Source organism: Prochlorococcus marinus str. MIT 9211, from assembly GCF_000018585.1.
Classification (GTDB): Bacteria; Cyanobacteriota; Cyanobacteriia; order PCC-6307; family Cyanobiaceae; genus Prochlorococcus_D; species Prochlorococcus_D marinus_B.
The window spans coordinates 57,672-115,342 of the sequence record NC_009976.1 but is presented as its reverse complement, the minus strand read 5'-3'; the positions used below and the strand labels follow the sequence as shown (position 1 = coordinate 115,342).

Sequence of the window (57,671 nt, the reverse complement as noted above, 5' to 3'; positions counted from 1 at the left end):
TTGTTATGAAGAACAACCCGTCAACCCAGAGTGTTGTAGTCAAGGCAGCACTTGCCACCAACCAAGTACCTCCTTCCAAAGAACTTGCAAGATTACCTCTTTGCCGCATTTGATCAGATATACAAACTATCAAAAGCGCAGCTATCAATAGCATTGCTAGGGAAATTGGGTTCAAAAGATTTAAAGCTGTTGAATGAAGAGTCTCAGCAGCATTGTCAAAAGAAGAATTAACAACATCAGGCCATTGCTTCATAACCCCTGTCAAAACCATCATTAGATCAGTAAAAGCTGTCCCCAATAAACAAGACAAGTAAAACCCTGCGCCTATTCGCCATCTAGAGGTGATTCCTAAAAAAGCAGCAGGAAGGGCCACAGCTTCGACAGGCAGATGAAGCACTGGATACATTCGCAACCAACCCCAAAACAAGCACCCTCCTAACCAACTTCCACTTACCCCCACTAAAAGAGATCCAATCCGAGACCATTTTGCATTAATTAAATCTTCTAAAAGTATTCCCCCTAGTAACAGGACAAAAGTAAACAACAGCGCTGACAATGGATGAAAATGGACCCAAGGAGCTTGCAAAAAGACAGGAAGAACCACAAGCGTACTAGCCCAAAATTGCAATGTTCTTGGGTTAGACAAATACACCTCTGAGCAATCAGTGGGCTTGTTAGTGGAGAAGAAATTGTTCAGGATGCTTTAAGAACAAATAGAAAAGGGCAGGAAGAGAAGTTTTTCTTATTATTAAATAACTTACTAAATTAAGAAATTCGTGAAAGATAGATTAAGACCTTTCCACATTATAAGAAGCCCCAAAGCTTGTTTGCGAAATTCGAATTAAGCAGACTGCATGACTGTTGCTAATAGAATAACGATGCTTCCCTCTCAAAACATTCAATCCTGTTGACCTGTGTGGAACGAACCCTCTCTGAGCGTTGCAGAAAAAACCCAACAATCAAATGGCATTAAAGATCCTAGACCTGCAGTAGTTGAATCTGTGGAGCCTGGGTCCATTGGAGAAGACCTTGGGTTTGAGCCTGGCGATCAAGTTATCAGTATTAATGGAGTAAAACCTAGAGATCTCATAGATTATCGGTATCTAATAGTTGAAGAAGAGCTCGACCTAGAAGTGATTGATAAAACTGGAAAAGTACATCAGATCAATTTTGAGAAAGATAATGATGAAGGTCTAGGCTTAGCTTTTACGGAAGCCCTATTTGATGGGATTAATCAATGTAATAATCAGTGTCCTTTTTGCTTTATAGATCAACAACCTGAAGGACGGAGAAAAAGTTTGTATATCAAAGATGATGATTTTCGGATGAGCTTCCTATATGGCTCTTATTTAACCTTGACCAATCTAGGGGAAAAGGATTGGGGAAGAATTGAGAAGCAACGTCTATCCCCTCTCTTTGTCTCTGTGCACGCTACAGATCCAAACCTAAGGATCAAGTTATTAAACAACAACCGAGCAGGATTAATAATGAAGCAAATAGAGTGGTTTTCCAAGCGAAATCTACAATTGCATGCTCAAGTTGTTGTTTGTCCTGGTCTTAATGATGGGAAAGCTTTAGAGAACACTTTGAATGATCTCTTTAGATATTCTAAGGGTGAATGGCCTGTAATTCTTTCCACAGCTGTGGTACCAGTGGGTCTGACACGTTTTCGTCCAAAAAATGATTGTCTAAAGCCTGTTGATACAAAATGTGCAAAAACAGTTATTGATCAAGTAGAAAGGCTGCAAGAAAATTACAAATCTTTTATTGGAACTAATTTTGCATGGCTCTCAGACGAATGGTATTTATTAGCAGGGAAAGAATTGCCTAGAAGAGAATCATATGAAGATCTTCCACAAGAAGAGAATGGAGTAGGAAGCATCCGATCGTTTTTAGAAAGCATGGATCAAGCTACCCAACACCTCCCCAAAAAAATAAATACCCCAAGGCAGTGCAGCTGGGTTGTAGGGAAGCTTGTCGAAGATGCGCTCAAACCTGCATGTGCAAGGCTAAACAAAATAGATCTTTTTTCAATAAATCTATTTGGCCTTTCAAGTACATACTGGGGGCAAGACAAAGTAGTTACAGGGCTACTGACTGGTCAAGATCTGATCCAAGGCTTGCAGAATGAAAATCTAGGAGAGAGACTGTTAGTCCCGTCAGTAATGCTGAGGCATGAAATGCCAATTTTTCTAGATGATATGCATATAGATGAAGTGAGCAAAGCGCTAAAAATCCCTATAGATATAGTTTATAGTCCTTCAGACTTCATAAATAAAGCGATAGGAAAAGGGAAGAATGTAACCTAGTATTTTTCCAAAAAGATTTTTGATGCGCAAACCCTCTGCAAAGTTAATCATTACAACAATCCTTCTAAACGCAGGTTTAATCACATGTGCAGGAATACAAAATAAAGTACAAGCATTTACAGACAAACAAAATTGGAAGTTACCAAAAGACTCTCAAGAGGTATTAATCCAAAATGAATTGGAAATAACAAAAGATAATATAAAAAATCTCATTGAACAGAATAATCCAGAAATAGAAATAATGAAAAGCAAGATTAAGCAAGCAAAGTTCGATTTAAGAAGTGAGCTATCAGCTTGGTACCCAAATCTAGACATTTCCGGATCAGGTTTACCTCAATATCTAGCAGGAAGTACAGATAAAAATTCTTCTGCAGATACTTCTAGCAAGCAATGGAAAGCCAACTTGAGTGCGACAGTGAGATGGTATCTAATCAACCCTGCTCGCATTCCTGATATTGAGGCTGCAAAAGATAAATTAGAAAACGCAAAAATTTCATATGAAATCAAACTAAGAGATTTATATCTAGAAGGGCTAAAACAATTCTTCCAGTTACAAAAATCGAATCAAGAGGTTCGTATCGCTAAGGATTCAATCTTAACTTCCGAAACTTCTCTAAAAGAAGCTGAGGTAAGATTAGATGTAGGAATTGGTACAAAATTTGAAGTTTTAGAGGCTCAAACTCAGCTTTCAAAAGATAAGCAACTGCTGTCCAAGAAGTCAGGTGAGCTAAAAATAAATCAAAGAAAGCTAGCCAACATTCTGAACCTAAACTCAACAACCAACCCAATCATCACATCGAAAACAGCAATTATTGGTTTGTGGGATACTTCTCTTGAAGAAAGTATTCTATCAGCATACTCATTTCAAAAAGAAATTGAAAAGTTAATCCTTAAAGTATCTATAAATAATAATCAAGCAAACTCAGCGCTAGCAGCAATTCAACCAAAACTGAGTATCTTTAACACCTATACTACTTCTTTTGCTAAGGGTGAGGTAGCAGTAGCTGATCCAGACACTGGAAATGAAGTATTTAGTGAAAGTAATACTATAGGACTTCAATTTGACTGGAAGGTTTTTGATGGTGGTTATGGTAAGTCAATTTATAAATCTAAAAAAGAAAAAAGCAAAGAACTCGAATTTGATATCGAGTTAAAAAAGAAGCAAATCCGAGAAGAAATAGAAGAGAGTTTTTTTAATCTAGAAATAGCAAAGCAAAATATTTCTAATACTTATAATGAAATTATTTCTGCAAGAGAGTCTCTTCGATTAGCTTTATTACGGTTAAAAGCAGGCATAACAACTCAACGGGAAGTAGTGACTAATCAAAGAGATCTAACACAAGCAGAAGTAAATTATATTATAGCTATCACAGATTATAATTCAAACTTAGTTAATCTTAGAAGAGAGACTGGGATTGAAAGGTTGAAAGGTTGTAACAAAAGAACAGATGCAAACCCAAGACAAGAAAATAACAATGTAGATAAAAGTATAGTTATAAATACTGAGAAGATGGCTTCACCATGTATAGAACTTCTATAATAGAATTATTATGAATCAAGAATCTGCAAATCCACTTGACAATCTACAACTCATTTCAATAAACGAAATGATTGATAGCGTGGCAGGGCGTCAACTCAAAGATTTTGGAAAAGTCAATACTGAAATAAAACCTGACGGGACATTAATCACAAATTGTGATAGATGGAGTGATCAGTTTATTATTAATGGAATTTCAGAGATTACTAATAATCAAGAAGGCATACTAAGTGAAGAGGGATCTAAAATTTTGCCAACTACAAATGCATTTTGGGTAGTCGACCCTTTAGACGGGACAACAAACTTTGCAGCGGGAATTCCTCATTGGGGTATTTCTATTGCACGTTTTCGAGATGGAGAGCCAGAAACAGCTTTTCTAGATATACCTGTTCTCAAAAAAAGAATTCTTGCTATTCGAGGGAAAGGAGTTTGGATTAATGGTCAGTCAATAAAATCAAAAAGAAATTTGCACTCTCAAAGTCAGTGCGTATCTCTTTGTAGTCGCTCAATCAACATTTTGCAAAAAAAACCTCATGAAAGATTTCCTGGAAAAATTCGCTTATTAGGTGTATCCAGTTTAAATATGTCAAGTGTTGCTCTTGGTCAAACTTTTGGAGCTTTAGAAGCTTCTCCTAAGATATGGGATATAGCAGCCGCTTGGCTAATTTTAACTGAGTTAAATTGCATTATAAAATGGTTAGATATTAACCCAAAAAATGTTAAGCCAGGTGAAGACCTTAGCTCTAGAAATTTCCCCTTAGTTACTGCCATTTCCTCAGATCATTTAGAACAGTTAATCCCTTGGAGTAATATACTAATGGAGTATATTTACCCACAAATAAATTTAAATCTATAGCATTCATCAGTTCTGAGTATCAAATAAAACATGGGCTGAGAAATATGCTACTTATTTCCAGGTAAAATTATAAATATCTAGTTTTGGGCAAAGAGTGGTCAATCGCTGGAAAAGCCAATTGCGATGGTTTCTTAGAAGTTTATGGCAAGCATCGCGTAGATGGAATCGCTGTCACTGTGTGGATCTAAGTGCAGCCTTTGCTTATTACACTCTGCAGTCTTTTTTCCCAATCCTATTGATTTCACTTTCCGTAGCGTCTTGGTTTCTTGGAAAGCAACAAGGTCTAGATCAACAAATAATTGGACTAGCAGCTCAGGTGCTACCCCCTTCAGTAGTTGGTTTAGTGGATACAACATTAGTAAAGCTTGTAAATCAAAGATTTGGTGCTGGGATCCTAGGAGCAATGTTTCTGGTTATTACTGCAGGCAACGCATACCTAACTTTGCAAAGAGGTTCAGACAGGCTTTGGGAAGATGCTCTGCCAACAAAACCTGATGAAACACCCTTTCGAATGCAAGCATTTCGCTTTATTAGAAATCGAATAGAAGCTTTCTTAGTCGTACTTCTGGTTGGATTCCTAATGGTTCTTGATGAAATAAGTGCCTATGTGAGACTAATTCCAGGTGCAGTATGGACAGACCTAAAAAATAACAGTCCTGAAATAGCAAATACATTATCCAAAATACCCGTAATCGAAGTTGGTCAAATAATCATTCCATTCATAGGCTTTTCTGTTATGGCATTCTTATTGCAATACTTAGTCCCCCCCAGAAAAGTTCCTATGCGCCCATTAATTCCAGGCTCAATAATGATTGGAGTTCTATTAACAATACTAAACTCTGCTGTAAGTAGAACAATCTTATCTCTTGGATCTCGATTCCAAGCATATGGAATCATTAGTGGTGTATTAGTTCTAACACTGTGGATATGGATAGTCGGCTTAATACTTTATTTTGGACAATGTTGGAGTGTTGTCTTAGCAACAAACCAAATGAACAAGTATAGAAAAGGAAAAATAATGAAAGTTAATAACTAAAATGAATCAATCTAAAGGAATAATATCAATTGCAATTATTTTACTATTTCTTTTACCTACTCCTGCAGGTAAATTTTTAATTAATTTGACTAGTGGTATTATTTTAGCTACTTTATTTATACCAGTAATACTTACAATTTTTGGCTGGTTAGGGTGGAAGATTTTAAGATCACGCATGAATACTTGTAAGGTTTGTGGCACTACATATTCATCTGAATTTATTCAATGTCCTTTATGCGGTTCAACAAAAATTACAGGAGAATCTCTAAATAAACCAAATCAACCCAATATTCCAGCTTCTTCAGCAACTATCGATGTTAGCGCTGAAGAGGCAGATTAGCAAATTCCATGAGTTAACTATGATTATTTAATTCATTAATTTTTTCTTCATTAATTTCAATCACATCTTGTTCAACTTGATCTAATAATTCCTGGCAATGTTCAAGATATATATTCCCCTTAATGTAAGATCTTTGAAGATCTTCTACTTGCAAATCAGACTCTTGCATTGTATCTAACAACATATCTAACTCCCTCAAAGATTCTTCGTAAGATAAATTGCAAATTTTAACATAACATTCTTTCCTAAATTGTTCTAAAGAAGATTTATCATTTGATTGCAATAATTGTTTTTTTGCCTTATTACTAGAATCTAAGTTTTTCATTGCAACTACCTCACACAATGAATATTTTCTACACTTGATTCAATATAGCCATCTATCAATTGGATAGTTAACTTATCTGCAACCTCAACATCATTACAATTTCTAATCGCATTAGAGGACTGATTAGTAACTATGCAAAATCCTCGTTTGAAAAGAGACTCAGGTGATAATGCTAGAAGAAGTCGAGATCTTTTATCTAAGTTTTCTTTAAAGCGATTAATCAAAGTCAAAGGTGAAGAAGCTTTCCATTTAATTAGACGTTCATTAAATAGGTCTTTTTCTTTACGAATAGTCCAAGTGAAATAATCCTTTAGTCGATGTCGCATCTGTAAGCAATGACCTTTTGCGATTTCTCGACTAGGCAATAAATCAACAATAGCCGCGGTTGGTGTCGCAGAGCGATGATCTGCGACAAGGTCAACAACGGTTAAATCATCCTCATGACCAAGACCAGTAATCAAAGGAATAGGTAAAGAAGAAAAGCTTCTGCATAATTCTTCATTATCAAAGACCATTAGATCTTCTCTACTTCCACCTCCTCGAGCCAAAACAATCGCTTCAATTGAAAAATGTCTGTAATGCTTAACTAAATTAGCCAAGACATTTGTAATCTTTGATGCCACATCGCCTTGAACAGGTATAGGGAAAATAAATACTTTCGTCAGTGGCCATCTTTCCTTTGCCGTTCGTAGTATATCTGCCAGTGCAGAACTTGGGACACTGGTAAGAACAGCTATATTTCTTGGATAATTGGGTAAGGGTCTTCTTCTACTTTCATCGATCAAACCCTCTTGAATTAATAATTTTCTAACAACTTCAAATTTCCTTAAAACAGTTGAGATAGATGGTCGCATTTCTATTATTTGTACAACCAAATTCGCTCTGTTTTCCCAGAAATTTAATTTTCCTAAAATCTCAATACCATCTTGATCATTTGGCCTATAGGTAAATTTTTTCAGAGTGGATGCCCATATCACTGCTGAAATACTTGCGTGGCCATCCGTAAGAGTGAGCCATAAGTGACCATTCTTTAATTGGGACTTGGATACTGTTGCATGCAAATAAAACCGCGGAGAAAATCCTCTGGAAAGCAAATGACCTATTGCATGATTTAACTCCTGAACTGAATAGCTGGGGAGCGATGCTGTATCCAAATTAAAAAGAATAAAAAACGGAAAGGTTTGTTAAATAATTAACCAAAGCCAATCTGTCCAAGAATTCCTTGGCCCGTCAATAGTTCAGTACTTAAACCAACCAAAATGCCAATCATTGCAAGGCGCCCATTCCAAATTTCAGCATAATTTACAAATCCATAACGTGGAGGAATATTTTGAGACATAAGAATCTATAAACAACTTTAGTAATTCTATCTAGAAATTAACGAAAAGTAGATCCATCACAACAGAAGTGGAATTGTAATAGGTCTTATCTAACGTGCTTTGCACCATCCACAGGATGATATTCCTCGCCAGTCAACTCTTCATAAAGTATTGCAGGCAAACCAGTTTCAAACATAGTTTGCAAAGCCTCTTTCAGCAAAGGGTTCCAACCACCTGTACTTACTTTTCCATGTCGAACCGTCCAATCCCAAGTTCCTGGAAGATCCCGTGGAATCCGTCCCTCTCGATCACGTCTAGCTACTAAATCAAGAGACTCGACCAATCCAACTTGGACAGGATCTTTCCCATAAGCTGGCGTGAGACTTAATTCAAGACGCACTGGATCCTCTTTTAAAAGTCTTAATCGAAATCTTGGTGGCAATTTCAATGCCTTGAGGACTGCAACCACTATTCGCGTTCTTTGTTCCACAATTAATCTCCCTTGTAGTAATGCATTAAAACAGTCTTAATCTAAGAATCTCACATTTCCTATTCCGTAGATCTATCAGAAGAATTAGGAGGGTCTAGATCTTTTGAAAAGCGAACTGTAAGCAAATCTTCTTTAGTAATACGCCCTTCTTTATTAAGAAGTTCAGGATGGATAGTCAACTTACCAGTCCGATCCTCTGTTGCCTTATCTTGCATACTTGAGAATCCATCAGCAGCTGAAAAACCTTTAAACATCACTCCAAACGCTTTCCATAGCAGAAAGATAACTGCAAGAAGATACAAAGATGAGAAAAAATAACTCTGCATTTATTCACATCTGAAGTTTGATTGGTTTCCTCAACTCATCTTAAAGGGTTAGGTCTAAAGACAAATCAATAGTGAAACCTTCTATAGCAATTTCCTAATAGGTTAGTTTGGTAAACAAAAAAATTTCTTTTTGGTATAGATGAGTCTAAAGAAACTCATTGCTGAATCAGGATTTGGTGTATTACTTGTTGGGGCCTATGTTTTTACTAATGGCACTCAGCAAATTTCAGCTGCAACAAATTTCAAATTAGCTCAATTAACAGTTAGATCTCAAAACTCTTTTGTTACTGAAGCCATCAACGAAAGTGGACCTGCTGTCGTTACTGTGGAGACTCAAAGACAAGTAGTTTCCAGAAATAATCTTTTCCCTCCCAATTTTTTTATAGATCCTTCTTTAGAGAGGTTTTTCAATCAGCCAAAATTAAAAATGCCCAAATCTAGATTGCAGCTAGGTCATGGGAGTGGAGTGATTTTTTCTTCTAAAGGTCTGGTATTAACTAACGCACATGTGATTGAAAATACTGACAAATTAGTTGTTGGCTTGTCAGATGGAAGAAGATTCCCAGCCAGGGTGATCGGTCAAGACGCCCTCACAGATCTAGCCGTGATAGGTATAGAAGGAAAGGGTCCATGGCCAATTGCAAAATTAGGCGATTCCGACAAACTTGTTGTAGGTGAATGGGCTATTGCCGTTGGAAGTCCTTTTGGTCTAGAAAAAACAGTGACACTAGGGATTATTAGTAACCTTAATAGAAATGTTTCTCAGCTAGGTATTGCAGACAAAAGGTTAAAGCTTATACAAACTGATGCAGCAATCAATCCAGGCAATTCTGGTGGTCCATTACTAAACTCTAATGGAGAAGTAATAGGAATTAATACATTAGTCAGATCTGGCCCAGGGGCAGGCCTAGGTTTTGCAATACCTATCAATCAAGCAATTCAGATTGCAAGTCAATTAGTAGCAAGAGGCAAAGCCATCCATCCAATGATTGGAGTAAACCTTACTTATTTAATAAATCAACCTGAAGACAACTATATCTCTACAAAAGGGGCACAAATTATAAATATTCTTCCTGGAAGTCCAGCTGAGAAAGAAGGTCTAAAGGTTAATGATATTATTCTTGCAATTAATGGTATAAAAGTTGATGGTCCTCAAGATGTAGTTGACAAAATTAATAAAAATGGATTGAGTAAGAGGCTAAGATTGACGCTTGTCAGAAACAAAAGGAGGATAACTGTCTCTATACTCCCAGTAGATATAAGCAATTTCAAAAAAGATTAATTGGATCAATTTCTGGTTTGCTTCCTTAATAATTTCTTTTTTCTTTGATTTGCACGATTAGCAATCCTCTTGGCTTCTTTCTCTGCTAATGCCAACTCTTCTTGCTTAAGCTTTACCTCCTCCTTTTTTTTATCCAAGAAATAATTATAATTGCCTCTATAAAGAAACATTTGGCCATCTCTAATTTCAACAATTCGATTGGCAACTTTTGAGATAAAATATCGATCATGTGACACAATAACTACTGAGCCCGAAAAATCTCTAATCGCATTTTCCAACATTTCCTTTGCAGGAATATCTAAGTGATTTGTAGGTTCATCAAGTAAAAGTAAATTACATGGTCTAACAATTATTAAAGCCAAAGCCAAGCGTGCTTTCTCTCCTCCACTTAAATTTCCAACATGCTTAAAAACCTCATCTTTTGTAAAGCCAAAATTTCCAAGTAAAGAACGAACTTGCGTTTGAGTCCAATCAGGAACTGCAGAAAATAAAGTTTCAATTACTGTATTTGAAAGATCAAGCGCTTCTGACTGATTTTGTTCAAAATAATTTGGAATAATATTATGAGGACCTAATGATATTAATCCGTCTTCAGGCTTCTCTAATCCCATCAGCAAACGAAGAAGAGTTGATTTCCCTGATCCATTTGGACCCACAAGTGCTATATGGTCTCCAGGCTCAATCTGAAGATTGGCTCCAAGAAAAATAATCTTTTCACCATAAGTAAGCGATAAATCTTCTATACTTGCAACCTTTCTTCCTGGTCTGGGTGCTTTTGGAAAAGAAAATATAGGCTTACTTAAACTATGTAATGGTGCTTCTATTCTATCAATTTTACTAATCATCTTCTCACGACTTTTAGCTTGCGTGCTTCTGGTTGCACTCGCCCTAAATCTATCAATATAAGCTTGTTGAGTATTCAAATCTTTTTGTTGGCGTTCAAAAGCTGCTTGCATAGATTCTTCTTCTAATATTTTTTGCTCTATATAAGAAGTGTAGTTACCTAAATAGGTTCTGGATTTGCCTCTTTCAGTATTAACAATATGTGTACAAATTTTATCTAAGAATTTCCTATCGTGACTAATGATAACCATTGCTGCATTTTGTTCTATCAAATAACTTTCCAGCCATTCAATTGTTTCTATATCTAAATGATTAGTAGGCTCATCCAGCAACAATAAGTCAGGATCTTGGAGCAGAATCTTCCCTAATGCTATTCGCATCTGCCAACCACCAGAGTAATCACCAACTAACTGCTCAGCTTCTTTAGAGTTAAAACCAATCTTTGGTAATAATTTTTCTATTTTTGCCTCCAATTGATAACCATTCAATGCTTCAAATTTTGCTTGAAGAATTCCTAACTCTTTGACTAAACCATCTAAATACTCTCCATCTTTTAATGCTGCTTGAGTCTCCATTGCGGATTCAACTACAAGTTTTTGATTTAAAATTAATGCTGCATCAGCAAATGCCTGAAACAATTCCTCTCTAACTGTTCTAGAAGTATCAACATCAAATTCTTGCTTTAAATAAGCAATACATGGTTCTCCCTGACGAACAACTTCCCCGCTCGTGGGCTGTTCTAAACCAAAGATAATTTTAAGTTGTGTAGATTTACCTGCACCATTAACGCCTACTAGACCAACTCTTTGGCCAGCCTTGATTTCCCAAGTAATATCTTTAAGGACTTCACCTGTCGGATAAATTTTAGTAACTCGTTCAAGTCTTATCACTAATAGCAACCCTCAAATGTATGTAAGTTTTAGAATTACCAAGAAGCCCCGACTTTAAATATTAATCATTCCGGGTCTACAGAAATGGTAAGACTGGAACAAATTACAGGGATCATCTTAGCCGCAGCGTTGGCTATTCCTAGCTACTGGTTTTTTTGGACTTTGGCAGGGGGAGGGGGCTATGACAAACGAGAAGCACCTAAGGCACCTCTAGTAAAAGAAAAATCCTCTACAAAAAATTCTCATTGAATTTATAAACCTCCTCTAGCTTTAATCAGCCATTGTTTCGTTTCAAAATCATCCAGAGTCGAAATATAGGTTTTAACTTCTTCCTCAGTAACAGGCAAACCAAGATGTTCGCCTATTTCACAAATTGCTTTAACAGCACCTTGAGGGTCTTGAAGAGCTTGACGAAAAAGCATCTTTGTATATGAAGGATCTGCTTCTATCTTTTGATAGAGCTTAGCGGCATTGCTGCCCATAAGATTTGATGTATCTAATTAACCCTATTCAATTAAGCAACTTTTGACCCGAAATTGGAATCAGAAAACTTTTTACAATCACCATCTACAAAACCCAAAGCGGAGGCATCCTGCATACTCCTAGCATCCATACAAAGTACTTTCCTCAATTGAGCAAAATTAGCTGCTTGAGCACCTCTGCCTTCTTGCATCGCTCCATATTCCGCTTTTTGTAAAACATGGTGCAAATGAGTCAAAAGATATGAACTAATTACAGCAGAGACTAGGACATCACTATTGTCAGAGGTCCTGCGACGCTTACGACTAGCTCTAACCTTAGAAGCAACCTTATTCTCAATAGATTGTGATGAATGCGATCTAGATCTACTACTAGGTGACTTTGGGAGCATTGGTTTAGCCATTAAAAAATCCTTTTACTAACTTGATAAAAATCAATCGGATATTCGAGGATGTCTCCTCTTGCCATCAAAAGATGACTCGAAACAGCCTTATTAAGTTGGAGTGAGGAAGGCCATGCGAACTTAAGGAAATCATACTCGTGGATACTATCCTTGCATATCAGTGTACACTATTTATTACCCGTTACTGATAGTGGGTCATGGCTACCCGTCAAAATTCATCAAGTGGTAAGCCAAAGTCGCCACGCATACAAGTCGTACTACCAGAAAACTTATGTGATGAGTTGAGTTGTTTAGCAGAAAAAGAATCTAGAACAGTCAGCAATATGGCTAAAGTTCTTATTCAAGAAGGATTACAACGTTTTAAAGCAACTGAAAGTTTTTCTAATGCCAAGCATTTATCTGAAGAGAGTACTGAACAGTTTATTTCTTCATTAGAAGCTCAGCAAATCAGGCGATTAAGAGGTGCACCAAGAAGATTCAAGCTATACAAACCCTAAAAATTTAATTTGGGTGAACTTGCACACCTAAAACAGCTCCTTTTGATACTCCAGTAATAGCTGTTGAAGAGCCTGGTTTATTTAAAAGGTGCCACCATGCCAGCAATGCAAATGTTAAAGGTTCTCTAGACTTAACTGGAATACCTATTTCACCAATACTTCTTACTCTCATACCTCTACATCTAAGTTGAATTTCTCTAAACAAGACTGGATTTTCAGATCCTCCTCCTGCGATAAATAGTTCGATAGGTTTGATCATTTTAGATTTATATAAATTGTGCAAATCCTGAGCAATGACACACGCAGAAAAGATGGTCAAAGTTGAAACTAAATCTTTTGTAGAAGAGCGATTTATCTGAGTCATCCGCCTTTCTAAATCCTTTAAACCAAATTGCTCTCTGCCAGTTGATTTAGGAGGGGGTTTTTTGAAAAAGGGTTCATTTAACCACTGTTCGATTGCATCAAAATCAGGAGATCCATTTAGCGCAATCAATCCATCATGGTCAAAATAGAGTTCATGATTAGTTCTCTGCTGCACTGCAAGATCAATTAAAGTATTTGCAGGTCCACAATCCCAGCCCAATACTGGAGAAGTCTTGTCAGGGCCAGACCTTGGTGGAATAAGAGAAATATTTGCGATGCCTCCTAAATTGAGCACTGCTCTCCAGCCTGTGCATGCTCCTATTAAGGCTGCATCAAGTAATGGAACCAAAGGTGCACCTTGCCCGCCTAAAGCTAAGTCTTTAGATCTGAAGTCGTAAATAACAGTTTTATCAATAAGAATTGCCAATAAAGGGGCTTGAAGTATTTGCAGACTGGAGCCACGCTTTGCACCAGATGGAGGCCTATGAAAAACGGTCTGGCCATGACATCCCGCAATTAAAGCAATGCCTTTGGGGTCACAACTCTTTGCGGCCATTGCATAAAACTCGGTAATCGCTTCTGATAGCTCGATGAACTGTTGACTACTAAAACTGCATCCTTGGCCAAAATCAATAATCGCCTGCTTTAAATTATTGGGATATTCATGTGAAGTTGAATTGATAATCCTCCACTGCGGTTGATCTGGATTACCCGTAAATTCAGCTAAAACAGTATCTACACCATCAGCACTGGTGCCACTCATCATCCCCAAAACATACATGCCTAGTTCTTCAAACTTGGGGTAGTTTTTGCAAATCTTCCATTAAACCCATAACCACTAAAACATGGTCTTCCTCCAAAATATATTTAGCAGGAGGATTCACTGTTAAACGCTCTGCTGGTCCTGCTGCTAAAACATTCACAAGATAATTCTTACGAAGATTAAGATCCCGAAGAGAGCGTCCTATAAAAATTGCAGGAACCTTTATTTCATCAATTCCTGTTTGATCATCTAATTCCAATCGCTCTATCAAATTTGGTCTAACCAATTCGAGGCCGAGGCGTTCGCCTTGCATTCTTGAAGGGAAAACAACCCTATCTGCACCTACTCGTTTCAACATTCTTTCGTGTAAATCACTAGTGGCTCTAGCAATTACCTGTTGAACACGACTTCCGTCTGTATCTTTTGCAATCAATGTAGTTGTAATACTCGCCTCGATTGGCTCACTAATACCAACGACTACTGTCCCCATTTCAAGCACACCTGCTTCTCTCATCGATTCTTCATCAGTAGAATCGACAACTCTAGCCTCTATAGAAGGTTCAAGTTGCCTTAACTCATCAATAGCTTTCTCAGAAAGATCGACTGCGAGAACATCAGCTCCATTACGAAGTAGTTCCCGGCAAACGGCACTACCAAAACGACCAATGCCTACTACGGCGAACCCAAGTGAATCGCCTTCTTTTTTAGGCAACCATTGCCACCATTCACTCATAATTCTGCCTCAATCAAGAAAAATTCAAACATAAAGATCCTCTCTTGGATAGCCAACACGGTTATGAATATGCATACTTCCTGTATTAAGCATTTGCCAAATAGCACTTAACAATAAAAGAATGCCAAGTCTTCCTACAAACATTCCTACCACAAGTACAAATTGACCAAAGTGACTTAATTGTTCTGTTACACCAAGATCAAAACCTACAGTTGCAAATGCAGAGATACAAGTAAACAGTATTTCCAAAAATGAAAAAAGCTCTTTACCCTCAAAACTATTATTCATTGTTATTAACAAAGCCATCACTAAAACAAAAACAAGAGATCCAACCGTAATACCGACTGCCTTTAAAACAATTTTATCTGAAATTTGTCGATTACGGATAATTACATCATCCTGGCCTCTCAAAGTTGATCTAGTTGCAGCCATCAAAGCCGCAATAGTAGTAGTCTTAATACCCCCCCCTGTTCCGCCTGGACTAGCTCCTATAAACATTAAAGTCATTAAAAGTAAAAGTCCTGAGTCAGTAATACTTTGAACTGAAATAGGCATATTAGTAAACCCAGCAGTTCTCGCACTCACAGATTCAAACAAAGAAGTAACTAATCTTTCTAGCAAGCTTATCTCAGAAAAGAAATAGCCTTGGCCAATCGACTCAGTTACTAATAATCCAACTGTTCCTAAAGTAATTAAAAGTGCCGATGTCCTTATTACTAAGCGAGTATGAAGACTTAATTTGCGGAAAGAAAAATTTTTACGATTCATCCATAAATCGCTTGTAACTCGCCAACCTAGTCCACCTAAAATTATTAACAAAATAACTACAACATTGACTACCCAATTATTTCTATATGACTGCATGCTGTCTGCCCATAATCCAAAGCCAGCATTGTTATAAGCAGAGATGCTATGGAAAAGTGCTGCCCAAAACCTTTCTCTTAAATTAGAAATATTGTTAAAGCCAAAGTAAAAAAGAAAAAATGCACCAATACAAATCAACACAGTAGCAGTTAACACAATGCCTCTGAAAGTTTTACCAACACCACCTACACCAAACTCATCCAATGTTTTACCTTTATCTAGACGAGTTCTCAATTCTGTTCCACTAATAACAAAGCCTTGTAAAAAAGTCGTTATCGCCATTAGGCCTAAGCCACCAATTAAAAGCAGTAACGCCAAAATCATTTGACCAAATATCGTTAAATCATTACCTATATCGATGATTGTTAAGCCTGTCACAGTTATGGCTGAAGTAGCCGTAAAAAAAGATTCCCAAAGTCCAACATCTTCTTTAGAACAAAGAGGAGTAGCCAAAATGAAAGTACCAACCACAACAATCAAAAAGCCAGTAGCAATAGTGAACTGAGGAACACTTAAGCGTCTATACCAAGCTTGTTTTAAATTAATTGTTTTAGAGAAGCGCACTGTTTAATAACTAAAGAAAAAAAGACTTTCCATAACCAGTATTTACCTAAAAGTTCCTCCGTATTGCCAAATAATTAATAAAGGAACAATGAGAGTCATTAATGCAGTCAATCCAGCTCCATATCTAGTCACATCAAGGAAACGATACCTACCAGGGCCAAAAACCATTAAATTTGTTTGGTACCCCATAGGTGTCAGAAAAGATTGACTCGCGCCAAATAAAACTGTCATCAAAAGAGCCATGGGAGGTAAGTTCATTCCCGAAGCAAGCTGAACTGCAACTGGTGCCAGTAAAGCTACTGAAGCAGCATTACTAATAAACTGAGTAACTATAGTCGTAGCAAAGAAAACAACTAGTAAAGAAAAATATGTAGGTAATCCCTTTAACCAATACTCAAGAGTTGCAGCAAAAGCATCAGCTAACCCTGTCGCCTGCATCGCAACACTAAAACTAGATAGAGACCCCAGCAAGAGAATTACATCTAGACGTATAGAACTCTGCACCTCTGCAGGGCGCAAACAACCACTAACAACCATTAGAATCATTGCTATCAAAACGGATGCAACTAATGGCAGGGAAGTAAGGGCAGGTAAGAGAACCATCGCAATAGCAATGCCAATGGTAATTGGCTTGCGTCTGATAGTAGGCAAGTCATTTTCAAATTGATCTAAGACAAGCAAATCATTACTAGCCTGCAGTCCACGAATTGAATCTATCGGAGCTTGTAAAAGCAATACATCTCCTTCTCGCAAAATTGCTTGACCTAAACGTTCTTGGACAGTCTGCTGTCCTCGCCTAAGAGCTAAGACAGTTGCATTATGGCGTTGTCGAAATCTTAATTCTCTCAAACTCGCACCAGCCAAGGTTGATCCTGCTGGAAGAAGAACCTCAACTGTTTTTTGACCTTCTCGTAAAAACGGCTCCACTTGCTCCTCTGAAGCATTGACAAAATTCTGTTTAGCCAACTGAACAGTATGTTCTTGCTGAAGACGCAATAAATCTGCACGAGTCACACGAAGCAATAATCTATCTCCAGGCTCAATAGTTCTATCTGCGAGCGGGGGAAGCAATCTTTCCTTTCCCCTTTGAAGCTCCAAAACATCAACATCAAATCGACGTTGCAATCTACTGTTATGCAGAGACTGTCCAACTAAATCTGAATCTATGGGAATAGTCACTTCAGTGAAGTATCCCGTCTGGTCTGCACTACCTCCAAATTCCCCATTATCTCTTCCTCGGTCAGGCAACAGTCTTTGAGGCGCTAACAATAAATAAGCTGTCCCCACCAGCCAAATTGGAACACCTATCGCAGTGAAACTAAATAATTCTAAAGACCCATACCCAAGTTGCTGACTTATATCACTAACCAATAGATTCACCGAGCTACCTAATAAAGTAAGAGTGCCTCCTAAAACTGTTGCAAAGGAAAGAGGTAGTAATACCCTGGAAGGGGAAAGTTTGCGTTTAAAACACCAAGCTTCTATCACAGGTAAAAGTGATGCAACTACAGGTGTATTAGGAACTATCCCTGATATGGGAGCTACAATAAAGCCTAAAAATGCAATTAAACGACGAGGAGTTCTAATACTTTCTGAAGCTATAAATTCTCGCAATCTATCTAACGCACCACTTTTAAATAGTGCTGCAGATACAGCGAACAATCCCATTAAAGTTATCAAGGCTGGACTACCAAAACCAGATAAAGCCTTGTGAGGTGACAGGACTCCTGTAGCCATTAACAACGCCACACTTAAAAGACCGGTTAATTCAGGTGCAAGCAAACCACTAATAAATAGCACTACTGCTAATACCAAAACTCCCAAAGTTATTAGCGCCTGAGGGTTTTCTAAAACCACTATTAACTCATCCATATTTGTTCAGTTCTATTACCTTCATCCAAAAGTCTTGGTACAAATGAAGCTAATGAAAAAGAGCTTGATATAACCTTACTCAATTTCCTCCAATTAAAAAGATTTCTTGTCATCAGGTATCAGCCAGGCACTAGCAGAACGAATCCCTAAAGAAAGTCTAGGCAACTTAGACAAATAAGCCATGCGCCTTAATTGAAAAGCAAGAGGACCAGACATTGTCATCCCCAATCCTGTAATAGTTGCATCTCCAATCCCCAAACTGAGCATTTCTCCTAAATCTCTAAACAGAAAAGGTTCTAGAGGTCTTCTTTCACGAATCGCAACTATGTTCTTAGCAGCAGTCTCTCCTTGTTGAATTGCAACTTGCGCAGTTGGTTTCCAAGGGTTATCTGCGTTAAAAGCAATATCACCAATAGCAAAAATATCTTGTGATCCATTAACTCTTAAAGAAGAGTCAATAGAAATTCGCCCTAGCAGCAAGTTTTCGGGAGGCATCCCCAATGGGAGTACTGGCTTCACACCAGCAGTCCAAACCAAACCTGAATGAGTAATACTCGATAAAGCATGTTCATTCATAGTTTTTAAGTGAATGCTATCTGCCGTAACTGCTGTGACACTTGTTTGCAAATGAATTTCTACTCTCCTTTTTTTTAAGGCAAGTTCAACTTGTTCCTGATTAAAAGATTGTCCCTTGGGTAATACTCTTTCTGCAGATTCAATCAAGTGAATCTTTACTTGATTCTCCACAAGATCTGCAACTTTACAAGCAAGTTCCACTCCGGCAGAACCTGCACCAACAATCACTAATGATTTTTTCTCTGAAGAACAGTTTTTTAGTCTAGAAATTAAATCTTTCAATATTTGCACATCTTCTATTTGATTAAACATCAAAGCGTGATCAGAAGCCCCAGGAATGCCCAAAAAATCTGGTTTTGATCCAGTTGCAATGACAAGTTGTGAATAGTCAATTGCTTTGCCAGAAGAAGTAATAACTAGCTTTCTATCAATATCCATTTTCTTGACATATTCTTGAATAACAATTATTCCCTTGCCTGCAATCAGATTCCTTAAAGAAGGCGCAATCTCCCACAATCTAACTTCACCACTTAAAAGTTCATAAAGAAGTGGTATAAAAACAAATCTCGGTCGTGGTTCAACCAGGATAATTGGACATCTTGGTCTATCCCTACTTAAAGCCAATGCCGTGGTTAATCCAGCAAATCCGCCTCCTATTAATACAACAGGTTCAGAATTAGAAAAATTGACAGCCATGAGAATCAGGCCTGAGACTATTAAAAGAAACTAAGTGAACCTCTAATCAAAAGCGACAATGGAGAGTAAAAACATCCCTAATAAAAACATGAAAAGCAATTCCCTTTTGAAAATTCCGATTGAAGAAGCTCGGCAACATCTTAAAAAGATGTCTCCCGAACAACGAATGGAATGGGGCTATGAACAATTTGGTGAAAATTTCACCCTCACGACAAGTTTTGGTATTCAATCATGCGTCTTATTAAACATGCTTTCACAAATTAAGGCTGCAAAAAAAATTAAAGTTATTTGGGTTGATACTGGTTACCTGCCTACAGAAACTTATCAATATGCTGAACTACTCACTGAAAAACTTCATCTCAATCTAAAAATTGTCCAAAGTGAAATGTCACCAGCAAGGATGGAGGCTTTAGAAGGGCAGCTATGGAAAAATAATTCAGTGAAAGATATTGAGAAATATCACCTGATTCGTAAAGTAACGCCGTTGGAAAAAGCCTTAGAAGACTTAAGAGTTAAATGTTGGGCGAGTGGTGTTCGAGGTGGGCAAACCAAGCATAGAGGGACAATGACATTATTAGATCACATCCGAAATCGTCTTTCACTCAGACCAATTCTCGAGTGGAGTCCAAAAGATATTTTTTATTATATGGAAAAAAATAATCTTCCCCATCATCCACTTTTTGATCAAGGTTATTCAACAGTTGGAGATTGGCATTCAAGCGCTCCAGATGGTCCTCAGAGTATGGGAAGAGATACGAGGTTCGGAGGATTAAAACAAGAATGTGGAATTCACATTTCAAATGAAACTGAGGGCATTCCAAATTGAAAGAGAAAAAATGTTGTTTATTAATTGGTAATACTCGCTGGCATTGGGCGTTAGAGAATAACAACAGCTGGAGTTTTACTCATACCCAACCAAGTTTAAGCAACCTGAAATCAGATTTATTTTCTATATGCAAATGGGCCGCAGTTGGTCCAGTACCAAAGAATCATTTCCTCACTTCTTCCACTCAGCTCAAAATAACCGAGGTGCCTCTTTTAAAGCTACCTTTATGGCTAGGGATTGATAGAGCCTTAGCAGGATGGCAAGCATTTCAAAAAGCCAAGGCTAAAAATATGCATAGCAATGGTCTTTTAATTGCCGATGCAGGAACGATTCTTAGTCTTACTAAAATCACATCTACTGGAGAATTTGATGGAGGACAACTTATACCTGGCTTAAGGCTCCAACAATCAGCAATGGCTAATGGCACAGAAAATCTCAACCAAATCACTCAAACCAATATTCCACCTGAAGAATTTCCAATGGGAACTGAAGAAGCAATGATAAAAGGTAGCTTGAATTCATTATTAGGCACCTTATTAATAACTCAACGAGAAGAAAAAATACCAATTTGGCTCTGCGGAGGAGACTCAGAATTACTTTTGGAACATCTACAAGCTCTTGAGATTGATGTTAATCATTGCCCTAATCTTGTTTTAGAAGGAATGATAAATCTAATTAATTAGAATTACGTAAGGGAAAGATCATCAAGAATTTGTTTAGCCATAATCTCAGCTTTAACCTTATGATAAATCAATTCAATCTTTCCCTCAGAGTCAATTACAAAAGTCTTTCTCATCATTCCTAAATATTCTTTACCCATAAACTTCTTCAAACCATAACTTTCATAAGAAGATGCAACTGGACAAGGTTCGCTATCAGAGAGCAAAGTGAAAGGTAATTGGTATTTACTAATAAATTTCAAATGAGAAGTTCCTGAGTCCTTACTAATACCTATTACTTTTATGTTATTAGATTTAAAATCTTTCCACAAATCACGGAAATTGCATGCTTCTTTTGTACAGCCAGGGGTATTGTCTTTTGGATAGAAATAAATTACAACCCTTTGTCCCCTAAACGAAGATAAAGAAACTAAAGTGCCATTTGGATCAGGCAAAGTAAATTCTGGGGCTGTATCACCAACTTGAAGAGGCATTGCAATCATCTAAAGTTCTAAATTCAAGCGTACTTCGTCTTTGAGTCATTGACCTAAAATTGCTGAATTAAAATTTTGGTGATTGGTTTTCGGTAGAATCAAGCCCTGATGAAATTTGCCTTTTCTTTCTTTCAGCAAATAATTTTCTTCTCTTACCTTCCCAACCATTTATCGTTGGTTCCCAAAATACTTCTCTCTGCAGATCTCTTGGTAAATATTGTTGAGATACCCAATTTCCTTGGTAATTATGTGGATAAAGGTAATCAGATCGAGCTTTCGATTTTTCAGAGTCCCTATGAGAATCTTGAAGATGATTAGGAACATCTTGCTTTTGAGAGTTCTTAACAGAGTGTATTGCTGAGTTAATGCCCAAAACGCTATTACTTTTTTCAGTACATGCTAGATAAAGAGCAGCCTCTGAAAGTAAATAATTACCTTCTGGTAAACCAACTCTGTCAAAAGCTGAAGCACAAGACTCAATAACAACAATTGCGTTAGGATCTGCTAAACCAATGTCTTCCGCTGCTGCTATAAGCATTCTGCGAAAAATATATCTTGGACTTTCTCCTGCTTCAAGCATTTGAGCCAACCAAAACAATGCTGCATCAGGGTCTGAGCCTCTTAATGATTTAATAAAGGCACTGATTGTGTCAAAGTGTGCATCTCCATTCTTGTTATAAAGAACAGCACGTTCCTGAATAGATTCTTCTGCTATAGAAATATCAATGTTGATACAACCTTTGTCATCAGCCTGTGTAGTTTCTACCGCTAGTTCTAGAGCATTCAAGAGGCTACGAGCATCACCATTGGCAACATCAATTAAATGATTTTTTGCTTGAATAGTTAATTTAATTTCTTTAGCTCCATACCCTTTCTCTATATCTTTTAATGCTCTATCTAAAATCTGATACATGTCTTTTTCCTGAAGCGGACGTAAACGAAAAACTCTAGATCTACTTACCAAAGCTTGATTTACTTCAAAATATGGATTTTCTGTTGTTGCTCCTATAAAAATAAAAGTTCCATTTTCAACCCATGGCAATAGAGCATCTTGTTGAGAAGTAGTGAATCTATGCACCTCATCAATAAAAAGTATTGTTCTAAGTCCATGCTGGCCTAACCTATTTTTTGCCGCATCAATTTCCTGACGCAATTCTTTAATACCTGACAAAACCGCATTAAGCTCACTGAAGTGAGCCCTAGTATTAGAGGCAATAATTTTAGACAAAGTTGTTTTTCCAATACCAGGGGGGCCTTGAAACAAAATATTCCCAACCCGATCACATTCAATAGCTCTTCTTAAGAGCCTTCCTGGTCCAAGAATCGCTTGTTGCCCAACAAAATCATCAAGCGTTGTAGGGCGCAGTCTTTCTGCAAGAGGTGCTTGCCTCTTGAGTTCTTGATCATTCTGAAAAGTAAAAAGATCTTGAACCAAGTTAAATTACAGTTCAATATAATTATTACTTAAAATATGATGATCTGCTAAATCCTTCGTCAACTAAAATAATTAAAATAAATAAGAACAATTTCAAAAAGTTTAGGTTATAACCGTGGGAGATGTCATCCCTGTTCTTTTAGTGATTTCAGCAAGATAGTCAATATCTCTAATTAATTCACAAAGAGCACTTTGAGGATCTTGGTTTAGATTACCGTCAGATGCTACATAACTTTCTAAATATACTCTAAGAGTTGCTCCTCTAGTACCTGTTCCAGATAGACGCAAAATCACACGACTTCCATCATCTAATAAAATTCTTAAGCCCTGATTTGTTGTTATAGAACTGTCAATAGGATCTTTATAACTAAAATTATCGGCAAGTTTAACTACTCTTCTACCAAACTGTTTTCCAGATAGAGAAGGGAGCATTAACTCAACTCTTTGATATAAATCTTTCGCTATTTCCGAAGAGATTTCTTCATAATCATGACGAGAGTAATAATGGCGTCCATATTTACTCCAATGGCGATGCATTAATTCATGAACAGAACATTTTTTATCTGCCAATATTTGTAGCCAAAATAAAACGGCCCATAATCCATCCTTTTCTCGAACATGATTACTACCAGTTCCAAAACTTTCTTCACCGCAAAGGGTAATTTGACCAGAGTCCAAAAGATTCCCAAAAAATTTCCACCCTGTAGGTGTCTCATAACATTTCACACCCAAATCTTTGGCAACAATGTCCACTGCTGAACTAGTTGGCATTGATCTTGCAATACCTAAAAGCCCACTTGAATAAGCTGGTACACAATCTGCATTAGCAGCTAAAACCGCAAGACTATCACTTGGATTTACAAAGCATCCCTTGCCTAAAATCATATTCCTATCACCATCACCATCACAAGCAGCTCCAAAGAAATATTTATTGCCTAAAAGTAATGCGTCAGCCAGTTCCTTTGCGTATGTAAGATTTGGGTCAGGATGACAGCCTCCAAAATCCTCCAAAGGAACTCCATTCTTAACGGTGCCTTTACATGCTCCTAAAATATCTTCTAAAATTTTTTTAGCATAAGGTCCAGTGACTGCATTTAGTGCATCAAATGCAATAGGAAAGTCTTTAGTTAAAAAAGCACCAATTCGATCAAAGTCAAAAATAGTTTGCATGAGATCTATATAATCTTTTAATCCATCAATAACTTCCACTTTCATAGAAAAGATCTCATATTCACCAGGAACACTTAAAGAAATTTCTTGATTTTGAATAATCTGATATTCTTTCAAATTCTGTGAGCAAGCATAAATAGAATTAGTCAAAGATTCAGATGCAGGTCCACCATTAGATCCATTAATCTTTACTCCAAAATCTCCATCTTTTCCACCTGAATTATGACTAGCAGAAAGGATAATTCCTCCAATTGAATTATTAATTCTAATCAGGTGAGAGGCTGCTGGGGTTGAGAGAATGCCATCAACAGTTGTTATTACTTTACGAACACCATGAGCGGCTGCCATTCGAATTATTACATCAATTGCTTTTCTATTACCAAAGCGACCATCACCACCAAGAATTAAAATTCCTCCTTTTACTCCTGGAAGAGTGCGAAAGATTGATTCAATAAAACTCTCTAAATAATGATTCTCTTGAAATTGCTTTGTGCTTTTTCTTAAACCAGAAGTTCCTGGCTTTTGATCAGTAAAAGAATGCCCTAGCTTTACTCTTAAAGGGATTACTTCATTTAAATTAGACTGAGAAGACATTAGTTAAGATGCATTTGATAAATAGATTGTGCCCAATTTTAATTTTTAATGAGGCATCTCTGAGGTTCTAAGCATTGCAACAAACCACAACGAACTTAAAAGCAAGGTTGAAAATACTCCTAGTCCAATGCCAAAACGATCAACAATAAATGGCACTACCAGAGGAAGAATAATTGCTCCTCCAATAGGAGTGAATGCGACAAACCAACGCAACATTATTTAAGAAGTTAGAACCATTCGGACTTGGCTTGATCAATTGGATTTGTATTATCTTCAGGAGTAATGCGTTCAAATTTCATTTCAACATTTCGTTTTTGAGTTCTAGTTGAATCCTCAGCTTGTATCAAATAATTCTGAGATCCATCCCTAAAAGGTACTTGTAAACGAAATGTTCCATCAGCAGCCAATGGCACCTCTTCGCCGCCAATAGTAAGTTTTGCAGAAGGATCTGTGGATCCATAAACAATCAATTCTGCATCGGCCACTAACCAAAAAGATCTTTCTCTAGGTTGCAATCCTCCAATCCCTGATTGATTCAAACCACTCGCCCAAAGACCTGAACCAGAATCATTAAGTTCTTCTTGACTAGATCTATTACCTTGCTGGAATTCTTCAGAACCAACTCTGGTTTTCTCGAAATGAGTTGTGGCTGTTTGATATAAGCGCTCATGTAAACCACTATCTTGTTTCTCGATTGCTTCAGAAGTGTTTTCTATCAAATCACTACTAGTAGTAGCTTCTAAACTAAAAGGGACAAACTGATCCAATATCTGCTCGCTTGGATGTAATGAAGGGACACGAGCAATAGAAGAAAATGCCAACGAAATCCATTCTGCACCAAAACGATAGCCAAGCTCTACTCGATAATCTCTGTCCCCAATAGGTATAGGCAAATACCATTCTGTACTATGACTATCCACTATTACCTCTCTCAGTGTCCCTGGATTAACAGCTCCTTTTTTAACTGTTGTCACATCAGCCAATCGCAAACATAATCTGCTTGCACCTTTTTCCTGGGCACTTTTTCGATCAGTTTCAGAAATCTCCCAAAAAACATAAGCCCATTCAGGATCTCTAGGAAGAAAAACAACCCTAGTTGAAGTTTTGGAAGCGAAAAAAGAGTTATTAATTAAGCCTCTTGGACCTTTAACTGCATTAGAAGCAACTAAATGATTTTCCGACTCCTTTCTTTCCTGATACAAAAGGATTTCATTCGCAAGAACTGATTTGGTCTTGCGACTATATAAAGGTATGCCTAAATCACTTGCTTTCAGTCTTAATTGACGAAGGGTTAGACGTGACAGTGATTCTCTATCTTGGGCCACGTCTCGAAAACCTCCGTTTTTGTTCGGGATCAGTATCCTCTGATTTTCGTCAGATTGGGCGTCCTTCATGACTGTGGTCAGGATCTACTGACTACAAATGCCAATTCCCAAAAATAAACCAATGCCAAGATATAAGTCCAGGAAAGGGTTTTGCAGCAATGTGGTAAAAATTTGGTTCAAAACAATTGTTAAACATTTTTAGCTGGTCATGGTCGAGAGTCTTGCCAAACAATTGTGCTGAACTCACTTTTTCTTTCAAAATACCTAAAAATCATGAAGTGCTTTTTCACTTGCAGTTGCAAAGTCATAGCAAGTGATTAATGGTTGCTTTCTGAAATGGTAAAAGCGATCAATTGATCTAAGGTGATTTCCAAGGGTTGAATTTCATATAGCTTCGCTAGCTTGTCCAAATACTTTTCAGCGACTATAAATTGCTGCAAGAGGAGAGTTATAAAAGCTTCTTGCCCTTCAAGACTTGCTTGGTCAGTACACCATGCAAGGCGACTTTCTGCAGATGGAAAGTTTTTCATGGAAGAGGACTTGGACATTGACTTAAAAGATGCAAGGCAATGAGCAATTAAACGTAGGTGATGTTTTTCTATAGTAGAAAGGTCTAATGCATCGATTCTCTTTATTTCCTCTAGGCTCAGAAGGTCTTCTCTCTCTGACATCTGACTACTCATTCAAAAATGTTTCCTGAGGATGTAACCTAGAGTACAAGGAGTGGAAATGAATCAATTGCAGGTCTTCGCAATTGAAAGAAAGTAATTAATGCTAACCCCATGAGTAATACCAATTCCATTGCAGAGGTCATCGCTACATCAAATTCATATAAGTACGGTTTCCTAACAAATATAGAAACTGAAAAAATCGCGAAGGGTCTAAATGAAGATGTAATTAGATTAATATCAATGAAAAAGAATGAGCCGGATTTTCTTCTGAAGTTTCGTCTAGATGCATATAGGAAATGGCTTACGATGAAGGAGCCAGAATGGGCAAACCTAGGATATCCAAAAATAGATTACCAAAATATTAGATATTACGCAGCTCCTAAAGATATAGAGAAAAAGAAAAGTTTAGATGAAGTGGACCCAGAAATATTAGAAACTTTCGAAAAGTTAGGAATTCCATTAAGTGAACAAAAAAGATTATCTAATGTTGCTGTAGATGCAGTTTTCGACAGTGTTTCAATTGCAACTACATTTAAAGAAAAACTGGCAGAAGATGGTGTAATTTTTTGCTCAATCAGTGAAGCTGTTCAAGAGTACCCAGAATTAATTGAACGATACCTAGGAACAGTTGTGCCTAAAAATGATAATTTCTTTGCTGCTTTAAATTCGGCAGTTTTTAGTGATGGTTCCTTTGTATTTATCCCTAAAGGAATTACATGCCCTATGGAATTGTCTTCTTATTTTAGAATCAATTCAGGTGATTCTGGTCAATTTGAAAGAACATTAATTGTAGCTGAGTCTGGTTCTTCTGTGAGTTACCTGGAGGGTTGTACGGCTCCTATGTTCGATACAAACACGCTTCATGCTGCTGTAGTGGAACTTATAGCCCTGGATGATGCATCTATTAAATATTCAACAGTTCAGAACTGGTATTCAGGAGATAAAAATGGCGTTGGAGGTATTTATAATTTTGTAACCAAAAGAGGTCAATGTCGAGGTAAAAATAGCAAAATTAGTTGGTCTCAAGTCGAGACTGGATCTGCCATCACATGGAAATATCCTAGCTGTGTGTTGCTAGGAGCAAATTCGACAGGAGAATTCTATTCCGTTGCCTTAACTAATAACAAGCAAATAGCTGATACTGGAACAAAAATGATTCATATTGGACCTAAAACACGTTCTAAAATTATTAGTAAAGGTATAAGTGTAGGTAAATCAAAAAATAGTTATAGAGGCTTAGTCGAAATAGGTACTAGAGCAGCAGGAGCAAAAAATTTTAGTCAATGTGACTCATTATTAATTGGTGATGAAGCAGAAGCTAATACATATCCATATATACAATCTAAGCAATCAAAATCAAATATTGAACATGAAGCAAGTACATCAAAAATATCCGAAGACCAATTATTTTACCTTCAAAGTCGCGGAATTAGTAATGAAGAAGCAGTATCGATGATGGTAAATGGATTTTGTCGTGACGTGTTTAATAAATTACCAATGGAATTTGCTTCAGAAGCCAACAATCTTCTTGCATTAAAACTAGAAGGGTCTGTAGGCTAAAACTAGTAGCTTCAGCAAACTAACAAGCCAACTAAGGCACTACAAAATACTAGCCTCTCATTCATTACCAAGTGATCACCCAAACGACAGAAGTTCTACTAGAAATCAATGACCTGCATGCTGGTATCGAAGGTCAAAAGATATTGAATGGAGTAAATCTTAAAGTTAATGCCGGTGAAATCCATGCAATAATGGGGCGTAATGGTAGCGGGAAAAGCACACTTTCAAAAGTAATTGCTGGGCACCCTCTTTATTCAATTACTTCAGGAGAAATAATTTTCAAAGGTCAGAGCCTAGAGAAATTAGACCCTGAGGAAATTGCTTCGATGGGTATATTCCTAGGCTTCCAATATCCAGTCGAGATTCCTGGAGTGAGTAATAGCGAATTCCTCAGAGCTGCAACCAACTCAAGAAGAAAATATCTTGGTAAAGAAGAACTAGATTCTTTTGATTTTGACGAGATTGTTAAAGAAAGTATAAATCTTATACAAATGAAGGACAGTTTTTTGGAGCGTAATGTGAATGAAGGTTTTTCAGGAGGAGAGAAAAAGAGAAATGAAATATTGCAAATGTCTCTACTAGAACCATTAATTTCTATCTTAGATGAAACGGATTCAGGATTAGATATAGATTCACTTAGAATAGTTTCTCAAGCAATTAATGCTCTTTCAAAAAAAGATACCGCTACAATCTTGATCACTCATTATCAAAGGCTATTAAATGAGATAGAACCAACTTTTGTTCACATAATGGATGCAGGTAAGATTGTAAAGACAGGCAATAAGAATCTTGCTATTGAATTAGAAAAGGGTGGATATGATCTACTAAAAAAGAAAGACATTTGAACTAAATAATGAGTGAACTTTTAAAAAATTGGATACAATCTCTTCCTGCAGCCTCTGGAGACTTAAGAAGAATTCAAGAAAGTGGCCGTAAGTACTTAGGGGAAATAGGAATCCCAAATAATAAATTAGAAGAATGGAAGTTAATAGATACAAAAAAAATAAATAATATACTTTCTCTACCAATGTCAAAGAGAATAGAACCCAAAGATATAGATCAAACAATCCCTCAATTAGCCAAGAATTCTTTTAGAATTATTATAAATTCAAATATAAGTAAACTTGATGAAGCATCTTTACCAAAGGGGATGTCGCTAATGATGGGAGATGAATTGCAAAGGTATTTGAAAAAAGCAGATGAACATATTGACCCTAGTCATGATTGGATATTATCACTAAATCATTCATCTAATAATCAATTAATAGCTTTAAGAATATCAGAATCAAATTCTACTGGACTAGAGTTAGTCATACCTAAAAATATAAACCAATTAAGCTTTAGTAGAGTACTAATAATAGTAGAAAAAGGTGCTAATTTGAATCTATTAGAAATCATCTTAGGTGCAAATAAATCAGCGCATAGTCATGTATGTGAAATACATCTAGATAATAATTCAAAAGTGCATCATGGTTTGATAGCAATGGGTAGAGAAGATTCTAGTTTATTTGCAGGAATATCTATTTTCCAGAAATCAGATAGCAATTATTTTTTTAATAGTTTTCAAGAAGGCTGGGATTTAAGCCATTTAAAGCCAACCATAATTCAACTTGAAGGTAGTGCATTAACTGATCTTCAAGGCCTTCAGGTGGCGAAAGATAGTCAGCAATTATCTACACATTCTGCAGTCAAGTTTGATGGTCCAGGAGGAACTCTAAGGCAATTACAAAAAGCAATTGCCTTAGATAAATCACATTCAATCTTCAATGGATTAATAGAAGTTCCAAAACTTGCGCAAAAGACTAATGCTTCACAACTAAGCAAAAATCTTCTTCTTTCAAACAGAGCCCAAATAGATACAAAACCTGAATTGAAAATTATTGCAGACGATGTTTCTTGCACACATGGTGCAACCATTAGTAACCTTCAAGAAGATGAGCTTTTCTATTTACAAAGTCGTGGTTTATCAGCAGAAAATGCAGCAGCATTAATAGTCAATGGATATGCGAAAGAAATTATTAGAAATATTCCCTTAGAAGTTATGAGATGGTCTTTTCTTAATGAATTCCTAAGCGAGTAATATGATGACTATTAATGAAAAAAATCTAGCTAAATTAACAAGAAAGGACTTTCCTCTTTTCTCTAGTGAAGATCTCAAAAATAACCCTTTGGTTTATTTAGACCATGCCGCTACAAGTCAAAAGCCAAAGAAAGTTATTGAAGCTATCAGCCATTATTATAAATATGAAAATGCAAATGTTCACCGGGGTGCCCATCAATTAAGTGCAAAAGCAACAGAGGCTTTTGAAAAAGCACGTACAATAACATCCAAATTTATTAATGCATCTTCTGAAAGAGAAATTGTTTTTACAAGAAATGCCACTGAAGCTATAAACTTAGTCGCTCATTCCTGGGGTGATTCAGAGCTAAAAGAGGGCGATGAAATCTTAATTAGCTTAATGGAGCATCATAGTAATATCGTACCTTGGCAATTACTAGCTGAAAGAAAAAAATGCAATTTAAGATATATAGGAATCACTTCAAGTGGACAATTAGATCTTGAAGATGCCTATAGTAAATTAAATGAAAAAACAAGGATATTGAGTTTACAACATATTAGTAATACATTGGGATGTTGTAATCCTATTGCTGAAATTACTCAGAAGGCACATAGTGCTGATGCTTTAATTCTTGTCGATGCTTGTCAAAGTCTTGCTCATCAACCTATCGATGTTAAAAAATTAAATATTGATTTTCTAGCAGGCTCTTCTCATAAATTATGTGGACCAACAGGATGTGGTTTTTTATGGGCAAAAGAAAATCTATTGGAAAAAATGCCTCCTTTTTTAGGAGGAGGGGAAATGATACAAGAAGTGTCTTTAAATAAAAGTAGCTGGGCAGATTTGCCTCACAAATTTGAAGCAGGTACTCCAGCTATAGGAGAGGCAATTGGAATGGGAGCCGCCTTAACTTATCTCGAGTCCATAGGCCTAAATAATATACATGCTTATGAAAAAAAACTTACTAAATATCTTTTCCAGCAATTAGAAACTATTGAAGGTATTAATATTATTGGTCCAAATCCAAAAATACAAAGTAATCGAGCTCCCCTCGCAACCTTTACAATAAATAAATTGCATTCAAATGATATTGCATCCCTTCTAGATACAAGCAATATATGCATTCGAAGTGGACATCATTGTTGCCAACCACTGCACAAACACTATGGAATTAGTTCATCAGCTAGAGCAAGTCTTAGTTTTACATCAACAATAGATGAAATAGATACTTTTGTTTCTCAACTAATATCCAGCATAAATTTCCTACAAGAAAATTCTTAGATACCTAAATGCTCTCTAAAAAATGATTCTGTTTCTCGCAAAACTTTAATTTTTGTAGACCGATGATTAAAGCCATGACCTTCATTATCAAAAACATGTAATTCAGTAGGTATTTTCTTATTTTTCAAAGCTGTAAACAAATCTTTAGTTTTCTCAGGAGAAACAACCTTATCTTTTAATCCTTGAAATAAGATTACAGGGCAAGTAATCTTATCTAAATTATTGATAGGAGATCTGCTCATATACAAATGCTTGTTATTGTTAAATTTACCTATCAGGAAATCTAAGTAATACTCTTCAAAGCGATGGGTTGAGTTTGCCATATCAAGAAGATCAATTACTGGGTATTTACAAGAAGCGACCCTAAAAATATTTCTAAAGCATAGGCAACATAAACTCGTGAAACCTCCTGCGCTAGATCCTTCAATAGCAACTAAATTTTTATCGGCTTTCCCATTATTAATTAATTCCATGGCAGCTTGAGAGCAATCAAAAACATCTGCCTCTCCCCAAGAATGTTTTAAGCGATCTCTATAAGCTCGACCAAAGCCTGTTGATCCTGCGTAATTAACATCTAAAACACCCCATCCTCGAGAAGTCCAGAACTGAATTTCTAAATTCAAACCTCTTTTTGCCATAGAAGTAGGACCACTATGAGCTTTCACTAAAAGAGGTGAATAGTTCAATCGACCCTGAATCGGGGGGTAATACCAAGCATGACTCATCTCACCTCCAAAACCCTTAAACCAAAATGATTCAGCAATACTGATTTCTTGTGGTTTAACTATTGACTCTCTAAAGGAATTATGAATCCAACTACCATTTTTTAAATTCACTTCAAGCAGACCAGAATCTAGGAAAGAATTAGCTGCTATTGCAACTGCCTTTCCTTCCTCAGAAGATACATCTTCAAAATGTTCAAAAGGTAGTTGCAACTTTGTGACTGAACCACTCTTGTTTACAACACTCATGGACCAACTACCTTCTTGACAACTAAGAGCAACAATTTCTTTTTTCCCAGAAGAAGCAATGGTAGACATCCCATGAATCCACTGGGGACAGGCAGCTTCAGCTTTTATATGCCAAAGATTACTAAATTGATTAGTTAAATTAGAAGAAAAATCTGGCCCTGCAATCTTAAGATTCCACCATCCACTACTATCTTCAGCTACAATTAATTGACCATTAGGCAACCATTGAGGCTGAAAAGCAGAACTTTTTTGGGAAGATTTATCTGATCCAGACAACATCGAAACTGAGCTAAGTTTACCTATGTCATTAATAAAAGAGTGAAAGATTTGGCTTTGATCCCATGGCATGTATGGCTTTTGCCACTCAACCCATGCCAATTGATCAGACTTTATACTTAATGTTGGATACCCAAGAAAATCAATTGCTTGATGAAGAATCATTGGTGCTTTTAATTCTTTATCGAGCGCAAATGAAACCAAATAATCTTTATTATCTTCCTCCATCACACCAATCCATCTATTAAATTGTAAGTCAATCAAACCATCAGCAAGACAATACTTGTCCTTCAAAGATAAACAAATTGGGCTAGACAGAGATTTTAAAATTGTTGGTTTTGTTTGATCAGCAATAATCCATTTTTGATGCCATAAACCCCCTTGCTGGTCATCAATCCATGTCATTACAAAGCAATCAGCTTGCTTAACCAAGGCAAGTGGCGAACCTCCATAACCATGCAAACGAGTTCTAAGATTTACTGGAAAAGGTGTTAACTCTTGTGGAAGGCAATCAAACCTCCCCCAAGGACGAGTGAGGAGTGTGGTTCTCCCATTCTCATAAGGACGCTGTTCTAGCCAGAAGACCCAATCACCAAGAATTCTAGGGGATTTGATTTTGGGGAATTCACCCAAAACAACCTCTGCATCTAAGAATTTTGAACTGACTTGATTCTTTGGTGAAACCATACTTTTTAATTTGCTTGAAAAAATTGATAATCGTTCTTAAAAATGAGTAAAGTCATAAGTATTAAACAAAATTCTCCTTGGCTAGAAGTTTTGCTCAACTCGCAAAGAATGCCGAAAAAGGCAGCAATAGTATTGCTGTTTCAAAAGAGCCTACTGAAAAACCTTCTCTGAAGATACATACACTAGGCAACTTAGAACTGAGACAAACTGCGCAACGAGTCAGCAAAGTGGATAACTCTATAAGAACATTAATAAAAAAAATGCTCCATAGCATGTATTCAGCTAAAGGTATAGGTTTAGCAGCGCCCCAAGTAGGAATTCATAAACAACTTCTAGTCATAGATTTAGATATTGAAAACTCTACTACTCCTCCAATTGTTCTTATTAATCCTCAAATTACTGACTTTAGTGCAGCAATAGAAACTTATGAAGAAGGTTGCCTTAGTATCCCTGGAGTATATCTAAATGTAATTAGACCATCATCTATTAAATTAAATTTCCGTGATGAAATGGGAAGACCTAAGAAAATGAATGCGGATGGTCTATTGTCTAGATGTATCCAACATGAAATGGACCACCTCAATGGAGTCCTTTTTGTTGATAGAGTTACTAATGAAAATGATCTAAGCAAGGAATTGCAAGAACATGGCTTTAATAGTGAAGATGTAATTTCAATTATCTAAAAAACATTTGTAGGCAAATAAACAACTACATATTCTTATGTATTCATTTTTGTTAGTATTAAATTCTTAGTTTTATTCTAATGTCGCAAATCACAGTTGGTGAAAATGAAGGGATTGAATCTGCTATTAGACGCTTCAAGCGTCAAGTCTCTAAAGCAGGTATTTTTCTAGAAATCAAGCGGCTCCGACATCATGAGACTCCTTTTGAAAAATACAAGCGTAAGCAAATCCAAAGGAAAAGAAGTCGATAAGAGTTACTTTGATGTCTCTTGGGAAGTTTGCTACTAGCGAAAAGTATTAACAAATAATTTAAATTTTTAAAAATAGAGTGAAATTACTCTTTGAAGATTTCTTAGGTATATACAAACTGAAAGTAGTTGGATTACTAGCTCATGTCTAAATCCCTACAAAATCTAAGGTATTGGTTAGCCGAAGCACTCGAATTTACCTTAGGCAGTCCCAGTGCCAAAAATAATTTACCACCTTCAATAGGACCCCAACCTTATTCAGAAAAGCCTTTAAAAGCTCATTAATCTGAAAAAGTCAGTCTGTTCTAATAGATGTAATGACCGAAGAAACAATTTTTCATCGCATTCTTCGGGGAGAAATCCCCTGCGATGAAGTTTATAGCGATTCACTCTGTCTAGCTTTCCGTGATATTCAACCAGCTGCTCCAGTTCATATTCTGGTAATTCCAAGAAAATCATTACCCAGTCTTATGGAAGCGCAAAAGGAAGACTCAAACCTACTAGGCCATTTACTTTTGGTTGCAAAAAAAGTTGCTATCAAAGAAGGGTTAAGTAATTGGAGAACCGTTATAAATACGGGGGCTGAAGCGGGTCAGACTGTCTTTCATTTGCATATACATGTTATTGGAGGTCGTACTTTAACCTGGCCTCCAGGCTAAAGTAGTTTTACCAAATAAGTTTCTAGTTATTTCTAAAAGCCTAAGAATTTCCTTGTTAGATCATTCTTGTCTGATGAAGGCTGCGCCAAAAAACTAAGGTGGATCTCAAAAAGTGAATTGAGGAAATCTAAATCCCAAACAAGTGGGAAAAATTGATTAACCAAGAAATCATATAATTACTAGATAATCCTCCATTAAATTTCTTGATTCCTATCACGAGTAAGAATTCCCAAGCAATTTGACTTAAATAAATCCAAAAATATTCCATGGCACCCACAATCTCAAATATTCAAAAAGACCTTTTTAGCCAGCTCAGAAAGCTAAGAAAACTCACTCAGCCATATTTTCTTCCATATACAGAATCAAACGGATGGTTGTTCATACTGATGCTTCTCGCAATGCTCTTTTGCGTTGCAGGAACAGTTTTATTTCTACTGACGGGTTTGATGAGCCTTCTTTCAAGCTCATCTCAAGACTTAACTAATCAATACTTGGGTGGAGTTCAAGATTCATTGCAAAAGATTTGGGATGGCAAGTTAGGCTTTTCAATCACAGGACTATTCTGTTTAGGGGTTGCCTGTTTTATTACCTTTAGGGCACAATTCCGCCAAAAAAGATGGGTTCCATGGTTGATTCTTGGCTGCATTATATTAATGCTGCTTTCAGTAAATGGTATTAATGCTGGGATAACTTTTCTTGTTCGAGATATAACTAACGCTTTGATTGCAAAGGACAAGAGCGCAAGTTATCGTAATCTTTGGATACTTGGAATATGTTTTATCACTGCATTACCTATAAGAAGTTTACAATTTTATCTTACTGAGAAGCTACAGCTACTTTGGAGAGAATGGCTATCTAAAAGCTTAATTAATGACTATTTAAAAGATCAAACCTATTACATTCTCAATCCAAACGAAGAGCAGGATACTGATGTTGATAATCCTGATCAAAGGATCACTGAGGATACCAAAGATTTTACCAATCAAGCTCTAGATTTATCATTAAATATATTCGACTCAATATTAACATTCTCATTAAATATATTGATACTATTAAGTATTAGTAAGGAGTTAACAATAGCTTTAATTATATATGCTGGAGTAATTACCTTTTTATTGGTTTTTGCTAGTAAAAAATTGTTTAGACTAAACTATGATCAACTTAGATACGAGGCAGATTTCCGTTATGGATTAGTTCATATACGTAATAATTCAGAATCAATAGCATTTTATTCTGGAGAAGAGCAAGAATCGAAAGAAGTTCAAAGGAGATTAGGAACAGTAGTTAAGAATTTTAATCTGCTGATTATATGGTCCGCAATGATAAGAGTACTTCAACGATCAGGAATATATGGAAGTGTTTTCATACCTTATATTATTTTAGCTGTGCCTATTTTGACCGGACAAATGGATTTTGGGCAATTCACTCAAGCACGAGTGAATTATCAACTTCTTGAAGGATCTCTATTTTTTATAATTTATAAAATTGATACTTTAGCAAGGTTCTCAGCATCTATTGGTCGTTTGGAAGGTTTTCAAACAAATATGAGCGAAATAGATAATGAGCAGTATAAAGATTTTGTAGCAGAAGTAAAAGATAGTGAATCAATTGTACTGAACAAAGTGAATGTCAAAACTCCCTTCAAAGATAATATATTAATTAAAAACTTAGACCTTACTATTGAAGCAAAGCAAAATCTTCTAGTAACAGGGCCTTCAGGCTGTGGAAAAACATCTTTATTACGAGTAATAAGTGGTTTATGGTCATCACAAAAAGGTCGAGTCAGTTCCCCCAAGAGAGGTGAATTACTATTTATTCCTCAAAAGCCATATATGACTCTCGGTTCACTCAGAGAGCAACTTTGCTATCCATTAGATAAGAATCGGTTTAGCGATGATCATCTCAGAGCAGTTCTTGAAGAAGTAAAACTGCCTTCATTGCTGGAAAGATATCCTGACCTTGATGTTAAACAAGATTGGCCAAGGCTTCTCTCATTAGGAGAACAGCAAAGACTTGCTTTTGGAAGGCTATTGCTTAACTCACCAAAATTTGTTGTTTTAGATGAAGCAACAAGTGCATTAGATGTAAAAACAGAAAAGCATCTGTATCAATTACTTAAGAAAAGAGATTTATCTTGTATAAGTGTTGGTCACAGACCAACACTTATTGACTATCACGACTCTGTTCTTGAGATTATTGGAGATGGAAGTTGGCGATTGATTCCTGCAGCCACCTATGAATTATCTCAATCCTAAAAAGCTAGTTCTATGCCAGTAAACAGTTCAAACTTCAAAGAAGAAGACAGTTCGTTGGAAAATACTGAATCCCCAAAGGATTCCCCCAATGAAACTCAACCTCTAAGAAGTGCATCGTCTACAGATGTTCCCTCATTTGGTTGGAGTGAATATGCTGAAAGAGCAAATGGAAGGTTTGCAATGGTTGGCTTTCTTGCAATTTTATTAATCGAGATAATCAGCAGAACAAATTTTCTTCAATGGGCTGGTTTTGTTTCCTAATGCTTGCCTACTAAGAATGAATCACTAACTATTTAGTCATCAAATCTAGAACTATTATCTCTTGGCTTATTAGAGGTTTCAAAAGAAGATCTGGATGGCCTCCTCCTCCTCATTTCGTCATTAGAAAAACTTGCTGAGCCTCTTGATGAGGATTCTGGTCTTTCTTTTGGTTTATCTGACCTTCGTTTTCCTCGTCTGTCTTGTGAAGAAAACGCAGCATCTTCAGCATTTCTATTAATTGGAGCGCCTTGAGGCTCTCTATACCTGCGTACAGAATCGATTTCTCGATTAGTTTTATTTTCTTCCCGAGCGTTGATTGACTGACTTGACCTTCCTCGTCGATTAATAGAGTTTTCCGTAGCAGGGGAAGGTCGACTCCCTCTTCGTTGATCTTGTCGAAAACTTCTTCTATCGCCAAAATTTGATCTTTTACCTTGTTGATCGTCTTCATTTCTAAATCGTGCCATCCTTCTAGATTGCACTGAATCTTGATTTAAAGATTCCCTTTGAGGACGAATTCTTCTGCTTGCTGCTTGTTCAGGTATAGCTGGTCGTGCCGTTCTGCGAGATCTGTAAAAATCTTCTTCAGGTTGATCATAAGTTTCACTATCTGCAGAAGAGAATCTTCTTCTATTGGTCGGTGGGTCCTGGAATTGATCAAAATCATTTTCATCAGGGCCTCTAAAGCCTCTATTAGGCATTGGAGGTGCATCAAACTCGTCATCAAAAAAAGAAGATCGCCTTGCCTGATCAGTGGCAACGCCTCTTAAACGAACACTCTCATAAGCAAAAAATACTGTTGTTCCAGCAAGCAAAAACTGCCCAAATTGAAGAATAGGATCTAAACGCCAGCCCTGGAAAAAAAGAATGCCTCCACAAAGAAGACCTATTGCCGCAAAAAAAACATCGTAATCTCTAGCAAGAGCTGGCTTGAAGGACCGCAGGAAATAAAGACCTGCGCCGGATACAGCCAGGACAATCCCTACAATGCTGGCCCAATTAAGACTGGCATTGACCAAAAGTTAAGCCCCCAAAAATGACCTTTAAAGAGGATGAAATTCAACCTCATAAGATCAGTCTAAGAAAGAAGCACGAATTGCCTAGAGCCTAGCGCTTTCTTTCTAGAGCATCTTTCTGAGAGACCCAAATCAAAAAGGATGCTGCTGGGACCACGATAAAAGCAGCTGCAGCTAAAAAACTGCCAATCATACCGATCGCCGAGTTAGTCGCTGCCTCACTAGAAACCGCAACATCAAGAAGAAGATTCAACACAGGAAAAGCCATTACAGCTATTTCAAAAGCAAAAGCACATTAATCCTACGGATTAATCGCATGTTTATACGATAGATGAACAGATCCTTAGAGCTTTGTGACGCCAATCTTGATTGAAGCACTCCCAATTATCCATTTTTCAATGGGCTTTCTTTTGGCAGGACTATCAATTGCCTTCCTAATTCGGATAGTAATGACATGGTATCCAAAAGAAAATTTCAAGAATAAATTTTGGCTCTTATTTACTGTCCCCACGGAGCCTTTCCTAGTCATCTCAAGGCGTCTTATCCCCCCTATTGGAGGAGTTGATATTACTCCTGTAATCTGGTTCGGGTTTCTGAGCCTGATAAGAGAATTACTAGTTGGACCGCAAGGAATCATTTCTCAAATGCTTTTGAGAAGCAATTCCTTCCTTTAAAGAAATGAATTATGAAAGCAAACTGCTTAATTAAGCATTTCTTGCTCAACATATTTGGTATGTACATCTCCTTTCAGAAAATCATCTCGATTAAGTAGCTTCAAATGGAAATCAATAGTAGTAGGAATACCTGTTACAGCACATTCATTTAAAGCTCTTCTCATCCTTTTCAAAGCAGAATCTCGGTCATGATCCCAAACAATCAACTTACCAATTAAGGAATCATAAAAAGGAGGAATCTCATAACCCGTATAGACATGACTATCTACTCGAACCCCAGGGCCTCCAGGCGGTAACCAACCTGTAATCCTTCCTGGAGAAGGACGAAAATTATGCGTTGAATCTTCCGCGTTAATCCTGCATTCAATTGCATGGCCGCGTAGTTGTATTTCATCTTGTTGAAATGAAATTGAATCGCCACCTGCTATACGAAGTTGTTCAGCAATTAAATCAACACCAGTAACCATTTCAGTAACCGGATGCTCAACCTGTATTCGTGTATTCATCTCCATAAAGTAAAAATTACCTTGACGATCGAGCAAAAATTCAACAGTACCTGCACCTTCATACTTAATGCTCTTAGCCGCTGAAACAGCAGCCTCTCCCATTTTGATTCGCAATTGAGAATCAAGTGCAGGACTAGGTGATTCTTCTAATAGCTTCTGATGTCTTCGTTGTATAGAACAATCTCTCTCGCCAAGATGAACAACATTTCCATGCCTATCCGCCAAAATCTGAACTTCAACATGACGCGGTCTATCAATAAATTTTTCCATATACAAGCCAGGATTTCCAAAAGCCGCCTCTGCCTCACCTTGGGCTGCTTTAAACAAATCTTCGATTGAATCTGGACCATTAACTAGGCGCATACCCCTCCCACCGCCACCTGCAGTGGCTTTGATCATGACTGGATATCCCATTTCGCTTGCCAAAAAAGCTGCCTCTTCAGAGCTTGATAAGAGGCCATCAGTGCCAGGAACTGTTGGGACTCCAACTTTCATCATTGTTGATTTGGCTGTGGCCTTATCTCCCATAGATCGAATTGCATTAGCAGAAGGACCAACAAAAACAATCCCATGATCGCTGCACATTTCGGCAAAACGATCATTTTCAGCGAGAAATCCATAACCCGGATGAATCGCATCAACCCCTCTAGAAGTGGCTGCAGCCAAAATGTTTGGAACATTTAAATAACTCTTATTGCTAGGAGAATCACCTACGCAAACCGCTTCATCAGCAAGCTGAACATGCAATGCATTCCTATCAATGGTGCTATATACCGCAACAGTAGAAATCCCTAACTCCCTACAGCTACGGAGTATTCTCAAGGCAATCTCACCTCGATTAGCTATTAGAACCTTGCCGATCGGCATTAAAAACTGCAATTATTTAGCGGATCGTATCAGCGCTCGCACCCATAAGTCGCAAGATTTCAATAAAGGTTGCCGTTATGATCTTATTCAACTTAGTCTTAAGACTTTGTTTGTTAAGCGGATGTGGTGGAATTGGTAGACACGCACGTCTAAGGAGCGTGTGGCTTCGGCCTTGCGAGTTCAAGTCTCGCCATCCGCATGATTTATCTAGAAATTGAATTCCATTTCGCCAGAATTACTGGAAAAACCAACTTTTTCAATAGTAGTAATTTCTAACGGTCCTGGAGAAATTACTACTTGGGTGAAACCAGTTGTGGAGAGGCTGCATTCCAAATTGTTGATGCAACCTAAAGCAATTGATTCCAAAATTTGTATTCGTCTAGTGCTAGTGCCCTGCCCTAACGCAACAGGCAATGAACATAAAGTTGCTAATCAATGGCATTACTTTGAAAGTATTTCTCCTGCAAAACACTTTTGGACCCTGTTAGTTAATCCTCATAAATACAGTTATTGGCCTAAAAAAGGTCTTGTCATTTTCTTAGGGGGCGATCAATTCTGGAGTGTATTGCTTTCAGCAAGACTGAGGTACTTGCATTTGACTTACGCAGAGTGGATTGCAAGATGGCCTTTTTGGAATAATCGAATCGCTGCTATGTCAGAGAAAATAAAACAATCTTTACCAAAACATTTGAGAAAACGTTGCACAGTTGTTGGGGATTTAATGGCGGATTTAACAAGCCAAGCAAAAGATATAAACCCTTTACCTAATAAGCAAGGTGAGTGGGTAGCTTTATTACCAGGTTCTAAGAAAGCAAAGCTTTGCGTAGGCATTCCATTTTTTCTCGAATTAGCAGATGAATTATCCAAACTATTACCTAGTTGCAACTTCCTTTTACCTATTGCACCAACGACCAATATTCAAGAGTTAGAAACTTTTAGTAATTCAAGAAAAAATCCCATAGCAAATAACTATCAATCTGGAATCAAAAAAATAATATCACTCAAGAATGATCAATCTTTGAAAGTAATGATTACTAAAGCTGGAACAGAGATAACCCTCATTGAAGAACATCCTGCACATAATGCTCTTAGTCAATGTGACCTAGCATTAACAACAGTAGGAGCCAATACTGCAGAGCTAGGTGCTTTGGCTGTACCAATGATTGTAATTATTCCTACACAGCATCTCAATGTTATGCAAGCTTGGGATGGATTCCTTGGAATAATTGGCCGGCTACCAATTCTAAAGTGGTTTATTGGCATTCTAATCTCGTTCTGGCGTCTAAGAAAAAAAGGTTATATGGCCTGGCCAAATATATCTGCAAATAGACTAATAGTTCCAGAAAGAATTGGGACTCTTTACCCAAAAGATCTTGCCCAAGAAGCATTTGACTGGCTACAATCACCAAATCGACTGGAAGGTCAAAAAGAAGACTTAAGAAGTCTCAGAGGTCAGCCAGGAGCTACTAAAAGAATGACTAAAGAAATAATAAATTTGATATCAAAAGAATTTTTATCATCCAGTGATGAATGATTACTTAGAAAATAGATTTACCAAGGATCTTCAATTATGTTATTTGTTGATTTATTATCTTCTTTGTTAGACTTACTATCCTTTATTTCTAATTCTAATGGCTCTACATCTACGAGGTCTTCAGAGCTTTTTATAGGTCTACGAGATAAAGTTTTCTTTTTAGATATGAGCATATTATTATCTAAAGATTCTCTAGATGAATAAGTCTGATCTGAGAATCTAGAATCACCTCTATTTTCTTGAGGATAGTCAGACAATGCAGGGGAGCTTGATATAGATGAATCTTCTAAATATCTAGATTTCAATTGACTAAATGAACTGCTATCTTGAACTTCAACATATTCCATTTCTTGTTCTTCTTGAATAAATTCTTCTTCAGAGGAAGCCTTTAAAGATTTCTGATCTAGCTCTATATCTTCTCCAGAGGACAATTGATTCTCAACTGGAACAAGGTTCACCCTATAACGCTCTCTTTCTCGTTCCTCCCAACTTGACCCACCTACTCCTAGTTTTTCCAACAATCCACTACTTAATTGCTTAAGTTTCTCTTCTGCTCCTTCATAAACAATAATTCTATCTGCACCACTACTAACAATTTCATTAACTGGAATTTCCCAAGTGCTTAACACCCCTTCACCTAGCAAAGGCACACCTACAGCACCCATCACTAAACTCATTAATTCCCCTGTTTCAATATCAAAAGAAAAGCCAAGTACTCTTCCTAACTGCTGACCAGATTCGGTGATTACTTGACAGTTAATTACCTTGCTATACCTCTCAGAAATGAATTCCTGACTCAAAGAATCTATTGAGTCAACCAAAATCACATCTCCAACCTGTCGAATTCTCTCAAGAAGCATCCATTTTGGAAGACCAGGCAGAAAACGAGTTAAAGGATTATCCCTAAGACCAAGTGCGACAACTTCCCTTCCATCAATATCTACGACTACTTCACCCACAACACCAAGACGCCGGCCTGTATCTCTCGTTATGACTTGAGTCCCCATCAACTCTGAACGCAACCAAAGTCTGTCAGTTGGTACTGCTTCTGTTGATTCGTTTGGGAAAGGTTGATTGGTCAAGCTAATGAGTTCAGTTATGGACTGTGGAAATCATTTTGATTCAAAATTCAGAATAGATGCATTCTTCTCAAGCTGCCGTGGGCAAACCAACAACCTGAGTATGGTTTCCTCGAGCTTGAGTTACACCAATAGTTCTTGTCGCAGCTCCAATCATTGGACGACGATGACTTACAACCATAAACTGTGCATCCTCAGACTGTCTAGCAATTAAAGAAGATAAGCGCTCAACATTGACGCCATCCAAAAAACTATCCACTTCATCTAATGCATAAAAAGGTGATGGACGAAAACGTTGTAATGCAAATAAGAAACTTAATGCTGTCAAAGACTTTTCTCCTCCTGACATTGCAGCCAGTCTTCTAACAGATTTACCTTTTGGATGTGCTACTAATGTAAGACCTCCCTCTAAAGGATCTTCAGGATTGTCCAATTGAAGATGACCATCCCCTTCCGAGAGACTTGCAAAGATTTCACGGAAATATCCATCAACCGCTTCAAAAGCTTCCATAAAGGCCTCTTGACGCAGAGTAGCTACTGTTTCAACACGCAATAACAATTCAGAACGTTCTTCTGTCAAAACTTCTAGCTTTTCAGCAAGAGCAAAGAGTCTAGATTCTAATTTTTCCAATTCCTCTAAGGCAAGCATATTCACTGGCTCAAGAGCTTCTAGACGATTCTCTAAGTTTTTCAATTGATCCTGTATAAAATCCAATCCATTTATTCTTACTTCTTCTGGAATATCAGGTAATGGGTCTGGAAGATTAGCTTCTAATTCATTTAGTCTGATGTGGCTATGTCTAAGTTCCTCATTAACACTCAAGATCTCTTCTTTTAATCTCTCAAATTTGAATTGTAAATCTTGAAGCTTTTGTCGCTGATTAGCAAGATCTGCTTCTGCTTTATCTCGTTCTTGACGTTTTTGACCAAAATGGGTTTCTAGATTTTGCTTTTCTTTTTCAAGTTCCTTGCGATGTACGCCTAAAGCTTGATTTTGTTCACGCCACTTTATATGTTGTTTAGTTAATAAATCAATTGACTCTTGCAATCTATCTTGTTCCGCAATTAATGAATTTTTTTGATCCTCTAAACGATCTAAAACTAATTCACGTTGACGTTTATCATTTAATAAGTCGTCTCTCTCAGCTCTAGCTTCTACAAGCATTGCATCAGCTGCTTCAAGATCATCTTGTAATTTGCGCCAATTTTCTGAATGCTCATCTGATTTAACTAACTTTTCTTTATCTTCTAAATCTTTTAAAGCAATAACAAGTGGTTCTATTGCTTGCTTAAGAGAACCCAAACGCAAAATATATTCTTGTTTTGTTTTTCCCAAAGCATTGAGACGATCAGCTCGTTCTTTCGTGCGTTCTATCAATGGACTGTTAGATCTTTTAAATGTTGAACGTTGAGCATCTAAAGATGCCTGTCTTTTCTCTAGCTTGCTTAATAGAGGTCTATTCTGATTAAGAAGATCGCGTAAAGAGGCTTCTTCTTTTCTACACTTCAAAAGAGTTTCTCCAAGTTCAAGCAACCTTTGGCGCAATGGTTCGATTTCATCAGCTTCAGTGCTAATACCAAAACTTAAAGCACCGCTTCTAGCTGAAAAATTACCACCAGTCATTGCTCCACTTTTCTCTAAAAGCTCACCCCCAAGAGTCACTGATCTATATCTTCCTAAGTATGAACGTGCAGAATTAATATCTTTAAAAACAAGAGTATCTCCAAATACATAAGAAAAAACACCTTTATAAATAGACTCAAACTTAACTAATTCAATTGCACCACCAATTAATCCTTCCATATATCTATTTGTAGCATTTGAAAAAGATTTAAGCTTACTATTATCTCCTGAGCTCTTAATTTTATTGAGAGGTAAAAAAGTTAATCTTCCTGCTTTCTTAGTCTTTAACAAATCAATTGCACGAGCTGCTATTTGATCATTATCTACCACAATTTGACCAATTCTAGCACCCGCAGCAACTTCAACGGCAAGCCGGTGAATATTATCAACTTCTGCTAACTGAGCTACAGGTCCATGTATACCTTCTAAGCCAGACTGAAGCAAAAGCCTTAAAGCACCTGTACCTCTACTTTCATTCAATGTTTCTCTTCTACTTTCTAAGCGAGCTATCTCTTTCTCCATTCTGGCTTGATCCTTCTCAAGACGAAATCTCGTCCTTTCTTGTATAGACAAATCTTCACTTGTGCTGTCAACAAAATGTTTTAATTGGTCAATTTGATCTACAAGTAATTTCCATTCGTTATCAAGAAGGTTTAATTCATTTTGTAGTTTCTTATCCTCACAACTATCTTTAGTCTGATCTACGGCTAACTCATCAAGTCTCTCAGTAATCTGCAATAATCTCTCTTCCAATTTTTGCTGCTCATGCTGCAGAGGTTTTAATTGAGAGTGAAGATTTTGTCTGGCAAAGTTGCGATCTCTATGCTCTTCAACCAAAGCACCAGAACGTCCTGCAACATCAGCAAGTCTTCTTCTAGAAACTTCTACAGCAGATTCAGCATCTTTACATTTACTTTCTGCTAACTGCAATCTTTTTGAAAGCTCTGAATCTATATCTTCTGGTACATCTTCATTGATCTCTTGATGCCGATTAATTAATTCCTTCCTTTTCTCTTGAAGCTTTTCACCATCAAGTTTATGTTGTCCTGCCTGTCTCTCAAGTTCTCTAGCCTGGGTCTCTATGCCTGCAATCTCTGCCTGAACTGCAATCAATTTGTCTTCTCCTAAAGCTTTTACTTCTTCCTGCAATTTACTCAGTATTTCAGATGAAGTTTGAAGTGTCTTTTGTTTCTCCAATAAAATATTTTGATCAAGAGTTTCTTTTTCTAATAACTTTCTTCGACGAGTTTTTAATTGTTCCAAAGAATCTTTCGCCACTTCAAAGGCAAGAACAGATTCTTGCTGCCTTGCAAGTTGATGTTGCTCTTTTAATTGTTTATAAAGACGAGCTTTCTCACAATCTTTCTCCAAACGAACCTTAGACGTAAACAACTCCTGTTCAACAATTCGACAACGCTCCTGACGTTCAAATACGTCATCAAGCTTTGTTCTAGCTTGATCAATGCGATGATCAAAAAGAGCAACACCTGCTAATTCATCAATTAAACCACGCCGATCTTTATTACTCATAGAAACAATGCGCGTAACATCCCCTTGCATAACCACGTTGCTTCCTTCTGGATCAATACGAAGACGTCTTAATTGAGTCTGTAGTTGCTGCAAATTACATATTTCACCATCTGCACTGTAAATAGAGCTATAAGAGCCTCCTGGCATCACCCTTAAGCGACGAGTTACAGTCCATTGCTTTTGATCTGGCTTGATCCATGGTCCTTCTTTAGGAATCTCTAAACCATCTTCTGCAGAATCTGGTTGCCAATCTTGAAGATCAAACCTAACAGAAACAACCGTTTCAGCTGATTTGCCAGCTCTTAAAACACCGCTATTTACCAAGTCTGGCAATCTATCTGCGCGCATACCTCTACTAGTCGCCAAGCCAAGGCAAAACAAAATTCCATCTAAAATATTGCTTTTCCCAGAACCATTGGGGCCAGTTACAACAGTAAAGCCCTCTTCAAGAGGGATCGTCATCGACCCTCCAAAGGACTTAAAATTTGTAAGCTCTACCTGATTGATGTATACCAACAGGACCAAAGCTATAGAGTTCAAAGACTAGCGAAGCCTTCAGGAAGCTCAAGTAGCAATTGCCTAAATGCAATTGAATTTTTCTAAAGATACAAGGTTGCACAAATTATTTTTGATTTCTAAAACTCCAGAAATGCTGTCTCCAACTAGCTCAACAGCAATTTGAGATTGATGGCCTCTCAAGGGCAAGCAACCAATGAATATGCCCCCTTCTACACGCTTAGCCCACCCCCTGCCTCCAGATACAACCGATTCTTTTCTTTCTAACCAATAAAGATTATGCGGAGGACTAGCAAGAGCCTCGACAGGTGGGCCATCACATTTTGGTAAATCTTCTAACCTCCAAGTTCTACAATCATGCTCCTCCTCTAGGAGCAAATCAAAATGTATCTCATTAAGACTATATCTTGAACTTCTATGTTCCAAAAGAACCCATCTTTTTTTCATAGCTTTAGAGAGTAAATCATACAATTCTAAAAAATTTTTACTTTAGAATTTTTCTTTGAATTGAATCTGTTCTGCTTCCAATGCTCTTCTAGTGGTCCACTCAGCTATTGCAGTCTTTTTCTGATTTAATTTTAAAAGTTCTATTGCAATCGCTTTAAGGGTTTCTATATCTTCACAATCTTGAATTATTCGAGCAAGCCTTTCAGCTTGAAATTTTTGTTGCAAGCTAGACTGTATAGGTTCTTGAATAGACATAATTATCAAATAAGTTGAAGAAAATAATCCTCAATATTCAATTATTTATTTGGTTTTGAAAGTTTTAATAGATTGATTAAAAATTTATTGGTTTAAAGAAACTTGAAAAGTCAACAAAAATTAGTCAAACCCCTAGCAGAAGGGATTTAACCAAAAATAAAATGCTAGAGATTTGCGTTTAATCGCCTGGGACGAAATTCAATGCAATCAAAAGCAAGCTCCCAGCTCCTGCAATTGCTGCAAGAACTAAACCAAAATCTGTAGGGAGGGTATTGGACGCAAAAAACATTGCAGACAATCCGACGTCCATAATCGCTAAATAAGTTATACAAGACGTTTAGCACTAGAAGCCTTCATATAGCAAATAAATGTAAGCAAAGAAGACGTTTCAATTTAAGTAAATCTTCAAGTATCCAATCCCATACCTGCATTCTTTCTATTGATTGGCTTGCGTTGATTTGAAAAGATCGTCAATCACAAGGGTTCCATTGGAGCCAAGTGGTCTCTAGGCTTTGGTAAATAGTATGGATTTTATGGAATCATCGAATTCCTCATCCTGCGAGGCCCAGGCATCAGTCAACACCGAATTGAATACTGATCTTTCTGAGCAATGGGTCAGTGATCAATTCGAAGCCTTGCTGCCAAGGATTCAAGAAAAATGGCCTGAGGTAGCTAAACAAACATTAGAAGCTACTAGAGGCAGTCTGGATGAATTGATTCGTGTGATTTCCCTCCACTCTGGGAAAACAACCTATGGAGTAAAAGAACAACTGGAAGAACTCTTCAATTCAGCAACAGATCGCACCAAAGACATTGCCGAAAGCTTGGAACCATTAGAAAAGCAGTTAGAAGAGCTACTAGATGAGTTAAATCAAACACTAAGGCCACGTATTGAAAAACCTATTCGTCAAAGACCACTTCTAGCTATTGGAATCGCCACTGGTTTAGGAGTCTTGCTTGGAATCCTTCTCTCTGGAGGCAAAAGATCTTAATGACCAACCCTAATTCTCAGAAATCTAAAGGCCTAGGAGCTGCAGCAAGGGTAACGGCACTTGCAAGCTCAGTAATGGACCTTCATGTGCGAATTGCTTTACAAGAAATGGATCGTGAAAAAAGACGCTTAATTAGTGGAGGGATATTTCTTGCGACAGGAGGAATTCTGATGCTATTTGCTTTATTAGCATGTGAAATTTTGCTATATCTTTGGATGCAAAACCAACTCAATTTGGGTGTTGAAGGAACACTTATCATTCTAAGTTTAATTAATATCACCCTTGCAGGTGCTTGTTTAAGACTAGGTGGTTATTTAGCTAAAGGGCCATACTTGCCTGAAACTCTGGAGGGAATAACTAAAACAACTAAAGCTGTTTTAGGAAAATCTTGATCAATTAATCTCATAATGCAGCCATCGACAATCTATACCTCCGTTACTGACTGGTATACGCCTTTTAGCTTTTAATCTAAGAAACTTACTTAAGTTTGGATTACCATTAAGTAGCCATAGATTCCATCCAGAAGCTTTCTTTTTACAAAAAGAGCCAAGTTCATTATATAAAGTTTCCAAATCTTCTTCTTTTCCAGATCTTTTTCCATAAGGGGGATTACAAACAATCAGTCCTTTATCATTAGGCAATTCAAGATCAAAAAAATGACTATTCTGAATCTTTATTTCTAAGCCTAAACCTGACTCAATTATATTACTTTTTGCCTGATTAGCTATTTCACTATTTTTCTCACATCCGATAATTTTTGGTAACTGTTGCTTAGGTAATTGACTAACTTGAGCTAAATGCTTTTCCTGCTCCCATAAAGAAGTATCAAAATCGGGCCAATTTGTAAAAAGAAACTTTTGATGTAAGCCTGGAGCTAAGCCAAGCGCTAGTGCAGCTCCCTCGATTAAGAAAGTCCCAGAGCCACACAATGGATCTACTAAGGGCATAGAAAAGTCCCAATTAGTCAGACGCAATAAGCCAGCAGCAAGGTTTTCTTTTAAAGGTGCAACTCCCATCGCTGGACGAAAACCTCTTCTATGCAAGCTATGAGCGGATGAATCAAGACTCAAAACAGCCTGATTGTTGTGCAAATGTAAATGAATACATATGTCTGGATCCTGAACGCTTATATCGGATCTTTTTCCACAAGAACTTCGTTGTAAATCAATAATGGCATTTTTTACTTGTAAGGCTGTGAAATGACTATGCGTTAAGCCAAAACTAGTTCCTGAGACATCAACCTTAAACGTTTTGGATGGAGGAAGCCATCTAATCCAATCAAAAGCTTGCTGTGCATTTGTATATAAAGATTCTGGATTATTACAATGAAATCGGGCTATTTCTCTTAAGAAGCGAAAGGGTAATCTACTTCTCAAATGGATCCTATAAAAACATTGCAAATCAACTTGAAATTCTACGCATCGTGGTAAAGGTTGAATTTCTGCTGCACCCAATTCATACAATTCTTTTGCTGCCTCAGCTTCAAGGCCTGGAGAAATTATCGCTACAAGTTTCATTTATTTAGCACCCTTAAAGAAAAAATAATTGAAGGATTTAAAAGTTTTTGTGTGCAAGGTAATAATGCTGCAAAAATAGAAATGTCCATTCTCCAATGGACTAGGTGATCCACACCAGTGTTTCGGACAGCGGTTCGATTCCGCTCAGCTCCATAACAAATCAATCTTAAGGGGCTGCAATGGTTTCGACGTGACAACAGGAGGGTGACTGAAGCCTGCTCGGCATGAGCAAACACATAAACGCTAACAAAATCGTTAGTTTCTCCCGTCAGACAGCACCTGTTGCTGCCTGACCCTATTAAGGGAGATGGGGTTAGATCAGCCTTATCACTCAAATGATCTATGGGACCTGGAAAGGTCCCTTCTCACAGCATACAAACTGGCCGATTGAATTAAAAAAGCTGCTAATACTAAGTACGTTTTGTGAATGGCTATTGCTAGCAGCAAAACCTACCGACTCTTGGTTAGTCTTTTTCAGGCTCTACCAAAGAGAAGGAGAAGATCTCTCCTTCGTCTATTTCCATTAGCAATTACTTCAGCAATATCAGATGTAATTGTAGTTACGTTAATTAGTAGAATATTCACATTATTTGCAGGAGGTGCAAATAGTCCCTCCATTCCATTTGGTAATGCAATAGCCAATAATCAAAATTCTAAAATATTACTATTAGTTGTTATATATATATGCATGAACTGGGTCGCTGCGTTTCTTAAACTGTTTTTAAGGAGTCAACAGCTTAAGACAAAAGCCCTAATCTGGAAAGATCTTTCATCATTAGCCTTAAAAAATACACTTTCTAGCCCTTATGAATTCTTTATCTCACAAAAAAAGAGTGATATATCTACAACAGCGTTAGTAATCATAGAGAGAGTTTCTAATATTGTTGTATTGCCATTATTAGAATTATCAAGTGCGATTTTCCCAATCATATTTATCAGCTTCACTGTTTTAGCAATTACAAGATTGGCATCTATATATATTATAATAAGCATGTTAATGTGTTATTTGTTTATAATGATTGTTATTACACCTTTCCTTAGATTTGCAAGTTCTCAAAGAATTAACCTTGAAAAGCTAACCAATAATGTTTTCACAGAATCAATGAGAACAATAATAGATGTTCATTTGACTAGTTCAGAGAATTATTTTGAAAAAAAATACAGCGATTCTGGGAAGAAAGCTATACCTTATATATGGAAATCTCAACTTTTACCAGAAGCACCAAAAGCATTATTAGAGCCATTCGCAATAACTTTAATATTTTCAGTTGGCTTAATACCAATCCTACAAAACGATGCATCATCCAAAATACTGGATATCCTTCCATTTCTTGCCACACTAGCTTTAGCATCTTTAAAACTAACTCCTCCTCTTCAAGCTTTATTTAGAGGAATAACATCATTAAGATCGAGCAAACCTGATTTAGAAGAAGCTCTAAAGTTAATTCAAGTTAAGAAGCAGAGATTAACTATTTCATCAAAAGAGGTGCCTTCTCCCAAAGGAATGGAGCCCAAAAAATATATTAGATTAAATAAGGTGAATTATAAATATCCAAAAAGTGATGATCTAGTATTAAAGAATGTCAGCATGACAATACCAATAGGTTCAAGAATAGCATTAGTTGGAAAAACTGGAAGTGGAAAAACAACGACTGCCAATCAACTCCTAGGACTTTTAAGACCAACGTCAGGCTCTCTACAAATTGATGGTGTAGATGTTACGGAAACAGAAGTTCCCGCTTGGCAGGCATGTTGTTCCTATGTGCCACAATCTATTAATCTTTTAAATAGCAATATTTTAGAAAATGTAGCGTATGGAGTAAATAACGAAGAAATTAATATTGATAGAGCATGGGATTCCTTACAAGCCGCACAAATCGCAGACTTAATCTGCCAAATGCCTGAGGGAATCTATACTGAAATTGGTGAAAATGGTATCAAACTATCTGGTGGGCAGAGACAAAGAATTGCAATCGCAAGAGCATTTTATAGAAAATCGAAACTATTAATTCTTGATGAAGCTACAAGCTCTTTAGATAACAATACAGAAGCCCAAGTAATGGATTCTATTGAAATTATAGGTAGAAGAAGCACTATTATTATAATTGCTCATAGAATATCAACTGTTATGGAATCTGATTGCATATATGAATTTGAAAATGGAAGAATTAAAGCCTCAGGTGGATTTGATAGTTTAAGAGAAAGCTCTACTTCATTCAGAGAAATGACTAACTACAAGCAATATAATGAGAGTATATAAATTAATTTTAATACAAGGTATAGATCATAACTCTAGGTAGTATATTCCGAATTAATTTTGATATATTCTTCAGAAAGATCACATCCCCAAGCTAATGACTTGAACGGTCCATCACCAATAAGAACTTTTATATTTATAGAACTCTCATTATCCAGGCTTTTTAGCATATCACTCATATAAGAAGAAACTTTATCTCTATTAAAAGATAAAGGAACTCCATGACTTATTAATTGATATGGGCCAATCCAAATAGACATTTTTTTTGGATCAAAGTCTACTCCCGCTCTACCCGCTGCTGCTGCAATTCTGCCCCAATTAGGATCAGCACCATTGACAGCCGTTTTCACTAAAGAAGAACTACAAATAGTTCGAGCTATTTTTTTTGCCGATGAAGCTGTATCTGCTCCTTCAACTTTTACTTCAATGAGGCAGTTCGATCCTTCACCATCTCTAGCAATAGATTTTGCTAAATATTCTGCTACACACTTTAATCCAGTTTTCAAAAAATCAAAGTTTTGAGCCTGCAATCTTGGGCCAGAAGAAAACGCTAGAAATGCATCATTAGTGCTGGTATCTCCATCAACAGTAATTGCATTAAAAGAATCATCAACGACCTGCCGAACCATTTCGTTCCAGATTTGAATAGGCACTCCAGCATCACAGGTAATAAAACCAAGCATAGTTGCCATGTCTGGATGAATCATCCCAGAGCCTTTTGCCATGCCCCCAATCGTGATGCACCTATCTCCTAAAAATGCCTGAAGGGCAATTTGCTTACTAGTTAAATCAGTAGTCAAAATTGCATTTGCAGCATTAGTGCCATCTTGCTCATTCAAATTTGCAACAAGAGGAGGTATTCCTGAAAGCAAGTTCTTCATTGGTATTCTTTGCCCTATCACTCCTGTAGAGCAAACCAATATTTCATCTGTCTTGAAGCCTAATTCTTTAGAAAGACTGCTAGAAGCTTGTAAAGCATCAAGTAAACCATGAGTACCAGTACAAGCATTAGCTTGACCTGAATTAATTAATACTGCCCTAGCTTTCCCCTGATTGATAAGTAATCTCTCTCGACAAAGGTCAACACAAGCGGCTCTTACTAACGATTGAGTAAATGTCCCTGCACATACAGCACCTTTAGGTGCAAGAAGTAAAGCAAGGTCAAAATTACCAGAATTTTTTAAACCTGCTGAAATCCCAGAAGCACTAAACCCAGAAGGAGCAGCAATACCCCCCTTGGCAGGAGACCATAAAGATGATTCGGTAGAACCCAATACGCTTACTTAGAAAGAAGAATAACTATTATCCTGCGTTATAGGAGCGAAATTTTACAAGGCTATTAATTTGCAAAGATGGCAAGGATCTCAAAGACGTATTGGAATCACTGGCGGCATTGCTAGTGGAAAAAGTACAGTTGGAAGCTACTTAGCAATCAACAAAGGTTTGCCAATTCTGGATGCAGATTTATTTGCTAGAGATGCTCTTCAACCAGGTACTCCCGCGGCAAATGCTGTTCTAAAAAGATTTAAAAATAGAATTATCTCAACAAATAAGGATAGACAATTAATTGATAGGCACAAATTAGGGGAAATTATCTTTGGAGATAAAAATGAACGAAGGTGGATTGAAAATTTAATTCACCCAATTGTAAGGAAAAGATTCTCACAAGAACTAAATTTAATGCAACGTGAACCGATAGTAATACTAATTATTCCTTTATTATTTGAAGCTGATTTAACATCACTTTGTAGTGAAATATGGGTTATAAGTTCAACTAGAGAAACTCAAATGAATCGTTTATTAAAAAGAGATGGTCTTTCCAGAAATTCTGCTGAAAATAGAATTAACGCACAATGGCCATTAGAACTAAAAAAGAGACTAGGAGATACAACTATTGAGAATAATAATGAACTACAAAAATTATATTTAGAGATAGATAAATTACTTTAAAAATTCCTAAGCTTGTAACTGCTTTAGTAAGATTGTATTGGCAAGCTTTGGATCAATCTTACCACCCGTTTTCTTCATCAATTGACCAACAAAAAATCCCTGAAGTTTTGTTTTCCCCGATCTAAATGCTTCAACCTCTGCTGGATGGGCTACAAGCAACTCATTAATCATTGAAGTAATAAATACAGAGTCACTAATCATTCCTAAGCCATTTCTCTCAACATATTCTTTCGGGGAGCAACCTGTTTGAAGAAGTTCTGGAAGAATCTCTTTAGCAATTTTCCCACTAATCTTTGCATCAGAAATCAGTTGAATCATTTCAGCTAACTCAGAGGGGCGCAATGGAAGAGTAGAAAAATCCTTCTTATTTGCTTTTACATAAGCCGCTATATCACCTGTAATCCAATTAGAGGCAATTTTGGGGTCTGCTCCTTCTAAAACAACTGCTTCAAAATAAACTGCCATGGCTAACTCATCGGTTAGTACTCTTGCATCGTATGCAGACAAACCCATCTCATCTGCATATCTATGACGTTTTGCGGCAGGCAACTCTGGTAATTCCAATCTCCACTTCCTTTGAAGATCAGCACTAACCTCAATTGGTCCTAAATCTGGATCAGGAAAATAACGATAATCACTACTACCTTCCTTAGATCGCATACTTTTAGTCAATTGCCTAGATTCATCCCAAAGTCGTGTTTCCTGGTTCACAACACCACCTTCTTCATATAAACAAATCTGGCGCTCAATTTCATATTCACAAGCCTTTTGAATTGCTGAGAATGAATTCATATTTTTAATTTCTACTTTTGTGCCAAATGGAGCATTTTCGTCCCTTCGGACAGAGATATTCACATCACATCGCAAAGAACCTTCCTGCATATTCCCATCAGAAACTCCGAGGTATCTAACTATTCGTCTTATCTCCGCAGCATATTCAGCTGCTTCTCTCCCAGTACGTAAATCTGGTTTACTAACAATCTCTGCCAAAGCTACTCCAGCGCGATTGTAATCAACCAAAGAATGGGTAGAACCAGCTAGTCGGTCACTGCCAGAGTGAACCAATTTCCCTGCATCTTCCTCCATATGTAATCTTTCTATACCAATTTTTTTTAAATAAGTGTCTTTACCTTTTTCAGCAACTTCTACTTCAATCCATCCCTCTTCCGCAATAGGTTCATCAAATTGAGAGATCTGGTAATTCTTAGGAAGGTCAGGATAAAAATATTGCTTCCGATCAAATTTGCTATGTCGAGCAATATTCAAATTTAATGCCATAGAAGCTTTAACGGCATACTCAAGGACTTTCTTGTTTAAAACCGGCAAAGTACCAGGCAACCCGCAAACAACTGGATCAATATGCGTATTAGGGGCATCACCAAAATGCGTAGACGCTGAAGTAAATATTTTGCTATCTGTTCCCAATTGAACATGAGTCTCCAAACCAATCACTGCTTGCCACTCAGTATTAGAGCTAGACATTTTTAATATCAAGTTCGAGATTCTTTCATCCTATGGAAAAGAGAACAACTTGGATAGACAACGGGCACTAAAAAACTCAAAATTAACTCTATCAAGGGCCAAAAATGGCGACACATACTTCAGAACGATTACTAATTCTTGGAGGTGGTCTCATAGGGCTCTCAATCGCTCATGAATTAGCAAGCAAAGGACGTAAGGTTGAAATCTTAAGCAGAAGAAGAAGCGAAGCTGCAGGTTTTGTCGCTGCGGGGATGTTGGCTCCACATGCAGAAGGGCTTAGTAATCAAATGCTTGAACTAGGTCGCTCAAGTCTCTTGCAAATACCTGAATGGGTCCAGAAAATTGAGACCAATAGCGGAATGAATTGTGGACTCAGAATGAGTGGAATAGTCGTACCTTTTTGTAATCTTGAAACCAGAGAGAAGTATCCAACGGCTCGTTTTGGTCAGTCTCTAAATAGACTTTCATTAGAAAAAGAAATACCTGGAATAGCCTCTCAATGGGAAACTGGATTACTGTTTAGTGAAGATGGGCAAATAGACAACCGGCGTCGTTTAATGAGAGCCCTTGAAAAAGCATGCGTGGAATTAGGGGTGCACTTTCAAGAAGGTGTAGAAGTCCAATCTTTAATTTATAAAGAAAATGTTTTTCAAGGCGTTTATGTATGTAATGCATCAGGTCAAGTGGAAGAAATTTTTGCAAACGAAGCCGTTCTTTGTAGTGGAGCTTGGAGCAATCAACTTTTTAAAGAAGTACCAATATTCCCAGTCAAAGGACAAATGTTTTCTATACAAGGTCCGAAAGATGCCCTTAAACGAATCATGTTTGGACCAGGAATTTATTTAGTCCCTCGCGAAGACGGCTTAATCATTGTTGGCGCAACAAACGAAAAAGAAGAAGGTTTTAATGAAGGTTGTACACCATATGGACAAAATGAATTACAAAAGGGAGTGGAGTCTCTTCTTCCTTCAGCAATGTCTTGGCCACATATGGAGCGCTGGTGGGGCTTTAGACCATGTACACCAGATTTAAAGCCAATTCTGGGAAATTCATCTCTAAATGGGCTCTGGCTAGCAACTGGACATCATCGCAATGGAGTACTTTTAGCAGCTATTACATCGGACTTAATTGGAAAATGCTTATGTGATCAACCATTATCAAATTCAGAAAAAAGTTTATTGCAACAATTTCATTACACGCGATTCACCAATAGTGAAATTACTACTCCACTCTCCACAACTGATCTGAAGGGTTCCAATCGCTAAGTTCCGAAGATTCAAACCATAAACCTATTTCAAAACTCGCAGTTTCTGGACCATCCGATCCATGAATCACATTTCTTCCAATATCTATAGCCAAATCTCCTCGAATAGTTCCAGGGTCCGCATCAAGAGGCTTTGTAGATCCAATTAGTTTTCTTGCTCCCAAAATTACGCCTTCGCCTTCCCATATCATTGCAATAACAGGACCACTGGTGATGAAGTCAACCAATCCTTTAAAGAAAGGTCGCTCTCTATGAACTCCATAGTGCTGCTCAGCCAATGCTCTACTAGGAATTAATTGTTTTAGGGCAATTAACTTAAAACCTTTCCGCTCAAAACGACTAAGGATTTCACCGACTAAGCCTCTCTGCACACCATCAGGCTTAATTGCAAGGAAAGTTCTTTCCGCAACCATAAAAAAATAAATTCAGAATGGAGCTATCGTCTACTGAGAAGTACCCTCTTGGCAAGCAAAACAATAGGATTAAAAACAACTGTTCTTAGAATGGGCTCGTATCCAATGAACACCCCTTCAAATTTTATAAATAGTTTTCTCTACTAAACTTTGTCCAAATCCAAGCCCCTCACTAAGAAAAATGACTGGTCTGTTGAAGACAGTACTGTTTTATATCGACTGGATAAATGGGGGAAAGATTATTTCTCAATTAATGAATCTGGAAATAT

General features: G+C 37.1%; 61 protein-coding genes and 1 tRNA gene (2 of these 62 cut by a window edge). 29 read left to right on the top strand and 33 right to left on the bottom strand.

Annotated features, from left to right (window positions below; all coding sequences use genetic code 11):
• A protein-coding gene (locus P9211_RS00540; protein WP_012194668.1) for a DUF3120 domain-containing protein crosses the window boundary here: on the bottom strand, window positions 1-652 show its 5' portion. Its footprint begins 35 nt before the window's first position; 652 of the gene's 687 nt are visible here — the first part of the coding sequence; its start codon is at window positions 650-652; its stop codon lies off the left edge, out of view.
• 262 nt (window positions 653-914) lie between these two features.
• Between P9211_RS00540 and P9211_RS00535 the strand changes: the two genes are divergently transcribed.
• The 5 genes from P9211_RS00535 (at window position 915) to P9211_RS00515 (ending at window position 6,078) form a co-directional block, all read left to right on the top strand.
• The gene (locus P9211_RS00535) at window positions 915-2,309 is read left to right on the top strand and encodes a TIGR03279 family radical SAM protein (RefSeq protein ID WP_012194667.1); all 1,395 of its coding nucleotides are present in this window, start codon (window positions 915-917) and stop codon (window positions 2,307-2,309) included.
• 22 nt (window positions 2,310-2,331) lie between these two features.
• Complete coding sequence (locus P9211_RS00530) at window positions 2,332-3,849, top strand: TolC family protein (RefSeq protein WP_012194666.1); 1,518 nt, start codon at window positions 2,332-2,334, stop codon at window positions 3,847-3,849.
• Between the two features lie 10 nt (window positions 3,850-3,859).
• On the top strand, window positions 3,860-4,702 hold the full coding sequence (locus tag P9211_RS00525) for an inositol monophosphatase family protein (RefSeq protein ID WP_012194665.1): 843 nt from the start codon (window positions 3,860-3,862) through the stop codon (window positions 4,700-4,702).
• A 178-nt stretch (window positions 4,703-4,880) separates the two neighbouring features.
• The gene (locus tag P9211_RS00520) at window positions 4,881-5,738 is read left to right on the top strand and encodes a YihY/virulence factor BrkB family protein (protein ID WP_225866208.1); all 858 of its coding nucleotides are present in this window, start codon (window positions 4,881-4,883) and stop codon (window positions 5,736-5,738) included.
• A gap of 1 nt (window position 5,739) precedes the next feature.
• Complete coding sequence (locus tag P9211_RS00515) at window positions 5,740-6,078, top strand: hypothetical protein (RefSeq protein ID WP_012194663.1); 339 nt, start codon at window positions 5,740-5,742, stop codon at window positions 6,076-6,078.
• 13 nt (window positions 6,079-6,091) lie between these two features.
• Here the strand turns inward: P9211_RS00515 and xseB are convergent, their stop codons facing one another.
• The 5 genes from xseB to P9211_RS00490 form a co-directional block, all read right to left on the bottom strand.
• Window positions 6,092-6,403: an exodeoxyribonuclease VII small subunit gene (gene xseB / locus P9211_RS00510; RefSeq protein ID WP_012194662.1), complete on the bottom strand. Its 312-nt coding sequence runs from the start codon at window positions 6,401-6,403 to the stop codon at window positions 6,092-6,094.
• 5 nt (window positions 6,404-6,408) lie between these two features.
• Complete coding sequence (xseA, locus tag P9211_RS00505; RefSeq protein ID WP_012194661.1) at window positions 6,409-7,557, bottom strand: exodeoxyribonuclease VII large subunit; 1,149 nt, start codon at window positions 7,555-7,557, stop codon at window positions 6,409-6,411.
• 38 nt (window positions 7,558-7,595) lie between these two features.
• Complete coding sequence (locus P9211_RS00500; RefSeq protein ID WP_012194660.1) at window positions 7,596-7,742, bottom strand: chlorophyll a/b-binding protein; 147 nt, start codon at window positions 7,740-7,742, stop codon at window positions 7,596-7,598.
• 86 nt (window positions 7,743-7,828) lie between these two features.
• Window positions 7,829-8,212: a hypothetical protein gene (locus P9211_RS00495; RefSeq protein ID WP_012194659.1), complete on the bottom strand. Its 384-nt coding sequence runs from the start codon at window positions 8,210-8,212 to the stop codon at window positions 7,829-7,831.
• Window positions 8,213-8,271: 59 nt separating this feature from the next.
• Window positions 8,272-8,538, bottom strand: coding sequence for a DUF2973 domain-containing protein (locus P9211_RS00490; protein ID WP_012194658.1), 267 nt, complete (start codon window positions 8,536-8,538; stop codon window positions 8,272-8,274).
• A 139-nt stretch (window positions 8,539-8,677) separates the two neighbouring features.
• On the opposite strand from P9211_RS00490, the gene P9211_RS00485 reads away from it, so the two are divergent.
• Window positions 8,678-9,820 carry a trypsin-like peptidase domain-containing protein gene (locus P9211_RS00485; protein WP_012194657.1) on the top strand — a complete coding sequence of 381 codons (1,143 nt, stop codon included), beginning with the start codon at window positions 8,678-8,680 and terminating at the stop codon, window positions 9,818-9,820.
• A gap of 5 nt (window positions 9,821-9,825) precedes the next feature.
• Here P9211_RS00485 and P9211_RS00480 read toward each other — a convergent pair whose 3' ends face one another.
• Window positions 9,826-11,553 carry an ATP-binding cassette domain-containing protein gene (locus P9211_RS00480; protein ID WP_012194656.1) on the bottom strand — a complete coding sequence of 576 codons (1,728 nt, stop codon included), beginning with the start codon at window positions 11,551-11,553 and terminating at the stop codon, window positions 9,826-9,828.
• A gap of 84 nt (window positions 11,554-11,637) precedes the next feature.
• Here P9211_RS00480 and P9211_RS09670 point away from each other — a divergent pair, with 84 nt between their 5' ends.
• The gene (locus P9211_RS09670; RefSeq protein WP_012194655.1) at window positions 11,638-11,802 is read left to right on the top strand and encodes a hypothetical protein; all 165 of its coding nucleotides are present in this window, start codon (window positions 11,638-11,640) and stop codon (window positions 11,800-11,802) included.
• Between the two features lie 2 nt (window positions 11,803-11,804).
• Here the strand turns inward: P9211_RS09670 and P9211_RS00475 are convergent, their stop codons facing one another.
• On the bottom strand, window positions 11,805-12,035 hold the full coding sequence (locus tag P9211_RS00475; RefSeq protein ID WP_012194654.1) for a hypothetical protein: 231 nt from the start codon (window positions 12,033-12,035) through the stop codon (window positions 11,805-11,807).
• Between the two features lie 32 nt (window positions 12,036-12,067).
• Window positions 12,068-12,436 carry a hypothetical protein gene (locus tag P9211_RS00470; protein ID WP_012194653.1) on the bottom strand — a complete coding sequence of 123 codons (369 nt, stop codon included), beginning with the start codon at window positions 12,434-12,436 and terminating at the stop codon, window positions 12,068-12,070.
• Between the two features lie 197 nt (window positions 12,437-12,633).
• Here P9211_RS00470 and P9211_RS00465 point away from each other — a divergent pair, with 197 nt between their 5' ends.
• Window positions 12,634-12,933 (top strand): ribbon-helix-helix domain-containing protein, encoded by a 300-nt coding sequence (locus P9211_RS00465; protein ID WP_012194652.1) that lies wholly within the window; start codon window positions 12,634-12,636, stop codon window positions 12,931-12,933.
• Between the two features lie 4 nt (window positions 12,934-12,937).
• Here the strand turns inward: P9211_RS00465 and P9211_RS00460 are convergent, their stop codons facing one another.
• The 5 genes from P9211_RS00460 to P9211_RS00440 all read right to left on the bottom strand — a co-directional run bounded on the left by P9211_RS00460 (window position 12,938) and on the right by P9211_RS00440 (window position 19,364).
• Window positions 12,938-14,077 (bottom strand): anhydro-N-acetylmuramic acid kinase, encoded by a 1,140-nt coding sequence (locus P9211_RS00460; protein WP_012194651.1) that lies wholly within the window; start codon window positions 14,075-14,077, stop codon window positions 12,938-12,940.
• A gap of 10 nt (window positions 14,078-14,087) precedes the next feature.
• The gene (locus tag P9211_RS00455) at window positions 14,088-14,792 is read right to left on the bottom strand and encodes a potassium channel family protein (RefSeq protein ID WP_012194650.1); all 705 of its coding nucleotides are present in this window, start codon (window positions 14,790-14,792) and stop codon (window positions 14,088-14,090) included.
• A 24-nt stretch (window positions 14,793-14,816) separates the two neighbouring features.
• Complete coding sequence (locus P9211_RS00450; protein WP_012194649.1) at window positions 14,817-16,220, bottom strand: potassium transporter TrkG; 1,404 nt, start codon at window positions 16,218-16,220, stop codon at window positions 14,817-14,819.
• Window positions 16,221-16,262: 42 nt separating this feature from the next.
• Window positions 16,263-18,092, bottom strand: coding sequence for an SLC13 family permease (locus P9211_RS00445; RefSeq protein ID WP_012194648.1), 1,830 nt, complete (start codon window positions 18,090-18,092; stop codon window positions 16,263-16,265).
• A 93-nt stretch (window positions 18,093-18,185) separates the two neighbouring features.
• Entirely contained in the window at window positions 18,186-19,364 is a 1,179-nt protein-coding gene (locus P9211_RS00440) for an NAD(P)/FAD-dependent oxidoreductase (protein ID WP_012194647.1), read from the bottom strand.
• Between the two features lie 58 nt (window positions 19,365-19,422).
• Between P9211_RS00440 and P9211_RS00435 the strand changes: the two genes are divergently transcribed.
• On the top strand, window positions 19,423-20,190 hold the full coding sequence (locus P9211_RS00435; RefSeq protein ID WP_012194646.1) for a phosphoadenylyl-sulfate reductase: 768 nt from the start codon (window positions 19,423-19,425) through the stop codon (window positions 20,188-20,190).
• On the top strand, window positions 20,187-20,873 hold the full coding sequence (locus P9211_RS00430; RefSeq protein ID WP_012194645.1) for a type III pantothenate kinase: 687 nt from the start codon (window positions 20,187-20,189) through the stop codon (window positions 20,871-20,873). Before P9211_RS00435 ends, P9211_RS00430 begins: the two co-directional genes overlap by 4 nt.
• Before the next feature lie 2 nt (window positions 20,874-20,875).
• Here the strand turns inward: P9211_RS00430 and bcp are convergent, their stop codons facing one another.
• From bcp to P9211_RS00400, 6 genes are all read right to left on the bottom strand, one after another.
• Window positions 20,876-21,343 (bottom strand): thioredoxin-dependent thiol peroxidase, encoded by a 468-nt coding sequence (gene bcp / locus P9211_RS00425; RefSeq protein WP_041391306.1) that lies wholly within the window; start codon window positions 21,341-21,343, stop codon window positions 20,876-20,878.
• A 67-nt stretch (window positions 21,344-21,410) separates the two neighbouring features.
• Entirely contained in the window at window positions 21,411-22,778 is a 1,368-nt protein-coding gene (locus tag P9211_RS00420; RefSeq protein ID WP_012194643.1) for an AAA family ATPase, read from the bottom strand.
• A 102-nt stretch (window positions 22,779-22,880) separates the two neighbouring features.
• Window positions 22,881-24,542, bottom strand: coding sequence for an alpha-D-glucose phosphate-specific phosphoglucomutase (locus P9211_RS00415; RefSeq protein WP_012194642.1), 1,662 nt, complete (start codon window positions 24,540-24,542; stop codon window positions 22,881-22,883).
• 45 nt (window positions 24,543-24,587) lie between these two features.
• Window positions 24,588-24,758: a hypothetical protein gene (locus P9211_RS09665; protein WP_012194641.1), complete on the bottom strand. Its 171-nt coding sequence runs from the start codon at window positions 24,756-24,758 to the stop codon at window positions 24,588-24,590.
• Window positions 24,759-24,769: 11 nt separating this feature from the next.
• Window positions 24,770-25,867 (bottom strand): DUF4912 domain-containing protein, encoded by a 1,098-nt coding sequence (locus tag P9211_RS00405; RefSeq protein ID WP_012194640.1) that lies wholly within the window; start codon window positions 25,865-25,867, stop codon window positions 24,770-24,772.
• Between the two features lie 317 nt (window positions 25,868-26,184).
• A complete protein-coding gene (locus tag P9211_RS00400; protein WP_012194638.1) occupies window positions 26,185-26,550 on the bottom strand; it encodes a hypothetical protein in 366 nt (121 codons plus the stop codon).
• Between the two features lie 99 nt (window positions 26,551-26,649).
• Between P9211_RS00400 and sufB the strand changes: the two genes are divergently transcribed.
• From sufB to P9211_RS00380, 4 genes are all read left to right on the top strand, one after another.
• Window positions 26,650-28,098: a Fe-S cluster assembly protein SufB gene (gene sufB / locus P9211_RS00395; RefSeq protein ID WP_012194637.1), complete on the top strand. Its 1,449-nt coding sequence runs from the start codon at window positions 26,650-26,652 to the stop codon at window positions 28,096-28,098.
• 71 nt (window positions 28,099-28,169) lie between these two features.
• The gene (gene sufC, locus P9211_RS00390) at window positions 28,170-28,943 is read left to right on the top strand and encodes a Fe-S cluster assembly ATPase SufC (RefSeq protein ID WP_012194636.1); all 774 of its coding nucleotides are present in this window, start codon (window positions 28,170-28,172) and stop codon (window positions 28,941-28,943) included.
• An 8-nt stretch (window positions 28,944-28,951) separates the two neighbouring features.
• Complete coding sequence (gene sufD / locus P9211_RS00385) at window positions 28,952-30,178, top strand: Fe-S cluster assembly protein SufD (protein WP_012194635.1); 1,227 nt, start codon at window positions 28,952-28,954, stop codon at window positions 30,176-30,178.
• A 1-nt stretch (window position 30,179) separates the two neighbouring features.
• Window positions 30,180-31,439 carry a SufS family cysteine desulfurase gene (locus P9211_RS00380; protein WP_012194634.1) on the top strand — a complete coding sequence of 420 codons (1,260 nt, stop codon included), beginning with the start codon at window positions 30,180-30,182 and terminating at the stop codon, window positions 31,437-31,439.
• On the opposite strand, the gene P9211_RS00375 is transcribed toward P9211_RS00380, so the two are convergent.
• Window positions 31,436-33,373, bottom strand: coding sequence for an alpha/beta hydrolase family protein (locus tag P9211_RS00375; protein ID WP_012194633.1), 1,938 nt, complete (start codon window positions 33,371-33,373; stop codon window positions 31,436-31,438). The genes P9211_RS00380 and P9211_RS00375 overlap by 4 nt on opposite strands.
• Before the next feature lie 77 nt (window positions 33,374-33,450).
• On the opposite strand from P9211_RS00375, the gene def reads away from it, so the two are divergent.
• From def to P9211_RS00350, 6 genes are all read left to right on the top strand, one after another.
• Window positions 33,451-34,056: a peptide deformylase gene (def, locus tag P9211_RS00370; RefSeq protein ID WP_012194632.1), complete on the top strand. Its 606-nt coding sequence runs from the start codon at window positions 33,451-33,453 to the stop codon at window positions 34,054-34,056.
• An 80-nt stretch (window positions 34,057-34,136) separates the two neighbouring features.
• Window positions 34,137-34,307: a 30S ribosomal protein S21 gene (gene rpsU, locus P9211_RS00365; protein ID WP_012194631.1), complete on the top strand. Its 171-nt coding sequence runs from the start codon at window positions 34,137-34,139 to the stop codon at window positions 34,305-34,307.
• A 141-nt stretch (window positions 34,308-34,448) separates the two neighbouring features.
• Window positions 34,449-34,589, top strand: coding sequence for a hypothetical protein (locus P9211_RS09530; protein WP_159088362.1), 141 nt, complete (start codon window positions 34,449-34,451; stop codon window positions 34,587-34,589).
• A 32-nt stretch (window positions 34,590-34,621) separates the two neighbouring features.
• Window positions 34,622-34,963: a histidine triad nucleotide-binding protein gene (locus tag P9211_RS00360; RefSeq protein WP_012194630.1), complete on the top strand. Its 342-nt coding sequence runs from the start codon at window positions 34,622-34,624 to the stop codon at window positions 34,961-34,963.
• 266 nt (window positions 34,964-35,229) lie between these two features.
• On the top strand, window positions 35,230-37,218 hold the full coding sequence (locus P9211_RS00355; RefSeq protein ID WP_012194629.1) for an ABC transporter ATP-binding protein/permease: 1,989 nt from the start codon (window positions 35,230-35,232) through the stop codon (window positions 37,216-37,218).
• 12 nt (window positions 37,219-37,230) lie between these two features.
• Window positions 37,231-37,479, top strand: a complete 249-nt coding sequence (locus tag P9211_RS00350) for a chlorophyll a/b-binding protein (protein ID WP_012194628.1) — start codon at window positions 37,231-37,233, stop codon at window positions 37,477-37,479.
• A gap of 32 nt (window positions 37,480-37,511) precedes the next feature.
• Here P9211_RS00350 and P9211_RS00345 read toward each other — a convergent pair whose 3' ends face one another.
• Window positions 37,512-38,498, bottom strand: a complete 987-nt coding sequence (locus tag P9211_RS00345; RefSeq protein ID WP_012194627.1) for a Ycf66 family protein — start codon at window positions 38,496-38,498, stop codon at window positions 37,512-37,514.
• Window positions 38,499-38,586: 88 nt separating this feature from the next.
• A complete protein-coding gene (gene psbX / locus P9211_RS00340) occupies window positions 38,587-38,763 on the bottom strand; it encodes a photosystem II reaction center X protein (RefSeq protein WP_012194626.1) in 177 nt (58 codons plus the stop codon).
• Between the two features lie 130 nt (window positions 38,764-38,893).
• On the opposite strand from psbX, the gene P9211_RS00335 reads away from it, so the two are divergent.
• Window positions 38,894-39,169, top strand: coding sequence for a YggT family protein (locus tag P9211_RS00335; RefSeq protein ID WP_049750876.1), 276 nt, complete (start codon window positions 38,894-38,896; stop codon window positions 39,167-39,169).
• A gap of 26 nt (window positions 39,170-39,195) precedes the next feature.
• Here the strand turns inward: P9211_RS00335 and accC are convergent, their stop codons facing one another.
• Window positions 39,196-40,542, bottom strand: a complete 1,347-nt coding sequence (gene accC, locus P9211_RS00330; RefSeq protein WP_012194624.1) for an acetyl-CoA carboxylase biotin carboxylase subunit — start codon at window positions 40,540-40,542, stop codon at window positions 39,196-39,198.
• A 117-nt stretch (window positions 40,543-40,659) separates the two neighbouring features.
• Here accC and P9211_RS00325 point away from each other — a divergent pair.
• Window positions 40,660-40,741, top strand: a tRNA-Leu gene (locus tag P9211_RS00325).
• Window positions 40,742-40,756: 15 nt separating this feature from the next.
• On the top strand, window positions 40,757-42,076 hold the full coding sequence (locus tag P9211_RS00320; protein ID WP_143703318.1) for a glycosyl transferase: 1,320 nt from the start codon (window positions 40,757-40,759) through the stop codon (window positions 42,074-42,076).
• Between the two features lie 17 nt (window positions 42,077-42,093).
• Here the strand turns inward: P9211_RS00320 and P9211_RS00315 are convergent, their stop codons facing one another.
• The 5 genes from P9211_RS00315 to P9211_RS09920 all read right to left on the bottom strand — a co-directional run bounded on the left by P9211_RS00315 (window position 42,094) and on the right by P9211_RS09920 (window position 47,837).
• Window positions 42,094-43,158 (bottom strand): PRC-barrel domain-containing protein, encoded by a 1,065-nt coding sequence (locus P9211_RS00315; protein ID WP_012194622.1) that lies wholly within the window; start codon window positions 43,156-43,158, stop codon window positions 42,094-42,096.
• Between the two features lie 67 nt (window positions 43,159-43,225).
• The gene (gene smc / locus P9211_RS00310; RefSeq protein WP_041391299.1) at window positions 43,226-46,825 is read right to left on the bottom strand and encodes a chromosome segregation protein SMC; all 3,600 of its coding nucleotides are present in this window, start codon (window positions 46,823-46,825) and stop codon (window positions 43,226-43,228) included.
• Between the two features lie 63 nt (window positions 46,826-46,888).
• Window positions 46,889-47,272: a hypothetical protein gene (locus P9211_RS00305; RefSeq protein ID WP_012194620.1), complete on the bottom strand. Its 384-nt coding sequence runs from the start codon at window positions 47,270-47,272 to the stop codon at window positions 46,889-46,891.
• A gap of 42 nt (window positions 47,273-47,314) precedes the next feature.
• Window positions 47,315-47,527, bottom strand: coding sequence for a hypothetical protein (locus tag P9211_RS00300; RefSeq protein WP_041390965.1), 213 nt, complete (start codon window positions 47,525-47,527; stop codon window positions 47,315-47,317).
• A gap of 178 nt (window positions 47,528-47,705) precedes the next feature.
• On the bottom strand, window positions 47,706-47,837 hold the full coding sequence (locus tag P9211_RS09920) for a hypothetical protein (RefSeq protein ID WP_012194618.1): 132 nt from the start codon (window positions 47,835-47,837) through the stop codon (window positions 47,706-47,708).
• 223 nt (window positions 47,838-48,060) lie between these two features.
• Here P9211_RS09920 and P9211_RS00295 point away from each other — a divergent pair, with 223 nt between their 5' ends.
• Together P9211_RS00295 and P9211_RS00290 are read left to right on the top strand one after the other, a co-directional pair.
• Window positions 48,061-48,519 (top strand): glycine zipper domain-containing protein, encoded by a 459-nt coding sequence (locus tag P9211_RS00295; protein WP_143703317.1) that lies wholly within the window; start codon window positions 48,061-48,063, stop codon window positions 48,517-48,519.
• The gene (locus tag P9211_RS00290; RefSeq protein ID WP_012194616.1) at window positions 48,519-48,911 is read left to right on the top strand and encodes a phage holin family protein; all 393 of its coding nucleotides are present in this window, start codon (window positions 48,519-48,521) and stop codon (window positions 48,909-48,911) included. The genes P9211_RS00295 and P9211_RS00290 overlap by 1 nt, the downstream gene beginning before the upstream one ends.
• Here the strand turns inward: P9211_RS00290 and P9211_RS00285 are convergent, their stop codons facing one another.
• Window positions 48,912-50,036: a THUMP domain-containing class I SAM-dependent RNA methyltransferase gene (locus tag P9211_RS00285; RefSeq protein WP_012194615.1), complete on the bottom strand. Its 1,125-nt coding sequence runs from the start codon at window positions 50,034-50,036 to the stop codon at window positions 48,912-48,914.
• A 427-nt stretch (window positions 50,037-50,463) separates the two neighbouring features.
• Here P9211_RS00285 and P9211_RS00280 point away from each other — a divergent pair, with 427 nt between their 5' ends.
• Window positions 50,464-52,296 carry an ABC transporter ATP-binding protein gene (locus P9211_RS00280; RefSeq protein ID WP_012194614.1) on the top strand — a complete coding sequence of 611 codons (1,833 nt, stop codon included), beginning with the start codon at window positions 50,464-50,466 and terminating at the stop codon, window positions 52,294-52,296.
• A gap of 32 nt (window positions 52,297-52,328) precedes the next feature.
• On the opposite strand, the gene argJ is transcribed toward P9211_RS00280, so the two are convergent.
• Window positions 52,329-53,567 carry a bifunctional glutamate N-acetyltransferase/amino-acid acetyltransferase ArgJ gene (gene argJ / locus P9211_RS00275; RefSeq protein ID WP_012194613.1) on the bottom strand — a complete coding sequence of 413 codons (1,239 nt, stop codon included), beginning with the start codon at window positions 53,565-53,567 and terminating at the stop codon, window positions 52,329-52,331.
• A 70-nt stretch (window positions 53,568-53,637) separates the two neighbouring features.
• On the opposite strand from argJ, the gene coaE reads away from it, so the two are divergent.
• On the top strand, window positions 53,638-54,243 hold the full coding sequence (coaE, locus tag P9211_RS00270; protein WP_012194612.1) for a dephospho-CoA kinase: 606 nt from the start codon (window positions 53,638-53,640) through the stop codon (window positions 54,241-54,243).
• A 6-nt stretch (window positions 54,244-54,249) separates the two neighbouring features.
• On the opposite strand, the gene gatB is transcribed toward coaE, so the two are convergent.
• Window positions 54,250-55,725, bottom strand: a complete 1,476-nt coding sequence (gene gatB / locus P9211_RS00265) for an Asp-tRNA(Asn)/Glu-tRNA(Gln) amidotransferase subunit GatB (RefSeq protein ID WP_012194611.1) — start codon at window positions 55,723-55,725, stop codon at window positions 54,250-54,252.
• A 104-nt stretch (window positions 55,726-55,829) separates the two neighbouring features.
• Between gatB and P9211_RS00260 the strand changes: the two genes are divergently transcribed.
• Window positions 55,830-56,990 carry an FAD-dependent oxidoreductase gene (locus P9211_RS00260; protein WP_012194610.1) on the top strand — a complete coding sequence of 387 codons (1,161 nt, stop codon included), beginning with the start codon at window positions 55,830-55,832 and terminating at the stop codon, window positions 56,988-56,990.
• Here P9211_RS00260 and ndk read toward each other — a convergent pair.
• Complete coding sequence (gene ndk, locus P9211_RS00255) at window positions 56,947-57,402, bottom strand: nucleoside-diphosphate kinase (RefSeq protein ID WP_012194609.1); 456 nt, start codon at window positions 57,400-57,402, stop codon at window positions 56,947-56,949. The genes P9211_RS00260 and ndk overlap by 44 nt on opposite strands.
• A gap of 150 nt (window positions 57,403-57,552) precedes the next feature.
• Here ndk and speA point away from each other — a divergent pair, with 150 nt between their 5' ends.
• Window positions 57,553-57,671: the start of a biosynthetic arginine decarboxylase gene (gene speA / locus P9211_RS00250; protein WP_012194608.1), read on the top strand. The gene runs 1,828 nt beyond the window's last position; the window shows 119 of its 1,947 coding nt (coding positions 1-119); the start codon lies at window positions 57,553-57,555; its stop codon lies beyond the right edge, outside the window.

Coding starts and splice junctions, on each gene's coding strand:
- P9211_RS00380 (WP_012194634.1), top strand. CDS start 30,180: ATGATGACTATTAATGAAAAAAATCTAGCTAAATTAACAAGAAAGGAC.
- P9211_RS00445 (WP_012194648.1), bottom strand. CDS start 18,092: ATGGATGAGTTAATAGTGGTTTTAGAAAACCCTCAGGCGCTAATAACT.
- P9211_RS00500 (WP_012194660.1), bottom strand. CDS start 7,742: ATGTCTCAAAATATTCCTCCACGTTATGGATTTGTAAATTATGCTGAA.
- P9211_RS09920 (WP_012194618.1), bottom strand. CDS start 47,837: ATGGACGTCGGATTGTCTGCAATGTTTTTTGCGTCCAATACCCTCCCT.
- P9211_RS00305 (WP_012194620.1), bottom strand. CDS start 47,272: ATGAAAAAAAGATGGGTTCTTTTGGAACATAGAAGTTCAAGATATAGT.
- P9211_RS00530 (WP_012194666.1), top strand. CDS start 2,332: ATGCGCAAACCCTCTGCAAAGTTAATCATTACAACAATCCTTCTAAAC.
- P9211_RS00290 (WP_012194616.1), top strand. CDS start 48,519: ATGACCAACCCTAATTCTCAGAAATCTAAAGGCCTAGGAGCTGCAGCA.
- P9211_RS00375 (WP_012194633.1), bottom strand. CDS start 33,373: ATGGTTTCACCAAAGAATCAAGTCAGTTCAAAATTCTTAGATGCAGAG.
- P9211_RS00350 (WP_012194628.1), top strand. CDS start 37,231: ATGCCAGTAAACAGTTCAAACTTCAAAGAAGAAGACAGTTCGTTGGAA.
- P9211_RS00485 (WP_012194657.1), top strand. CDS start 8,678: ATGAGTCTAAAGAAACTCATTGCTGAATCAGGATTTGGTGTATTACTT.
- sufB (WP_012194637.1), top strand. CDS start 26,650: ATGAGTAATACCAATTCCATTGCAGAGGTCATCGCTACATCAAATTCA.
- ndk (WP_012194609.1), bottom strand. CDS start 57,402: ATGGTTGCGGAAAGAACTTTCCTTGCAATTAAGCCTGATGGTGTGCAG.
- P9211_RS00440 (WP_012194647.1), bottom strand. CDS start 19,364: ATGGCTGTCAATTTTTCTAATTCTGAACCTGTTGTATTAATAGGAGGC.
- rpsU (WP_012194631.1), top strand. CDS start 34,137: ATGTCGCAAATCACAGTTGGTGAAAATGAAGGGATTGAATCTGCTATT.
- P9211_RS00360 (WP_012194630.1), top strand. CDS start 34,622: ATGACCGAAGAAACAATTTTTCATCGCATTCTTCGGGGAGAAATCCCC.
- bcp (WP_041391306.1), bottom strand. CDS start 21,343: ATGCCTCTTCAAGTTGGTGATACAGCCCCAGAATTTACTTTGCCTGAT.
- P9211_RS00435 (WP_012194646.1), top strand. CDS start 19,423: ATGGAGAGTAAAAACATCCCTAATAAAAACATGAAAAGCAATTCCCTT.
- P9211_RS00260 (WP_012194610.1), top strand. CDS start 55,830: ATGGCGACACATACTTCAGAACGATTACTAATTCTTGGAGGTGGTCTC.
- P9211_RS00525 (WP_012194665.1), top strand. CDS start 3,860: ATGAATCAAGAATCTGCAAATCCACTTGACAATCTACAACTCATTTCA.
- P9211_RS00300 (WP_041390965.1), bottom strand. CDS start 47,527: ATGTCTATTCAAGAACCTATACAGTCTAGCTTGCAACAAAAATTTCAA.
- P9211_RS00475 (WP_012194654.1), bottom strand. CDS start 12,035: ATGGGCAGCAATGCCGCTAAGCTCTATCAAAAGATAGAAGCAGATCCT.
- P9211_RS00285 (WP_012194615.1), bottom strand. CDS start 50,036: ATGAAACTTGTAGCGATAATTTCTCCAGGCCTTGAAGCTGAGGCAGCA.
- P9211_RS00295 (WP_143703317.1), top strand. CDS start 48,061: ATGGAATCATCGAATTCCTCATCCTGCGAGGCCCAGGCATCAGTCAAC.
- P9211_RS09670 (WP_012194655.1), top strand. CDS start 11,638: ATGGTAAGACTGGAACAAATTACAGGGATCATCTTAGCCGCAGCGTTG.
- P9211_RS00455 (WP_012194650.1), bottom strand. CDS start 14,792: ATGAGTGAATGGTGGCAATGGTTGCCTAAAAAAGAAGGCGATTCACTT.
- P9211_RS00460 (WP_012194651.1), bottom strand. CDS start 14,077: ATGTATGTTTTGGGGATGATGAGTGGCACCAGTGCTGATGGTGTAGAT.
- psbX (WP_012194626.1), bottom strand. CDS start 38,763: ATGGCTTTTCCTGTGTTGAATCTTCTTCTTGATGTTGCGGTTTCTAGT.
- P9211_RS00415 (WP_012194642.1), bottom strand. CDS start 24,542: ATGTCTTCTCAGTCTAATTTAAATGAAGTAATCCCTTTAAGAGTAAAG.
- P9211_RS09665 (WP_012194641.1), bottom strand. CDS start 24,758: ATGTTGCGTTGGTTTGTCGCATTCACTCCTATTGGAGGAGCAATTATT.
- P9211_RS00470 (WP_012194653.1), bottom strand. CDS start 12,436: ATGGCTAAACCAATGCTCCCAAAGTCACCTAGTAGTAGATCTAGATCG.
- P9211_RS00515 (WP_012194663.1), top strand. CDS start 5,740: ATGAATCAATCTAAAGGAATAATATCAATTGCAATTATTTTACTATTT.
- sufD (WP_012194635.1), top strand. CDS start 28,952: ATGAGTGAACTTTTAAAAAATTGGATACAATCTCTTCCTGCAGCCTCT.
- accC (WP_012194624.1), bottom strand. CDS start 40,542: ATGCCGATCGGCAAGGTTCTAATAGCTAATCGAGGTGAGATTGCCTTG.
- P9211_RS00490 (WP_012194658.1), bottom strand. CDS start 8,538: ATGCAGAGTTATTTTTTCTCATCTTTGTATCTTCTTGCAGTTATCTTT.
- P9211_RS00400 (WP_012194638.1), bottom strand. CDS start 26,550: ATGAGTAGTCAGATGTCAGAGAGAGAAGACCTTCTGAGCCTAGAGGAA.
- xseB (WP_012194662.1), bottom strand. CDS start 6,403: ATGAAAAACTTAGATTCTAGTAATAAGGCAAAAAAACAATTATTGCAA.
- P9211_RS00465 (WP_012194652.1), top strand. CDS start 12,634: ATGGCTACCCGTCAAAATTCATCAAGTGGTAAGCCAAAGTCGCCACGC.
- P9211_RS00335 (WP_049750876.1), top strand. CDS start 38,894: ATGGGCTTTCTTTTGGCAGGACTATCAATTGCCTTCCTAATTCGGATA.
- P9211_RS09530 (WP_159088362.1), top strand. CDS start 34,449: ATGTCTAAATCCCTACAAAATCTAAGGTATTGGTTAGCCGAAGCACTC.
- gatB (WP_012194611.1), bottom strand. CDS start 55,725: ATGTCTAGCTCTAATACTGAGTGGCAAGCAGTGATTGGTTTGGAGACT.
- P9211_RS00355 (WP_012194629.1), top strand. CDS start 35,230: ATGGCACCCACAATCTCAAATATTCAAAAAGACCTTTTTAGCCAGCTC.
- P9211_RS00280 (WP_012194614.1), top strand. CDS start 50,464: ATGGCTATTGCTAGCAGCAAAACCTACCGACTCTTGGTTAGTCTTTTT.